The 55,808-nt window shown below is 64.4% G+C and carries 58 protein-coding genes and 3 pseudogenes (2 of these 61 cut by a window edge); 19 read left to right on the top strand and 42 right to left on the bottom strand.

The features are described from left to right. The 4 genes in view from MSTE_RS01780 to MSTE_RS01765 are tightly spaced (each overlapping or abutting the next) and all read left to right on the top strand, a layout consistent with a single transcriptional unit that may run on beyond the window. Window positions 1-615, top strand: the 3' portion of a protein-coding gene (locus tag MSTE_RS01780) for a DUF4129 domain-containing protein (RefSeq protein WP_096498517.1). It extends 33 nt beyond the left edge of the window; the window shows 615 of its 648 coding nt (coding positions 34-648); its start codon lies beyond the left edge, outside the window; it ends in the stop codon at window positions 613-615. Continuing rightward, window positions 612-1,751 (top strand): DUF4350 domain-containing protein, encoded by a 1,140-nt coding sequence (locus MSTE_RS01775; RefSeq protein WP_096498516.1) that lies wholly within the window; start codon window positions 612-614, stop codon window positions 1,749-1,751. Before MSTE_RS01780 ends, MSTE_RS01775 begins: the two co-directional genes overlap by 4 nt. Further along, window positions 1,748-2,722: an AAA family ATPase gene (locus MSTE_RS01770; RefSeq protein ID WP_096498515.1), complete on the top strand. Its 975-nt coding sequence runs from the start codon at window positions 1,748-1,750 to the stop codon at window positions 2,720-2,722. Before MSTE_RS01775 ends, MSTE_RS01770 begins: the two co-directional genes overlap by 4 nt. Then, the gene (locus MSTE_RS01765; protein WP_096498514.1) at window positions 2,722-4,071 is read left to right on the top strand and encodes a DUF58 domain-containing protein; all 1,350 of its coding nucleotides are present in this window, start codon (window positions 2,722-2,724) and stop codon (window positions 4,069-4,071) included. The genes MSTE_RS01770 and MSTE_RS01765 overlap by 1 nt, the downstream gene beginning before the upstream one ends. A gap of 3 nt (window positions 4,072-4,074) precedes the next feature. Here MSTE_RS01765 and MSTE_RS01760 read toward each other — a convergent pair whose 3' ends face one another. Beyond that, entirely contained in the window at window positions 4,075-5,067 is a 993-nt protein-coding gene (locus MSTE_RS01760) for a stage II sporulation protein M (RefSeq protein WP_096498513.1), read from the bottom strand. 86 nt (window positions 5,068-5,153) lie between these two features. Here MSTE_RS01760 and MSTE_RS25390 point away from each other — a divergent pair. Then, window positions 5,154-5,465, top strand: a pseudogene (locus MSTE_RS25390) (RDD family protein); the annotation flags it as partial. A gap of 368 nt (window positions 5,466-5,833) precedes the next feature. On the opposite strand, the gene MSTE_RS01750 reads toward MSTE_RS25390, so the two are convergent. Next, window positions 5,834-7,093, bottom strand: coding sequence for a cation:proton antiporter (locus MSTE_RS01750; RefSeq protein ID WP_096498512.1), 1,260 nt, complete (start codon window positions 7,091-7,093; stop codon window positions 5,834-5,836). A 4-nt stretch (window positions 7,094-7,097) separates the two neighbouring features. Beyond that, window positions 7,098-7,472 carry a hypothetical protein gene (locus tag MSTE_RS01745; protein ID WP_046255452.1) on the bottom strand — a complete coding sequence of 125 codons (375 nt, stop codon included), beginning with the start codon at window positions 7,470-7,472 and terminating at the stop codon, window positions 7,098-7,100. Between the two features lie 138 nt (window positions 7,473-7,610). Here MSTE_RS01745 and MSTE_RS01740 point away from each other — a divergent pair, with 138 nt between their 5' ends. Next, a complete protein-coding gene (locus MSTE_RS01740; protein WP_096498511.1) occupies window positions 7,611-8,339 on the top strand; it encodes a PadR family transcriptional regulator in 729 nt (242 codons plus the stop codon). Between the two features lie 74 nt (window positions 8,340-8,413). Here the strand turns inward: MSTE_RS01740 and glpK are convergent, their stop codons facing one another. The 8 genes from glpK to MSTE_RS01700 all read right to left on the bottom strand — a co-directional run bounded on the left by glpK (window position 8,414) and on the right by MSTE_RS01700 (window position 16,100). Beyond that, on the bottom strand, window positions 8,414-9,928 hold the full coding sequence (glpK, locus tag MSTE_RS01735; protein ID WP_096498510.1) for a glycerol kinase GlpK: 1,515 nt from the start codon (window positions 9,926-9,928) through the stop codon (window positions 8,414-8,416). Further along, the gene (locus tag MSTE_RS01730; protein ID WP_096498509.1) at window positions 9,921-10,733 is read right to left on the bottom strand and encodes an MIP/aquaporin family protein; all 813 of its coding nucleotides are present in this window, start codon (window positions 10,731-10,733) and stop codon (window positions 9,921-9,923) included. Before MSTE_RS01730 ends, glpK begins: the two co-directional genes overlap by 8 nt. 90 nt (window positions 10,734-10,823) lie before the next feature. Next, complete coding sequence (locus tag MSTE_RS01725) at window positions 10,824-11,702, bottom strand: SDR family oxidoreductase (protein WP_078311612.1); 879 nt, start codon at window positions 11,700-11,702, stop codon at window positions 10,824-10,826. A gap of 27 nt (window positions 11,703-11,729) precedes the next feature. Then, window positions 11,730-12,581 (bottom strand): MaoC/PaaZ C-terminal domain-containing protein, encoded by an 852-nt coding sequence (locus MSTE_RS01720; protein WP_046252289.1) that lies wholly within the window; start codon window positions 12,579-12,581, stop codon window positions 11,730-11,732. Between the two features lie 16 nt (window positions 12,582-12,597). Then, window positions 12,598-13,803 carry a lipid-transfer protein gene (locus MSTE_RS01715; protein ID WP_096498508.1) on the bottom strand — a complete coding sequence of 402 codons (1,206 nt, stop codon included), beginning with the start codon at window positions 13,801-13,803 and terminating at the stop codon, window positions 12,598-12,600. A gap of 178 nt (window positions 13,804-13,981) precedes the next feature. Then, window positions 13,982-14,611 carry a TetR/AcrR family transcriptional regulator gene (locus tag MSTE_RS01710; protein ID WP_096498507.1) on the bottom strand — a complete coding sequence of 210 codons (630 nt, stop codon included), beginning with the start codon at window positions 14,609-14,611 and terminating at the stop codon, window positions 13,982-13,984. 38 nt (window positions 14,612-14,649) lie between these two features. After that, complete coding sequence (locus MSTE_RS25295; RefSeq protein WP_096498506.1) at window positions 14,650-15,804, bottom strand: hypothetical protein; 1,155 nt, start codon at window positions 15,802-15,804, stop codon at window positions 14,650-14,652. Beyond that, window positions 15,801-16,100, bottom strand: a complete 300-nt coding sequence (locus MSTE_RS01700) for a hypothetical protein (RefSeq protein ID WP_096498505.1) — start codon at window positions 16,098-16,100, stop codon at window positions 15,801-15,803. The genes MSTE_RS25295 and MSTE_RS01700 overlap by 4 nt, the downstream gene beginning before the upstream one ends. A gap of 195 nt (window positions 16,101-16,295) precedes the next feature. On the opposite strand from MSTE_RS01700, the pseudogene MSTE_RS01695 reads away from it, so the two are divergent. Next, window positions 16,296-17,532 (top strand): annotated as a pseudogene (locus tag MSTE_RS01695) (glutamate--cysteine ligase). A 15-nt stretch (window positions 17,533-17,547) separates the two neighbouring features. Here MSTE_RS01695 and MSTE_RS01690 read toward each other — a convergent pair. From MSTE_RS01690 to MSTE_RS01655, 8 genes are all read right to left on the bottom strand, one after another. Then, window positions 17,548-18,363: a DUF5995 family protein gene (locus MSTE_RS01690; protein WP_231896969.1), complete on the bottom strand. Its 816-nt coding sequence runs from the start codon at window positions 18,361-18,363 to the stop codon at window positions 17,548-17,550. Window positions 18,364-18,418: 55 nt separating this feature from the next. Next, entirely contained in the window at window positions 18,419-18,712 is a 294-nt protein-coding gene (locus tag MSTE_RS01685) for a hypothetical protein (protein WP_030095951.1), read from the bottom strand. Window positions 18,713-18,886: 174 nt separating this feature from the next. Then, window positions 18,887-19,963, bottom strand: a complete 1,077-nt coding sequence (egtE, locus tag MSTE_RS01680) for an ergothioneine biosynthesis PLP-dependent enzyme EgtE (RefSeq protein WP_096498503.1) — start codon at window positions 19,961-19,963, stop codon at window positions 18,887-18,889. Then, a complete protein-coding gene (gene egtD, locus MSTE_RS01675; protein ID WP_193442069.1) occupies window positions 19,960-20,910 on the bottom strand; it encodes an L-histidine N(alpha)-methyltransferase in 951 nt (316 codons plus the stop codon). Before egtD ends, egtE begins: the two co-directional genes overlap by 4 nt. Before the next feature lie 2 nt (window positions 20,911-20,912). Further along, window positions 20,913-21,593: an ergothioneine biosynthesis protein EgtC gene (gene egtC, locus MSTE_RS01670; RefSeq protein ID WP_096498501.1), complete on the bottom strand. Its 681-nt coding sequence runs from the start codon at window positions 21,591-21,593 to the stop codon at window positions 20,913-20,915. 1 nt (window position 21,594) lies between these two features. After that, entirely contained in the window at window positions 21,595-22,890 is a 1,296-nt protein-coding gene (gene egtB / locus MSTE_RS01665; RefSeq protein WP_096498500.1) for an ergothioneine biosynthesis protein EgtB, read from the bottom strand. After that, on the bottom strand, window positions 22,887-24,125 hold the full coding sequence (egtA, locus tag MSTE_RS01660) for an ergothioneine biosynthesis glutamate--cysteine ligase EgtA (protein ID WP_096498499.1): 1,239 nt from the start codon (window positions 24,123-24,125) through the stop codon (window positions 22,887-22,889). Before egtA ends, egtB begins: the two co-directional genes overlap by 4 nt. A gap of 35 nt (window positions 24,126-24,160) precedes the next feature. Further along, window positions 24,161-24,940, bottom strand: coding sequence for an SDR family NAD(P)-dependent oxidoreductase (locus MSTE_RS01655; RefSeq protein ID WP_030095957.1), 780 nt, complete (start codon window positions 24,938-24,940; stop codon window positions 24,161-24,163). Window positions 24,941-24,999: 59 nt separating this feature from the next. On the opposite strand from MSTE_RS01655, the gene MSTE_RS01650 reads away from it, so the two are divergent. After that, window positions 25,000-25,440, top strand: coding sequence for a nuclear transport factor 2 family protein (locus MSTE_RS01650; protein ID WP_096498498.1), 441 nt, complete (start codon window positions 25,000-25,002; stop codon window positions 25,438-25,440). Here the strand turns inward: MSTE_RS01650 and MSTE_RS01645 are convergent. Further along, window positions 25,409-26,296, bottom strand: coding sequence for an LLM class F420-dependent oxidoreductase (locus MSTE_RS01645; RefSeq protein WP_096498497.1), 888 nt, complete (start codon window positions 26,294-26,296; stop codon window positions 25,409-25,411). The two genes, MSTE_RS01650 and MSTE_RS01645, sit on opposite strands and share 32 nt — an antisense overlap. A 51-nt stretch (window positions 26,297-26,347) precedes the next feature. Here MSTE_RS01645 and MSTE_RS01640 point away from each other — a divergent pair, with 51 nt between their 5' ends. From MSTE_RS01640 to MSTE_RS01625, 4 genes are read left to right on the top strand one after another with little or no spacing between them, the layout of a single operon-like run. Continuing rightward, the gene (locus tag MSTE_RS01640; protein ID WP_096498496.1) at window positions 26,348-27,742 is read left to right on the top strand and encodes a sugar porter family MFS transporter; all 1,395 of its coding nucleotides are present in this window, start codon (window positions 26,348-26,350) and stop codon (window positions 27,740-27,742) included. Further along, on the top strand, window positions 27,727-28,629 hold the full coding sequence (locus tag MSTE_RS01635; protein ID WP_096498495.1) for an N-acetylglucosamine kinase: 903 nt from the start codon (window positions 27,727-27,729) through the stop codon (window positions 28,627-28,629). The genes MSTE_RS01640 and MSTE_RS01635 overlap by 16 nt, the downstream gene beginning before the upstream one ends. A gap of 14 nt (window positions 28,630-28,643) precedes the next feature. Beyond that, on the top strand, window positions 28,644-29,657 hold the full coding sequence (locus tag MSTE_RS01630) for an SIS domain-containing protein (RefSeq protein ID WP_162291530.1): 1,014 nt from the start codon (window positions 28,644-28,646) through the stop codon (window positions 29,655-29,657). Window position 29,658: 1 nt separating this feature from the next. Then, window positions 29,659-30,543, top strand: a complete 885-nt coding sequence (locus MSTE_RS01625) for an N-acetylglucosamine-6-phosphate deacetylase (RefSeq protein WP_096498493.1) — start codon at window positions 29,659-29,661, stop codon at window positions 30,541-30,543. Here MSTE_RS01625 and MSTE_RS01620 read toward each other — a convergent pair. The 4 genes from MSTE_RS01620 to MSTE_RS01605 are packed head-to-tail and all read right to left on the bottom strand — an operon-like array spanning window position 30,528 to window position 33,513. Next, window positions 30,528-31,172, bottom strand: coding sequence for a sensor domain-containing protein (locus tag MSTE_RS01620; RefSeq protein ID WP_096498492.1), 645 nt, complete (start codon window positions 31,170-31,172; stop codon window positions 30,528-30,530). The genes MSTE_RS01625 and MSTE_RS01620 overlap by 16 nt on opposite strands. A 3-nt stretch (window positions 31,173-31,175) precedes the next feature. After that, window positions 31,176-31,838, bottom strand: coding sequence for a sensor domain-containing protein (locus MSTE_RS01615; protein WP_096498491.1), 663 nt, complete (start codon window positions 31,836-31,838; stop codon window positions 31,176-31,178). Window positions 31,839-31,883: 45 nt separating this feature from the next. Then, window positions 31,884-32,810 carry a carbohydrate kinase family protein gene (locus MSTE_RS01610; RefSeq protein ID WP_096498490.1) on the bottom strand — a complete coding sequence of 309 codons (927 nt, stop codon included), beginning with the start codon at window positions 32,808-32,810 and terminating at the stop codon, window positions 31,884-31,886. A gap of 49 nt (window positions 32,811-32,859) precedes the next feature. Continuing rightward, window positions 32,860-33,513: a sensor domain-containing protein gene (locus MSTE_RS01605; RefSeq protein WP_162291529.1), complete on the bottom strand. Its 654-nt coding sequence runs from the start codon at window positions 33,511-33,513 to the stop codon at window positions 32,860-32,862. Window positions 33,514-33,635: 122 nt separating this feature from the next. On the opposite strand from MSTE_RS01605, the gene MSTE_RS01600 reads away from it, so the two are divergent. Beyond that, entirely contained in the window at window positions 33,636-34,250 is a 615-nt protein-coding gene (locus MSTE_RS01600) for a methyltransferase family protein (RefSeq protein WP_096498489.1), read from the top strand. Here the strand turns inward: MSTE_RS01600 and MSTE_RS01595 are convergent. Beyond that, entirely contained in the window at window positions 34,234-35,559 is a 1,326-nt protein-coding gene (locus MSTE_RS01595; RefSeq protein ID WP_096498488.1) for an ammonium transporter, read from the bottom strand. The genes MSTE_RS01600 and MSTE_RS01595 overlap by 17 nt on opposite strands. 182 nt (window positions 35,560-35,741) lie before the next feature. Here MSTE_RS01595 and MSTE_RS01590 point away from each other — a divergent pair, with 182 nt between their 5' ends. Continuing rightward, window positions 35,742-36,875, top strand: coding sequence for a nitronate monooxygenase (locus tag MSTE_RS01590; protein WP_096498487.1), 1,134 nt, complete (start codon window positions 35,742-35,744; stop codon window positions 36,873-36,875). A 102-nt stretch (window positions 36,876-36,977) separates the two neighbouring features. On the opposite strand, the gene MSTE_RS01585 is transcribed toward MSTE_RS01590, so the two are convergent. From MSTE_RS01585 to MSTE_RS01560, 6 genes and pseudogenes are all read right to left on the bottom strand, one after another. Then, on the bottom strand, window positions 36,978-37,625 hold the full coding sequence (locus tag MSTE_RS01585) for a sensor domain-containing protein (protein ID WP_231896968.1): 648 nt from the start codon (window positions 37,623-37,625) through the stop codon (window positions 36,978-36,980). Continuing rightward, window positions 37,622-38,236 carry a sensor domain-containing protein gene (locus tag MSTE_RS01580; RefSeq protein ID WP_096498486.1) on the bottom strand — a complete coding sequence of 205 codons (615 nt, stop codon included), beginning with the start codon at window positions 38,234-38,236 and terminating at the stop codon, window positions 37,622-37,624. Before MSTE_RS01580 ends, MSTE_RS01585 begins: the two co-directional genes overlap by 4 nt. Continuing rightward, window positions 38,236-38,683, bottom strand: a pseudogene (locus MSTE_RS01575) (organic hydroperoxide resistance protein). The gene MSTE_RS01580 and the pseudogene MSTE_RS01575 overlap by 1 nt, the downstream one beginning before the upstream one ends. Window positions 38,684-38,745: 62 nt before the next feature. Then, window positions 38,746-40,209, bottom strand: a complete 1,464-nt coding sequence (locus tag MSTE_RS01570) for a catalase (protein ID WP_096498485.1) — start codon at window positions 40,207-40,209, stop codon at window positions 38,746-38,748. 21 nt (window positions 40,210-40,230) lie between these two features. After that, window positions 40,231-40,659, bottom strand: a complete 429-nt coding sequence (locus MSTE_RS01565; protein WP_096498484.1) for a Fur family transcriptional regulator — start codon at window positions 40,657-40,659, stop codon at window positions 40,231-40,233. Window positions 40,660-40,704: 45 nt separating this feature from the next. After that, window positions 40,705-41,055: a DMT family protein gene (locus tag MSTE_RS01560; protein WP_096498483.1), complete on the bottom strand. Its 351-nt coding sequence runs from the start codon at window positions 41,053-41,055 to the stop codon at window positions 40,705-40,707. A 56-nt stretch (window positions 41,056-41,111) separates the two neighbouring features. Here MSTE_RS01560 and MSTE_RS01555 point away from each other — a divergent pair, with 56 nt between their 5' ends. Continuing rightward, window positions 41,112-41,945, top strand: coding sequence for an alpha/beta fold hydrolase (locus tag MSTE_RS01555; protein ID WP_096498482.1), 834 nt, complete (start codon window positions 41,112-41,114; stop codon window positions 41,943-41,945). Here the strand turns inward: MSTE_RS01555 and MSTE_RS01550 are convergent. From MSTE_RS01550 to MSTE_RS01525, 5 genes are all read right to left on the bottom strand, one after another. After that, on the bottom strand, window positions 41,942-42,427 hold the full coding sequence (locus MSTE_RS01550) for a tetratricopeptide repeat protein (protein WP_096498481.1): 486 nt from the start codon (window positions 42,425-42,427) through the stop codon (window positions 41,942-41,944). The two genes, MSTE_RS01555 and MSTE_RS01550, sit on opposite strands and share 4 nt — an antisense overlap. A gap of 63 nt (window positions 42,428-42,490) precedes the next feature. Next, a complete protein-coding gene (locus MSTE_RS01545) occupies window positions 42,491-43,504 on the bottom strand; it encodes a DUF4185 domain-containing protein (protein ID WP_096505311.1) in 1,014 nt (337 codons plus the stop codon). 227 nt (window positions 43,505-43,731) lie between these two features. Beyond that, a complete protein-coding gene (locus MSTE_RS01540) occupies window positions 43,732-44,133 on the bottom strand; it encodes a hypothetical protein (RefSeq protein WP_157997605.1) in 402 nt (133 codons plus the stop codon). A 62-nt stretch (window positions 44,134-44,195) separates the two neighbouring features. Continuing rightward, window positions 44,196-45,233, bottom strand: coding sequence for an aspartate-semialdehyde dehydrogenase (locus MSTE_RS01530; RefSeq protein WP_096498478.1), 1,038 nt, complete (start codon window positions 45,231-45,233; stop codon window positions 44,196-44,198). Then, window positions 45,230-46,495: an aspartate kinase gene (locus tag MSTE_RS01525; protein ID WP_030095982.1), complete on the bottom strand. Its 1,266-nt coding sequence runs from the start codon at window positions 46,493-46,495 to the stop codon at window positions 45,230-45,232. Before MSTE_RS01525 ends, MSTE_RS01530 begins: the two co-directional genes overlap by 4 nt. An 86-nt stretch (window positions 46,496-46,581) precedes the next feature. Between MSTE_RS01525 and MSTE_RS01520 the strand changes: the two genes are divergently transcribed. Continuing rightward, window positions 46,582-47,184, top strand: coding sequence for a nitroreductase family protein (locus MSTE_RS01520; RefSeq protein WP_096498477.1), 603 nt, complete (start codon window positions 46,582-46,584; stop codon window positions 47,182-47,184). A 6-nt stretch (window positions 47,185-47,190) separates the two neighbouring features. Here the strand turns inward: MSTE_RS01520 and MSTE_RS01515 are convergent, their stop codons facing one another. From MSTE_RS01515 to MSTE_RS01500, 4 genes are all read right to left on the bottom strand, one after another. Beyond that, window positions 47,191-48,558: a flavin monoamine oxidase family protein gene (locus tag MSTE_RS01515; protein ID WP_096498476.1), complete on the bottom strand. Its 1,368-nt coding sequence runs from the start codon at window positions 48,556-48,558 to the stop codon at window positions 47,191-47,193. Between the two features lie 72 nt (window positions 48,559-48,630). Then, window positions 48,631-49,236: a TetR/AcrR family transcriptional regulator gene (locus MSTE_RS01510; protein WP_096498475.1), complete on the bottom strand. Its 606-nt coding sequence runs from the start codon at window positions 49,234-49,236 to the stop codon at window positions 48,631-48,633. 88 nt (window positions 49,237-49,324) lie between these two features. Further along, the gene (locus tag MSTE_RS01505) at window positions 49,325-50,200 is read right to left on the bottom strand and encodes a hypothetical protein (RefSeq protein ID WP_096505309.1); all 876 of its coding nucleotides are present in this window, start codon (window positions 50,198-50,200) and stop codon (window positions 49,325-49,327) included. A 146-nt stretch (window positions 50,201-50,346) separates the two neighbouring features. Continuing rightward, window positions 50,347-51,384 (bottom strand): hypothetical protein, encoded by a 1,038-nt coding sequence (locus MSTE_RS01500; protein WP_096498474.1) that lies wholly within the window; start codon window positions 51,382-51,384, stop codon window positions 50,347-50,349. A 186-nt stretch (window positions 51,385-51,570) separates the two neighbouring features. On the opposite strand from MSTE_RS01500, the gene leuA reads away from it, so the two are divergent. Continuing rightward, window positions 51,571-53,394, top strand: a complete 1,824-nt coding sequence (gene leuA / locus MSTE_RS01495) for a 2-isopropylmalate synthase (protein WP_096498473.1) — start codon at window positions 51,571-51,573, stop codon at window positions 53,392-53,394. Window positions 53,395-53,479: 85 nt separating this feature from the next. Next, complete coding sequence (locus tag MSTE_RS01490) at window positions 53,480-54,193, top strand: alpha/beta hydrolase family protein (protein WP_157997604.1); 714 nt, start codon at window positions 53,480-53,482, stop codon at window positions 54,191-54,193. A gap of 3 nt (window positions 54,194-54,196) precedes the next feature. Here the strand turns inward: MSTE_RS01490 and MSTE_RS01485 are convergent, their stop codons facing one another. Next, entirely contained in the window at window positions 54,197-54,442 is a 246-nt protein-coding gene (locus MSTE_RS01485) for a type B 50S ribosomal protein L31 (RefSeq protein ID WP_096498471.1), read from the bottom strand. Continuing rightward, window positions 54,442-55,629 (bottom strand): ribosome hibernation factor-recruiting GTPase MRF, encoded by a 1,188-nt coding sequence (gene mrf, locus MSTE_RS01480; protein WP_096498470.1) that lies wholly within the window; start codon window positions 55,627-55,629, stop codon window positions 54,442-54,444. The genes MSTE_RS01485 and mrf overlap by 1 nt, the downstream gene beginning before the upstream one ends. A 133-nt stretch (window positions 55,630-55,762) precedes the next feature. Between mrf and rpmB the strand changes: the two genes are divergently transcribed. After that, window positions 55,763-55,808 carry the 5' portion of a 50S ribosomal protein L28 gene (gene rpmB / locus MSTE_RS01475; RefSeq protein WP_005063156.1) on the top strand. 191 nt of this gene lie beyond the right edge of the window, so the window shows 46 of its 237 coding nt (coding positions 1-46); its start codon is at window positions 55,763-55,765; its stop codon lies beyond the right edge, outside the window.

The following is a 55,808-nucleotide window of genomic DNA, read 5'->3' as shown; positions in this document are numbered from 1 at the left end:
GCCGAGGCGGCCCAACACGAACTCGCCAAACCGATCTACGAGCACCCCTCGCCACTGGACCGTCTGGTCAACTGGATCATCGAACACCTGAACTACCTGGAGTTCCGGGCCAGCGAGGTTCCCGGCGGTTGGTTCACCATCGTCGTCACCGCGCTCATCATCATCGCCGTCGTGGTGCTGTTGGTGCGCATTGCACGCCGCGCCATCCGGACCAAGGGCGGCGCGGATTTCGGGCTCTTCGAATCAGCTGAGCTCACCGCGGCGGAGCATCGAGCGGCGGCCGAACTCGCCGCATCCCAAGGTGACTGGGCCTCGGCAATCCGGCACCGGCTGCGCGCCGTGGCGCGCCAACTCGAAGAACGCACGATCCTCACCCCGGTGCCCGGACGTACCGCCAACGAGCTGGCCGCCGACGCATCACGCGAATTACCCTCACTGGCACCAGAATTCCGATCGAGTGCGGAAATCTTCAATGACGTGAGCTACGGCGAACGCCCAGGCACCGAACAGTCCTATCGCAAGATCGCCGACTTGGACGACCATATCCGCGATGCCCCGGTTCTGTTGACATCCACAGAACCGGGCGCGATGACGGGCTGGGAGGCGGTGCGGTGACCACCAGCACCGCCACCTCTCCCCGCCTCCGGGACCGCTGGCGCACCTGGGCATGGATCCTGACCGCGCTGGTCGCCATCGTCGTCACGGGTCTACTGGTCACCAAATCACCTCGGCCCGAGGGCTATCTCGACCCCGAAGCCGTGACCCAGCGGGGCGGGCACGCTCTCGCGCAACTGCTGCGCGAGCGCGGTGTCACCGTCACACGCGCCACCACCATCGGCGAGGTCCGTGCCGCGATGCGACCCGACAGCCAGCTCATGGTGCTGGACAATGGGAATCTCACCGACGAGATACTGGACTCTCTGATTGAGATTCCCGGGGATCGCCTGCTGCTGGCGCCGTACTCCGCGACCCGTGAGCGGCTGGCCTCGCAGGCACGCATCACCTCATACCAAAGCGATGAGATCGTCGAACCCAACTGCGATCTCCGGGAAGCTCAGCGGGCCGGCACCATTCAGACATACATCGGCCCCACCTACACATTCACCAATCCAGGTCCCGGCCAAATCAGCTGCTACGGCGGCACACTGCTGCGTTATCCCGAGGGCACCCGCACCATCACCGTGCTGGGCGATGACACCCTGCTATCCAACCTGCAACTGGCCAAGCAGGGCAATGCGGCATTGGCCATGAATCTGGCCGGCCGCTCCTCGCACCTGGTCTGGTACGTCCCCGAACGGCCGAAGGTCGGCACCAGCGCCCAACCGAAATCGATGGGTGATCTGATCCCCGACCAAGTGAGCATGGCCATGTGGCAGCTCTGCATCGTCGTACTGCTGCTCGCTCTCTGGCGGGGCCGCCGCCTGGGGCCCGTGGTCGCCGAAAAGCTTCCGGTGATCGTGCGCGCTTCGGAAACCACCGAGGGGCGCGGGCGCCTCTACCGGTCGCGCCGTGCCCGCGATCTCGCCGCCGCATCGTTGCGCGAGGCCGCCACCTACCGGATCGTACGCCGGCTCGGCCTCCCGGTCGACGAGACGCCGCAGGTCGTCACCACCACCGTCGCTCAGCGAATAGGCCGTAACCCCATCGAGATTCACCATGTGCTGTTCGGCCCCGTCCCGTCCGATGACCAACAGCTCACCAATCTGACTCGACAACTGGATCTTCTGGAAAGGCAGGTACGCGAATCGTGACACAGGCATCCACCACCGGGAACTCTGAGGACGCCGCGCGCAATGCCCTGGCCGCGTTGCGCGAACAAATCGCCACCGTGGTCGTGGGGCAGGATTCCGTGGTCAGCGGACTGGTCGTCGCGCTCCTGTGCCGCGGGCACGTCCTGTTGGAAGGCGTCCCCGGAGTCGCGAAAACCCTTCTGGTGCGTACGCTCTCGGCGGCGCTGTCCCTGGAGTTCAAGCGGGTACAGTTCACCCCCGACCTGATGCCGGGTGACGTCACCGGGTCCCTGGTCTATGACGCACGCACCGCGGCATTCGAGTTCCGGGCCGGTCCGGTGTTCACCAATCTGCTGCTGGCCGACGAGATCAACCGCACCCCGCCCAAGACGCAGGCGGCACTGCTGGAGGCCATGGAGGAGCGTCAGGTGACGGTCGATGGCACTCCACGGCCGCTCCCCGATCCCTTCATCGTCGCCGCGACCCAGAATCCCATCGAATACGAGGGCACCTATCAGCTGCCCGAGGCTCAGTTGGACCGCTTCCTCATGAAGCTCAACGTGTCTCTGCCGGAACGTGATCAGGAGATTGCCATCCTGGAGCGGCACGCGCACGGATTCGACCCCCGCAACCTGTCCCATGTCACTCCGGTCGCCTCTGCCGCCGACCTGGAGGCCGGACGCGCCGCGGTGGGCCGCGTGCTGGTGGCCCCCGAGGTGCTCGCCTACGTGGTCGACGTCATCCGCGCCACCCGCCAATCGCCCTCGCTACAGCTGGGCGCCTCCCCGCGCGCTGCGACAGCCCTGCTGGCGACATCCCGTGCGTGGGCGTGGCTTTCCGGGCGCAACTACGTCACCCCGGACGATGTCAAGGCGATGGCGCGCCCGACCCTGCGCCACCGCATCGGCCTGCGCCCCGAGGCCGAGTTGGAGGGCGCCACCTCGGACCGAGTGCTCGACGGCATCCTCGTCACGGTTCCGGTGCCGCGCTAGTGATTCTCACCGGACGCGCGGGATTGGCGGCGCTGCTCGGCGCGCTGCTGATCCTGGTGTCGCAGTGGCCGGTTCGGCTGTTCTGGCTGCTACTCCTGGCGCTCGCGGTACTGATCGTCGTCGATATCGCCGCCGCCGCCAGCCCGCGCCGTCTCACCTTTGTCCGGTCGGGGCCGGATTCCATCCGGCTTGGTGAATCCGCAGACATCACCCTGCAGATCCAGAATCCGGGCCGCCGGGTACGCGGATGGGTCCGGGACAGTTGGGCACCGAGCATGCGTGCCACACCACGGGCACACCGGTTGAATCTGCGCACCGGCGAACGCACACAGATCGTTACCTCCTTGCACCCCTTGCGCCGTGGCGATCACCGGCCGGCGACGGTGACCGTCCGCACGGTGGGACCGCTGGGGTTGGCCGGGCGGCAGGGACGTCACGACGTGCCGTGGCAGCTGCGCGTACTGCCGCCGTTCCTGAGTCGCAAGCATCTGCCATCCCGCCTGGCCAAACTGCGCGAACTCGAAGGCGCCATCCCTGTGCTGATCCGCGGCCAAGGCACCGAATTCGACTCGCTGCGTGAATATGTCGTGGGCGACGATGTCCGGTCCATCGACTGGCGCGCCTCCGCCCGGCGCAATGACGTGGTGGTACGCACCTGGCGTCCGGAACGAGACCGCCGCATCCTCGTGGTGCTGGACACCGGTCGCACCTCGGCGGGACGCATCGGCGTCGACCCGACATCGGGTGATCCCTCCGGGTGGCCGCGGTTGGACTGGGCGATGGACGCCGCATTGCTGTTGGTGGCATTGGCATCTCGCGCCGGAGATCGCGTGGACTTCCTGGCGCACGACCGCACGGTGCGCTCGCAGGTGTCCGGAGCATCGCGCAACGAACTGCTTTCGCTCGTGGTCAACGCGATGGCGCCGCTGGAACCCTCGCTTGTCGAATCCGACGCCCGCGATCTCGTGGCCACCATCCGTCGCAAATCTCGTCATCGCTCGCTCATCGTGCTCCTGACCGACCTGAACCCCGAGGCCCTCGAGGAGGGCCTGCTACCGCTACTTCCCCAGCTGACCAGCCATCACCACCTGCTGGTAGCCGCGGTCAGCGATCCACGTGTCGACGACATGGTGATGCCCGAGAACTCCACGGCGCCAGGAAATATCCGGTCGCTCGACGTCGAGCAGGTCTACGACGCGGCCGCCGCCGAACGTACCCGCGGCGGACGCCGACGCATCGTCACCCTGTTGCGTCGTCAAGGTGTCGAAGTCGTCGACGCCCCACCGGACGAGATCGCCCCGGCCCTTGCCGACCGGTATCTGTCGTTGAAGGCATCCGGACGCCTGTAGCGCTCAGGAAGCCGGAGCGTAGTCGGGAGCATCTTCCATATCGCCGGATTCGTTAGCGGCCACCCCACGCCGCCCGAGAATCACCACATAGGCCAGGAACAGCGCCTCCGCGATCACCCCGATTGCCACACGCGCGAATGTGGGCAACGGCGACGGGGTGACCAGCGCCTCGATGAGACCGCTCACCAGCAGTACCCCGACCAATCCGCCCGCCACCGACATGACGGCACGGCCCTGCTCGGCAAGCACTTGTCCACGGGGCCGATCGCCGGGGTCAATGACCTTCCATCCCAGGCGCATTCCCGCGCCCGCGGCCAAGAACACCGCCGTCAACTCCAAGAGACCGTGCGGAAGGATCAGGCCGAAGAACACATCTCCGCGGCCCGCCGCGATCATCAAACCACCGGCCACGCCCACATTCGCCGCATTCATGAACAGCACAAACGGGATGGGAATGCCCAGCAGCACGGCGAAGATGATGCACTGGGCCGCCACCCACGAGTTGTTGATCCACACGTGCAGCGCGAAGGCCGCCGCGGGATGCTCGCTGTAATAGTTTTCGAAGTCCTCGTTCACCAGGTGCGCAATCTCATCGGGTGTTCCGATCACCGATTGCAGCTCGGCCGAGTGCATCACCCAGATACCGACGGCGACTGCCAACACCATCGAGGCGACCGTCGCGCCCAGCCACCAACGCCAGCTCCGGTAGGCGACCACGGGAAACGACACCGTCCAGAATCGGATGAAGTGACGCCACAGCGGGGCATGCTCGCCGGTTACGGCCGAACGTGCCCGGGCAACCAGGTTGGACAGCCGCCCGACCAATGCCGGATCCCCCGAGGACGACCGCACGGTCGACAGGTGTGTCGACACTCGCTGGTACAGCTCGACCAGCTCATCGATCTCTGGACCGCTCAGGCTCCTCCTGCGCTTGAGCAGCAGCTCCAGTCGGTCCCATGTCCCCCGGTGAGTGGCGACGAATGCGTCCACGTCCATCTGGCAAATACTAGTAGTCTCGAGTGATGTCCGAGTTGGTGACGGGTGACGCGGTTGTCTTGGACGTCAAGGTGGCCCAGCTTCCGGTGCGGGTGGTGTCCGCGTTCATCGACATCTTCGTGCAGGTGATCGTGCTGTATGCCGGAATCTTCGTCGTCGCGTTCTCGCTCTCGCAGTTCGACGAGGCTCTGGCCGGCGCGCTCAGCATCGCCTACTCCGTGCTGGCGCTCGTCGGCTATCCCGTCATCTGGGAGATGTCGACCCGGGGACGCTCGCTGGGCAAGATGGCCATGGGATTGCGGGTGGTGTCCGACGACGGCGGCCCGGAACGCCTGCGGCAAGCCGTCATCCGCGCCCTTGCGGCCGTGGTCGAGATCTTCATGTTCATGGGCGCACCCGCCGTGATCAGCAGCTTGGTGTCGGCCAAGGGCAAACGTCTGGGCGACATCTTCGCGGGCACCATGGTGATCAGCGAGCGTGGCCCCAAACTCCCTCCGCCACCGGTGATGCCACCACCACTGGCCGAATGGGCGCAGACGCTACAACTCTCGGGGCTCACCACCGAACAGGCGAATCTTGCGCGCCAATTCCTCAACCGTGCAGGGCAATTGGCGCCGCAAACCCGTGACCAGATGCTCTATCAGATCTCCACCGATGTGCTTGCCAGCATCGCACCGCCACCGCCGCCCGGCACACCCCCACAGTTCATGCTGGCTGCGGTGCTCGCCGAACGTCACCTCCGCGCCCTGGAACACATGCAGCCCGCCTACCCTGCGGCGCCGTCGCCTGTCCCGCCGGCCGACTGGGCCGGACCACCCTCGGCATCGGCAGCTTCAGAACCCTCCGAGTCTCCTCGGGGGCCTTCAGGTTTCGCTACCCCTGGCTGATTCCGGGCAGACGTCTTCGCGTAGACCGAGCCGCCTAGCGTTGCCGCGACGATCGTGACCAGTGCCCCCAAGATGAGTGCCGCAGCCTCACCGTGCAGTAATGATTGCTGCTGTTCGCCGATCGCGGCCGCCGCGATGGGCACGCCGAGCTGAGCCGCCGCCAACGCACCCAGCGATACAGGCTGTCCGAAGAGCCGTCCGACCACATGGGCCAACACGGCCGAGCCACCCAGGCCCAGCCCCAGCAGCATGAGCTTGGGGTTCTCACCGAGCTCACGCACGTGCAGGGACGCCCCCAGCCAGACGAAGAACAGCGGCGAGAAGAAGCCCTCGGTGAATCCGAACAACTGCTTGGCAAGGCGGCGCGGCTCTCCGATGCCCGCGACGACCAGGCCCAGGGCGAACCCGGCCAACATGATCGACACGTGGGTCTCCACGGCCAGCGCCGCCAGCCCGAAGACGATGGCCAGGCTGATCCGTAGCTCCATGGCCACTCGGCGCTGCTTTGAATAGTCGTGGAACCGGTCGAGCTTTCCGGCCTGATCGAGCGCGCGCAGGATCACGAAGACAATGCCCGCGCACGCCGCAACGGCCACCGCACCGACGGCAGCACGGGGAGCATGTTTGAGATCGATAACCAAGGGCAGCAGCACAATCGACGCGGTATCGGCGATGGCGACCTGCGCGGTGGCGCTCAACACCTTGGGCCCTTGCAGGCCCAGGGAGTCGATGATCGGCAGTACCAGCGCCGCCGAGGAGGAGGCGATGAGCACCGCGTACAGCGGTGCGTGTCCGGTGTGGAACGCGTTGGCCAGCAGCACTCCGAGTACCGCACCGACCGCGCCCACCACGATGGCGCGCAGTGCCGCCTTGGGTAGTGCGGCCACCATCGTCTTGTCGCGTATGGGCACATGCGTGCCTGCCACGAACATGACCAGTGCGAACCCGACGTCGGCGAACATCTTGAACGTGGGATCGAAGGCGTCGATCCAGCTAAATCCGGTGCGGCCGATGATGATTCCGGCGAGTAGTTCACCGATGACGACAGGAATCCGCAGCCGCGTATTGAGTGCGAGCAGCGGCCCGACCATTCCGACGACGACGACGATCGCCAGGGTCGGAAATCCAAATCCGCTCATGGAGCTACTGCCAGGAAACCAAATGGCAGGGGATGTCGGTATTTTCGTCGGATATGTAGCTAGCGCAGACCCGGTGGTAGCCGTCTGCGATCTCGAGCCGCGCCCCGGAACGTGCATCCCCCCGTACCAGCAGGATAGGGGACAACGCCTTGTCCTTGGCGATCTTCGCAAGGTCGCGGGCCACGTGAGCGTTGGTCTTGGGAAGCATCTCCAGGTGAGCCGCCCGCAGGATGTCCTTGGCCTTGCGGTACTCCAGCGTCGCGTTGCGCAGCGCCTTCACGGTCCGCTTCACCACATCGGCCTCACCGACGAGCGTCAGGTAGTCCACGGCCGCCGCGTAGTCGTGGTCCTCGGGTTGTTCCAGCCACTTCACCGTCATGGCGGTCACCCTACGGCGCGTAGCTGGCAGGAGCTCTCGAAATCACCTCCGAAAGTTTTCGTTGCATCACGATCGATTCCGATATATCGTTATGTATCGAGAGGTGATCACGCCTCCCCCAAGCACAAGGAGATACACATGACTTCCCATGAGGAAAGGGCCGAGCAGTTTCGGCCCGACACACCATTTGGTTTCGGATTCGGTTTCGACCCCACACGTCGCGGACCAGGTCGGCGCCACGGTGGTCGTCGTCACGAATGCGACCCGCGCGGCGAGTTCCAGGAGCAAGCCTGGGCTGGGCGTCGCGGCCCCGGCGCGTTCATGGACCGCGGGTTCGGGCCAGGGTTTGGACGCGGATTCGGTCCGGGCTTCGGCCCTGGTTTCGGATTCGGTTTCGGTGACCAGCCGCGTGGACGCGGACGAGGACGTGGCCAGCGCGGCGACGTCCGGGCCGCCATCCTGGCGCTGCTCGCCGAACGCCCGATGCACGGCTACGAGATGATCCGCGAGATCGCCGAACGCAGCAATAACATCTGGCGGCCAAGCCCCGGTTCGGTCTATCCGACACTGCAACTGCTCGTCGACGAGGGCCTCATCGTCGAGGCCGAAGGCAGCGGCAGCCGCAAGCAGTTCGAGCTCACCGAAGAAGGCAAGGCTGGCGCGGCCAAACTCGACACCCCGCCCTGGGACAAGATCAACGAGGACGCCGATCCATCGGTGCTCGATCTTCGTTCCGCACTCGGTCAGCTGATGGGCGCGGTCGCGCAATCGGCCCACGCCGCCTCAGCCGAACAGCAGCAGCGGATCATCGAGATCGTAAATTCTGCCCGCAAGCAGATCTACGGCATCTTGGGCGAAACCGACTAGCTCACCTGTCGAGTGTCGACTTCTCGGGCCGTTCTCTCGAGCTTTCACCCGAGAAGTCGACACTCGGCCATTACTTACACCTCGACCCAGTCCAGCGTGCGCTGTACGGCCTTCTTCCAGCCGGCGAATCCGTGCTCGCGCTGTTCTTCGTTGATCGAGGAGCTCCATCGCTCGTCTTCCTGCCAGTTCCGCCGCAGGTCCTCGACGTCCTTCCAGAAACCAACGGCCAAGCCCGCCGCATACGCAGCACCGAGCGCGGTCGTCTCGGCGACAACAGGTTTGACGACATCCACGCCCAGGGTGTCGGCCTGGATCTGCATGCAAAGCTTATTCGCGGTGATCCCACCGTCCACCTTGAGCACCTCCAGGTGCACACCCGAGTCGGCCTCCATGGCCTCGACCACTTCGCGGCTCTGGTAGCAGATCGCCTCCAGCGTCGCGCGCGCCAAATGCGCGTTGGTGTTGAACCGGGAAAGGCCCACGATCGCGCCGCGGGCATCCGAACGCCAGTACGGCGCGAACAGACCCGAGAAGGCCGGTACGAAATAGACTCCGCCGTTGTCCTCGACCTGACGCGCCAAATCCTCGCTCTGTGCGGCACCGCTGATGATGCCGAGCTGATCCCGCAACCACTGCACCGCCGAGCCGGTAACCGCGATGGAACCCTCCAGCGCGTACGCCGGTTTGTTGTCCCCGAATTGGTAACAGACCGTGGTCAACAACCCGTTGCGGGAGCGGACCAATTCTTCACCGGTGTTGAGTAGCAAGAAGTTTCCGGTGCCATAGGTGTTCTTGGCCTCGCCGGGGCTCAGGCACACCTGCCCCACCATCGCCGCCTGCTGATCGCCCAGGTCACCGGCAATGGGCACCTCACCCCCGAGCGGCCCCATATGGGTCGTCACACCAAAGGGCTCTACCGGCGAGGATGCCTTGATCGGCGGAAGCATCTGGCGCGGAATGGAAAAGAACGACAACAGCTCGTCATCCCAATCCAGGGTCTCCAGGTTCATCAGCATCGTACGGCTGGCGTTGGTCACGTCGGTGACGTGCACCCCGCCACGAATGCCGCCGGTAAGGTTCCAGATCACCCAGCTATCGGGGGTGCCGAAGAGCGCATCCCCGTTCTCCGCGTCGCGGCGCACACCGTCGATGTTCTCCAGAATCCACTGCAGCTTGCCGCCGGAAAAGTATGTGGCAGGTGGCAATCCGGCCTTCTCACGGATGACGTCACCGCGGCCGTCTCGGTCCAGCGCCGCCGCGATCTTGTCGGTGCGGGTGTCCTGCCACACGATGGCATTGCAGTACGGCCGGCCGGTGTGACGGTTCCACACCAACGTGGTCTCGCGCTGGTTGGTCACCCCCACCGCGGCCAGATCCCCCGACGACAACCCGGTCACGTTCAGGGAAGTGGCCAGCACCGACCAGGTGCGTTCCCAGATCTCCACCGGATTGTGCTCCACCCAGCCAGCACGCGGCAGCAGCTGCTGATGCTCCAACTGGTGGCGGCCGACCTCCTCGCCCCGGTGGTTGAAGATCATGGCACGCGTGCTGGTCGTGCCCTGGTCGATCGATGCCACGAAATCAGCCATTGGCGAACTCCTCGGTGTGCGACGGTGATTGGGTTTCGGAATCGTCTGCGTACAGGAATGCTTCCACGAGGTAGCGGTACAGGGCGGCCCCCAGCAGGCCTCCGATGAGTGGTCCCACTATCGGCACCCACCAGTACTGGGCACCGTGCTGGTCCAGGAAGGCCGTATCGAATCCGGTGAGATAGGACGCCAGCCGGGGTCCGAAGTCGCGCGCCGGATTGATCGCGTATCCCGCGATTGACCCCCACGACATGCCCAGACCGACGACCACCGTGCCGATCGCGAAGGGCAAAAGACTCTCGGGCATGCGGATGTTGCGCCGGTCCGAAATGGCGAAGATCAGGAACAGCAAGATCGCGGTGCCGATGATCTGGTCGCGCAGGCCGCCCCACAGGCTGACGTCAAGGGCGCCATTGCCCGGCAGCGTCGAGAAAACCCCCTGCGTCGCAATGGTGTGCCCGGGATCCACGGCCGACAACACACTCCCGTAGTTCCACCGAACCAGCAGCGCCGCCACGAACGCACCGGCGGTCTGGGCCACGATGAACGGAACCACCTGTTTCCAGGGGAATCCACGAAACGCCGCCAACGCCAGGGTGACCGCCGGGTTGAGGTGCGCGCCGGATATCCGACCGGCGGCGAAAATACCGAAGGCGACTCCCATGCCCCAGGCCCAGGCGATGGAGTTGTGATTGCCGTAGTCCTCGTTCCCGGCCGTCACCACCTGTGCGACGACACCCAACCCGAACAGAATCAAGATCAGCGTGCCGACGAACTCCGCGGCGAGTTGACCGGCGTGCCTCATACTCCGAATCTAGGGGTGGGCCGCCGCGGACACACCTGAAAACGCCGAACGGTCCCCCGATTTCGGGGGACCGTTCGCGTTAAGAAATTCCTACTTCCAGGGCTCGACGCTCTCGCGCACCAGGTCAATGCTCCACGGTCCGTCGGTCTCGGCGGTGTCGGTCACCGACCAACCCTTGAGCCGCTGGATGGATCCGCCGGTCACCTTGAACACCTGGCCGGTCCACGGGTTCTTCTCCGTGCTCAGGTAGGCCACCAACGGTGAGATGTTGGCCGGGCTGAACATGTCGAACTGTCCCTCGTCCACCGGCGCGGCAAAGATCGCACCCATACCCGGTGTGGCCAGCGTCAGGCGCGTGCGCGCCACCGGCGCGATCGCGTTCACCTTGACCCCGTACCGCTCCAGCTCTGCGGCCGCGACGCAGGACAGCGCCGCGATGCCGGCCTTGGCCGCACCGTAGTTGCCCTGACCCGGATTTGGCAGTGTCACACCGGAATCCGATGCGGTGTTCACCACGGTGGCCTTGACATCAGCACCCGCCTTGGACTGCGCCTTCCAATACTCGGCTGCGTGACGCAGCACCGCGAAATGCCCCTTGAGGTGCACCTGGATGACCGAGTCCCACTGGTCCTCCTCAAGGCCTGCGACGAAACCGTCCCGCAGGATGCCCGCGTTGTTCACGACGGCGTCCAGCTGTCCGAAGGTCTCGACGGCCTGGTTCACCAGATTCGAGGCACCGGCCCAGGTCGAGATGTTGTCGGTGTTCGCAACGGCTTTGCCTCCCGCGGCAACGATCTCGTCGACCACCTCCTGCGCGGGCCCGGCATCCGATCCGGAGCCGTCGTTGGCGCCGCCGAGGTCGTTGACGACCACCGATGCGCCTTCCCTGGCGAAGAGCAGCGCGTGCTCACGACCGATCCCACGTCCGGCACCGGTGATGACCGCCACCCGTCCGTCAAGCTGTCCCATAGTGATTTCCTCTCCTTCTGCGATGACTTAGGCGATAACGGCGTGGCCGTTTTTGATGACGAGGTCGTCGCCGACGCTGGTTTCGTACGAATAGGTACCGGCGGCACCGTTCTTCCAGAAGCTGGTGGTGATGTCCTGTCCGGGTAGCACCGGCTTGGCGAACCGCACCGCCAGTTCCTTGAGACGCTCGGTGCGTGAGTCGGCCAGCTCGGTCAGGGCCGCCCATGACGTAAATGCCATGGTGCACAACCCATGCGCGATGATGCCCGGCAGTCCGGCCGCCACTGCGGCATCGTTGTCCAGGTGGATCGGCATCGGATCACCCGACGCCGGGCTGTACCGGAACGTCTGGTCGTCATCGACATGCTGCACCAGGGAGGCGGCCGGTCCGTTGGCCTTGATCGCCTCATCCAGCACAACGTTCGGGCCGAGAACACCTCGCGTCTCACCCACGTCGTACTTGCGGAAGAAGAAGGTCACGTACTGCTCGTTGACCAGATCACCCGAGGCATCTCGCGTTTCGGCATACACCGTGCCACGGGTTCCGTTCTCCATACCCTCGTAGCCGGTCATCTTCGACTTGGCCACCAGTGTATCGCCGGGCTTGATGGGCCGGTGGAACCGGAAGAACTGCTCACCGTGCACCACGCGCGGAATCAGCTGGTAGGGAACGACACTCATCGTGGTGCCGACGAGCGACTGGAAGATGGGCACCACCGCGAAAACCGGTGGTGCCACCTCCCCCTTGCGATGCTCTTCGATCGGGTCGTTGGTGGCCTCGGCATAGGCGATCAGGCGGTCCTTGTCGACCTCGATGGTCTCCTCGGCGCCCCACTGGTCCAGGCCGTCATTGTTGAACGGGTACTTGGTGTCAGCCATTGCTTCCCAACCCCTTTCAGCGGTTGGCCGGCTTGTAGGCGGTGACCACACACGCGCCACCGAGGCCGAGGTTGTGCTGCAACGCCACCTTTGCGTCGGCCACCTGGCGCTTATCGGCATCACCGCGCAGCTGCCAGGTGAGCTCGGCGCACTGGGCCAGACCGGTCGCACCGAGCGGGTGCCCCTTGGAGATCAGGCCCCCCGACGGGTTCACCACCCAGCGGCCACCATAGGTGGTGTCACCGTTGTCGATCAGCTTGCCACCCTCACCCTCGGCGCACAGTCCCAGCGCCTCGTAGGTGATCAGTTCGTTGGCCGAGAAGCAGTCGTGCAACTCGATGACGTCCACATCGTCGGCCGAAATCTGTGCCTGCTCATACACTTTCTGTGCAGCGAGCTTGGCCATGTCGAATCCGATGAGCGTGATCGCCGACTTGGATTCCAGCGTTCCCGGGGTGTCGGTGGTCATCGCCTGGCCGACGATCTCCACGGCGCGGTCACCGAGCCCGTTCGCCTCGACGAACCGCTCCGAGGCCAGGATGGCCGCACCCGATCCGTCGGAGGTCGGCGAGCACTGCAATTTGGTCAGTGGTGCGTAGATCTCCTTGGCGTCCAAGATGTCCTGAAGGGTGTATTCCTCCTGGAACTGCGCATAAGGGTTGTTCACCGAATGCTTGTGGTTCTTGTAACCGATCTTGGCGAAGTGCTCGGCGGTGGTGCCGTACTTCTGCATGTGCTCACGACCAGCGGCGCCGAACATCCAGGGCGCAGGCGGGAAGGCGAAATCGAACAACCCGGCCAGCGCTTCGATATGCCGCTGCATGGGCTGCTCGCGGTCGGTGAAGGTCGCGCCCAACGATCCGGGCTGCATCTTCTCGAATCCCAGCGCCAGCGTCACATCGGCGAGTCCACCGCGAATGGCCTGCGCCGCGTTGAACAGCGCGGTCGAGCCGGTCGAGCAGTTGTTGTTGACGTTGGTGACCGGGATGCCGGTCATGCCGAGCTCATAGACGGCACGCTGGCCGGAGGTGGACTCGCCCGCGCAGTAACCGACATAGGCGGCTTCCACCTTGTCGTAGTCAATGCCGGCATCGGTCAGGGCATTGGTGCCCGACTCCTTGGCCATGGCCGGGTAGTCCCAGCCCTCACGTCGTCCGGGTTTCTCGAACTTCGTCATCCCGACGCCGATGACGAATACCTTTTCGGGGGCCTTTGGGGGCATCGTTCCAAGCTCCTTTTGCGCGCACTTCGATGGGGGCTTCGTCAACGTAACATACGTTCTATCCTGAATGTAAGGGCCCGGTACAGATGTATTGCCCAGTCCAAGAAGGCCTGGTCCATCGAACGATGTACTTGGTGAACGTGCACCAAACTTGCCCGGAAACACCCCGGACATTTACCTACAGGACAGTTTGTTTTTGCGTGTCGGGCTGCGGCGCACGAAGCCGCAGTTCCAGCATCTGCTTGGCCCGGGACCAGCGACGGTCGCGGGTTTCCTGCGAGGCGGTCAAGCTGCTGACCAGGATGCCGCGGATGATGTCCATGGCGAGCAGGCCAAAGTCACGCCGATCCTTGGGAGACGTCGGATCCTCGTCGTCGAGCACGTGCAGCGCTGACAGATTGTGCAGCACCATTTTTTCGAACTGATCCAGGTGCACACGCAGATCGGGCTCGGTTCGCGCCGCGATGAGCAGCTCCACCACCGCCGTGAACAACGGCCCCTGATGAATCCGCCAGAGCACGTCGAGATACCGCTCAACCGGGTCGGCGGATTGATCCATGGCCATCAGCTCTTCGAGCACCGCCTGGGTGCGCTTGAACGCGAGATGGCGCACCGACTCGGCCATAAGTTCCGACTTGGACTGAAAGTGATGGATCAACGCACCGCGCGTGACACCGGCGCGACTGGCGATACGCGAGGTGGTGGTGCCGGAGTACCCGAACTCGACAAGACAGTCGATGGTCGCCTCAAGCAAGCGGGAACGCATCGCGGCCGAACGTTCCTCCTGGGTACGTCGCGGCGTGGGCATGCCCACATTGCACCACAGTCAGTCGAAGGGCAGCGCGACTATCGGCCGGTGACCTGGTGGAAGATCTGCGCAGCCTGTGCCTCGTACTTCGCATACGCGTCGGGGAAGGCCGAGCGCTGAACCGACTGCGCGGCTTGGGCAACGCTCATGTCCTGCCAGCCCGACACCTTCACCAACTGGTCGTAAAACTTGCCCGCCGACCTCGCCGGGTCCATCAAATCGGCTGTGGCACCCCAGCTTTGACGCTGCTGGAACGGACCCACCGAGTCGTGGTCATGTCCCACACCGTCATTGGCGAGCATCATCGAGTCGGGAACCGAGGAGTTCGCGAGGCTGCGTAGACCGGACTCGGTGAGTGCGGTCGCCAACGCGATCTGAATCGCCTCGGGCGAAAGTCCTCGACGCAAACCTTCTTCGATGATCTTGCGAGCGACGTCCATCTGACCGGAGTCCAGATTCATGAAGACTGACGGACCCGAGGGACGCAACGACGGAGCACCGGTGTTGGAGTAGCTCCCGTCGGGAACACTGTGGCCCCCGCCGCCGTGGCCTCCCCCACTGCCACCGCCATGGCCACCACCGAAACCGCCGCCACTGCCGCTGCCGCCACCGAATCCGCTGCTGCCGGCCCGCATCGAGCCACTTGCCGCACCACCACTGCTGGCCGGCACGAACGCCGCGGGCTGCGTACTGGCCGCCTTGTGCTCCGCGTCGACCGTCTCCGACGCCTTGCGCAGGTCATTGGACGACGCGCGATCGGCCTCTTCGAGCGACTTCAGGGCCTGACGAATGGCGTCGGTCAGCCGCCGGGCCTCCGTCTGCAGATCCCTGTTGCCCTGCGGAGCCGTGACCGTGCCGTCGTCGGCGACCCGCAGGCCCTTCGCGTGGGCCTCGTCCACCAGCGCCATCACCTTGTCGCGCGCCGCGGTCAATGCCGAGTGCCCGCCTCGGACCGCCTCGGCGACATTGCCGATCGCGAACGAGAGCCTGTTGGTCGAGGACTGCTCGCTCGACGCCTGGTCATACGCAGCCGCGAAGGACTTGCCCTTCCAGAACGACTCTGCCGAGTCAAGATCGCGGACCACTCCGTCGATGGACAGGTCCAGGTTCTTGCTGGCATCTTCGATGGCCTTTGCGGCAGCGTCCAGGTTGGCGACGTCCCACCCACGTAGCTGCGAAATCGTAGGTCTCACAGCCTGACCTCTCCGGCCCTGGTGACCTGCCTGCCGTTAGCGGCGTCCTGGCCCGTCAACGAACCCGAGCTGGTCTGAACAAAGTGTGAAATGCCCTCGATGCGTTCGGACGCACCGCCCCCGGCACGTTTGAGCGCCGCACCGACGGCCCGCAACACCTCTGCGAACTCGGTGCCGGCAACCGCGTTGGCCGCCGCCTCGAAATCAACATCGGGAAACGCATCCTTCGCACGTCCTGCGACGCGACTTGCCAGCCGTGCCATCTCGGCACCGTTGGCCTTCATGATGTCGCTCATAGATACCTCCCCAAGGAACCGGTCCCACGCGCACACGATGGCGCGGTTCGTCGCCAGATTGTGCCTCTGATCAGATACGACGGCACTGGTGCTGATTTGGTTCCATGTTTTTCAACCTTTTTTCGCCGAATCGTCCGGGGCCGCGTACGGGCGAATCACCAGGTCCTAGCCCCCTAGTGGGGAAGAATACGACCCATGGGCGACGAAGTCGCACGGACCCAGTTCACCGGTGAGCACCGCCGGGCCTATCGCACCAAGGTGCAGAACTGTCTGGACGTGTTCGAGACCATGCTGTCGGAGTCCAGATTTGACTTCGAACGACCGCTGACCGGCATGGAGATCGAGTTCAACCTCGTCGACAGCAATTACCAGCCGGCGATGACCAACACCGAAGTCCTCGCGTCGATCGCCGATCCGGCCTTTCAGACGGAACTGGGCGCCTACAACATCGAACTGAACGTGCCGCCCCGCGCACTCCCCGGTTCAGCGGCGCTGGAACTTGAAGACGACGTGCGCACCAGCCTGAACGCCGCATCTGCAGGTGGCACCCGACGACTTCGCCGCCAACTGGAACGCCGCCCAGTTGCTGGCGGGTCCGCAGTTGGCGCTGGCCGCCAACTCACCGTTCTTCTTCGGCAAGTCCCTGTGGGCGGAGACGCGCATCGAGCTCTTCACGCAGTCCACCGACACCCGGCCGCAGGAGCTCAAAGTACAGGGGGTGCGTCCACGGGTGTGGTTCGGCGAGCGCTGGATCACCTCGATCTTCGACCTATTCGAGGAGAACGTCCTCTACTTCCCATCACTGCTGCCGGAGATATCCGATGAGGACCCGGTGGCCGAGCTCGCGGCGGGGCGCGCACCTCCACTTCAGGAACTGCGGTTGCATAACGGAACCGTCTATCGCTGGAACCGCCCGATCTACGACGTCGTCGACGGCACACCACATCTACGTGTGGAAAATCGAGTACTGCCCGCCGGGCCGTCGGTGATCGATGTGATGGCCAATGCCGCGTTCTACTACGGAGTGCTTCGAGCCCTGTCCGAGGACGACCGTCCGGTCTGGACGAAAATGACTTTCGCTGCGGCACATGACAATTTCCTGGAAGGTGCCCGGCGTGGCGCAGAGGCCCGGATGTACTGGCCCGGCGTCGGCGAAATCACGGCCGATGAACTGACGCTGCGACACCTGCTGCCCATGGCACATGAAGGACTGCAACGCTGGGGGGTGGCCACCGAGGTGCGCGAGCGCTACCTCGGGGTCATCGAGGCGCGAGCGAAATCGGGCATCAACGGCGCAGCCTGGCAGACACACACCGTCGGCGCGCTCGAAGAGCGTGGGTTGACACGCAAGGCTGCGCTCAGCGAGATGCTCCGGATGTATTGCGAGCACATGCATTCCAACGAACCGGTGCACACCTGGGAGCTGATCTAAACGTGGCGTACCGCATCACATCACGGCGCATATCGGCGCCGGCGTCGCCGCAATTCGGTCCAGTACCCGCAGATTCGCCACCACATCGCGGCTCTCCTGTGCGGCGATCGCATTGACAAACAAGGACATTGGCGCGGGCGGACTGTAGACCAGCGCACCCTGCTGTGCGATTTGCAGATCGCGCGCCAGGATCACGCCCGGATCGAGAACGTCCGGCAAGGCGGCCAGCACTGCGGCGAACCGCCAAGCGCTATCGCGAAATGCTCTGACCGATTCGTTGATCACTGCGATCTGTCGTTCTTGGAGCACCGCGTACAAGTCGGCCAACACCGGAGACAACTCGTTGATGTCTCCCACCACGCCGTTCACCTGACTGGCCAGCACCGCGTTGAGCCGGTTGAAATCCTCGCGCAACGACTCAAGCCGGGCACCACCGGCGACATTCTGGGCAACAATTCCAAGGTCAAGCCCAATGTGTGCATTGATCCCGGCGAGCATGTGCTGCACCAGGATTGGTGGCTCCAGGTGAGCCGAGTCGAATGTCACCTGCCACGAGTGCGCAGGTTTGCCGTACCGACCCGGGTGGAAGTAGCCATTCAACGCAGCGAAATAGCGCTCGGCGAATTCCACATCGAACCGTTCCATCCGTGCTCCATCCTGGAACACATGCTGCTCAATCGCGACGCCGACAGCGAGGGTAATCCTCTTGTACAGCGCCGCGAAGTATCCGAGTCTGCTTGATACCCCGATCGACCACATGATGATCGAGTCGATCGCCGCAACGACTTCATCGATCGTCCTGCAGGTTGGCAGGGGGCCCAAGGGAGGCATATTCTCTGGCACGCCTTTGCCTTTCAGGAAGAGTTATCCGGTTCCGCCGCGTGAGCTATCTGAGGAGATAGAGCCCGACTGTCCCGGCATCATTGGCCGCATAGACCGCCTCACCGGCACCGCACCCTGCCTGATTGGCCGCTTCCACCGCCGAGGGAGCATCCGCGTGATTACCCATCCAGCGCCACTTCTTCACGCTGCCTACAGCATTGAGGTAGATGTACAGTCCCACGGTGCCGTTGTCATTCACTTCGAAGACCACCTCACCGGCGCCGCACCCTGCCTGATTAGCCGCTTCCACCGCCGAGGGAGCATCCGCGTGATTACCCATCCACTGCCAGTTACTCATGAGAAGTCCTTGCCTGTTCGATAGCTTCACCCGCGCTGCGCGGACAACGCCACGGTGCCATCGAACTGCCGGCCCCGGCACGAGTAGCCGACTACCTACATTTCGCCGCGCCAAAACCCGAACTCGCATCAGATAGGTCATCTGCGCCGAAAAGCTACTGGGAAAGCCCCAGATCTACGCCTTGGCGGCCAGCGCTTCGGCCAACTGTTCCAACTCCTCATCGGTGCCATCGACATGCGGGCTGATGCGCAGCACCGGCCTGGTCATCTCGAACGGTGCTCGCACGGTCTCGGCAGCGGTTGTCACGATCGCATGCTCCTCGATGAGGTGCGCACGTACCGCGACCACGTCGACGTCCCCAATGGGTTCCAGTGTGGTGATGGCACTGGGCTCGTCCACGGACTCCACCACCCGCCAATCGTTGATTTCCCCCAGGATCTTTCGAGCCGCCCGCCCACGCTCGACCAACGCGCCCTGAACCTCCGTGGGACCTGCCGCCAGGTGCTGACCCACCGCGACCGCCAGCCCCACCCAGCCCGCGACATGTGCCTCCACATGACCTGCCCATTGCGGAATCAGATGTGCAAGAGCCGGATTGATGGCAAGCACACCCACGCCACGCGGCCCGGCCAACCACTTGCGTGACGGTGCGTACATGGCGTCGGCGCCGTGGGTGCAGTCGATATGTCCCAGCGCCTGCGCGGCATCGACAACGACAGGCACCCCGGCCGCACGCGCCAACGCAACCACGTCGGCGGCCGGCTGCACGGTGCCGCGGTGGCTACCGACAACGGTGAAATGCACCAGGTCTACCTTCTCGCGACGCAGAAACGCCTCAATCCCATCGACATCGGCCCTGCCGTCCCCGTCGACGGGCAGCCACACCGGAGTGAACCCGAAGTGGTTCATGATCATCAGGTTCGGGCCGAATTCACCGGGCAGACAGGCGACAACCCGCCCCGCATCGACCGGCCACGACTGCAGCAGCGTACGCAGCGCATCGGCGGCGCCGGTGGTGAACTGAACCTGCGCCTCGGGCATGCCCGTCAGGTGACGTACTGCGGCGCGCCCGGCCTCGAGAACCGGCGCCGCAGCATCCTGCGCCACATAGCCGCCGATCTGCGCCTCATGTTCGGCGTGCTGAGCCACCGCGCGAATGGTGTCAACGCTCTGCCGCGAGCAGGCCGCCGAATCCAGATGCACACCGAGAACCGGAGGCCGGACCTGCCGCCACTCCTCACCCAAACTCACTGCTTCACCGCCAGAGAGAGTCCGAAGTCATGAGAATCGTCCGTCCACCAATGAGTCTGACGCAGGCCCGCAGCGGCCAACTCCCGCGCAACACCATCCTGCCGGAACTTGCACGACACCTCGGTCAACATCATCTCCCCCGCCCCGAAATCTACGACGAGATCCAGAGCTTCGATGGTTACCCGCTGATCGCACATGGAGCGCAGCCACATCTCCATCCGCTCCTCGTCGCCGTTCCACAACGCGACATGCTCGAAAGCCTCCAGATCGAAGTCAGCATCGAGTTCACGGTTGATCACCGCCAGCACATTGCGGTTGAAAGCGGCCGTCACACCGGCGCTGTCATCGTAGGCACGCACCAACCGCTCGGCGTCCTTGACCAAATCAGTTCCCAGTAACAGCATTTCACCGGGTTGCAGGGTGTCCGCGACATCGTCCAGGAATCGCGCCCGCGGCTGGGTGGTCAGATTTCCGATCGTGGATCCCAGAAAGGCGACTAGACGCCGACCCTCCCGGGGAATCCGCCCGAGGTCCTTCTCGAAGTCGCCACACACCGCGCGCACCCGCATCCCCGGATACTCGGCGACCAGAGCATCCCCCGCCGCGCGCAGCACCCCGGAATCCACGTCAAAGGGAATGAACGTCTTGGGAGCCAACGCATCAAGCAGCATCCTGGTCTTCTCTGAGGTGCCGCTACCCAGCTCTACCAGAGTGTCGGCACCCGAAGCGGACGCGATGTCGGCCGCATGGGTACGCAGTAGGCCGGCCTCGGTCCGTGTCGGGTAATACTCCGGCAACCGAGTGATCTCGTCGAACAGATCGCTACCCACCTCGTCGTAAAACCATTTAGGAGGAAGTGATTTCGCATCTGTGCTCAGGCCCTGCCGGACATCACGGCGTAGCGCCTCGGCCGCCGCACCAGAGGCTAAATGATTCTCCAGGGTCATGGTCATAGTGGCGCCACCTCTACCTTCCCATCGCGTACCCGCACCAATCGCCGGTCCGGGATGTCGACCCAGGACGGGTCGTCGTCGTACGGTTCGCTCGCCACCACCACACCGTCGGCGGCCTCCAGAATCGACAGGGTGTCGCCCCAGGTCGTGGCGATCAACTCATTTCCGTTGGCCACCAGAATATTCAGTCGCGCTGACGGATCCGCGGCGCCGACCCGCCGAACCGTCTCCCCCACGTTCTCCGGGCCCGATGCAAAGATCCGCGCCGCCAACACCGCGCTATCGACTACCGACTCCGCACCCGAGACCTGGCCCACCGCGCCGCGATCGACAATCCCGTTGTGCGACAAAAGCCAGGTTCCATCCGTGAACGGGGCGGCCGCGGACTCGTCGATGGGCATTCCGACGCTGGCAGACCGAACCGCAGCCACCACGCATCCGCTGCGCAACACCGGCGCCACCGAGGCGAAGGAAGCGTCACCCCAGAGCGGCCGCGCACTGCGCCATCTACGAGGTGCGCCGTCGACGAAGAATCCGGCACCCCACCCGTCGGCATTCACCAGACCGTGTTTTTGGCGTCGTGGTGAATAGGACTGCGCCACAAGACCATGTGACGGTTCCAGCATCAACGAAGCCAGGCTCCGTGGCTCTCCCAACCAGCCCAGATGACGGCACATGCTAAATGTCCCAAGCCAGACGAAGGCCGCTGAAGATCTGTCGGCGGATCGGGTGATCCCAGTTACGAAAGCTGGGTCGCATGATCGACGGGGACACCGCCCACGAGCCCCCGCGCAGCACGCGATAGTCGCCGGCCCCGGAACCTTCGAAGAACGGCTCGCTGTACTGCTGGTAGATCATCGGGGTGAAACCGGGCCAGGGCCGCAGTGGTGATGTGGTCCACTCCCACACATCTCCGAGCATCTGTTCGGCACCGTATGCCGACGCCGACTCCGGATAGGCCCCGACCGGGGCCGGCCCCAGGGCGCCTCCGCCGAGGTTGGCCCGATCACGGCTCGGAGCGTCCTCGCCCCACGGGAAGCGCCGTCGCACAGAACCTTCCGGATCCCAGACACAGGCCTTCTCCCATTCGGCTTCGGTGGGCAATCGCGCGCCCGCCCAGGCGGCGTAGGCCTGTGCCTCGTGAAAGGTGACGTGTTGCACCGGCTCATCGGGCACTATCGGCAACTCACGTCCGAACCGCGTCAGCGTTCCGCCAGGGTTCCAAAACTTCGGCGCCGTCAGATCTTCCATACACCGGTGTGCCCACCCGGCCTCGGTCCAGAACTCCTCGCGCCGATATCCGCCGTCGGCGATGAATGCCGACCACTCGGCGTTGGTCACCGGAACCTTGCCGATCCGGAAACTCGGGACATCCACCACATGCGCGGGACGCTCATTGTCCAGCGAGAACGGCTCGTCGATCGCGTCGACGCCGAGTACGAACGGCCCCGCGGGCACCAACACCGAGGTTCCCGCCACTCCCGGGCGCCCCGGCGGCAACGGGTCCACGCGTTCCAGCAGGGCAGCCCCACGACGAATCGATAAGGCCTGCAACATGGTTTCGTCGTGCTGATGTTCATGGCTGAGCACCATGGCGTAGGTGAATTCGTCCGAACGTGCCGAACCGTCGGAGGGCAGTGCCTCCAGCCGATCGAGAACCCGGCCTCGCACCTCGCGGCAGAACGAACGTGCCTGTGCCGGGGAGAGCAGCGGCAGCTGCACCCGGCTGGCCCGGGTGTGACGGAAGGCGTCATAGAGGGACTCGATGTCGCCGGGCAGCATCCCCGGTTTACGCGGGTCCCCGTCGCGCAGCAGCCACAGCTCTTCTTGCTGCCCGATATGCGCCAGGTCCCACACCAATGGACTCATCAGGGGGTCATACTGACGATGCAGCTCGGCATCATCATGATCGGTGATGGTCAGCGTCCGCAGCCGCGCGGCCTCAAGATCGCGCGCCAACTTTTCCCGGATCATTGAGTGGCTCCCGAGAATGCCTGCTCCACACCGTATTCCGCAACATTGTCCATGAAATCATCTGCCGGACATCGGCCTTCCTCGACACGCTCCAGCAGGAAGGCCATGTCCGCGGCCAGCTCAGACGGTGCCACCGCGTACGCCGCCGCCACCAGCCGACGCCCGGCCGCATGGAGGCCGGGATCAGCCAGGCCGGCTCGCGACGCCGCCTCCCAGGCGTCACCAACGGGTTCCACCGTCTCCGCGGCAATGTCGGCGACCTGCGGATGGTCGAGCGCGGCGACCACGGTGAACGCCAGCGCGGGCCACCACCAATCCGGTGCGGCATCCAGATACCGCAGCTCCAGCCAGCGGCGCGGCCGCACCGGAGGGAACAGCGTGGTCAGGTGATAGTCGAGGTCTTCGGTGGTGGGAGCGCGCCCGGCAAGCCGCACGGTCCCGTCAGCCCAGGATTGGAACGGCACATGGGTGACAACCGCATCGGCGCCGTCCTTGTTTCGCACCAGCATGACGGGTGCTCGCAGCGCATATCTGACCCAGGATTCGGTCGGGTCGGTGCCGATCTCGACCGGGGCGCAGCGTCGTGGGTCCAGGTTGTCCCAGATCCACTGTCGGGTGTTTCGCCGTCCCGTGCGGCGACCGGCCAGCATCGGCGAGGACGCCGAGAGTGCCGCCATCGTCGGACCCATCCGTTGCGCCAGCACAAATCTGTCCCGCCACTGCCGCGGCGTACCGGACTGCAGATTGACCTGCAATGACGCGGTACAGGTCATCATCTGCAGCGCGGCCTCGCCGAAACCAGCAGCACCGAAATGGCCCGCCATCGCGGCGTACCGCGCTGCGGGATTGACGCGTTCGGGTGTGCGCAGCGGGTCGGTGCCCAAGCTGGCCAGCGCGACTCCGGCGCCGCGGTATGTCGAGGCCAGGATCGAGTGATCGGCGCGCATCGACGAGATCGCCGACCAGATATCGGCGTGCGGGGGTCCGGAAAGTTCGACGGCGCCGCCTGGTTCGAAGGTGATCGCGCTGCGACCGGGCAGATCGCGAACGGTCTCCGCGATGTCATGCAGACGATTCCAGCTGACCCTGCGGTGCGGAGCCGTCAGCTCGACGGTATGAGATTCCAGCTCCAGCCCGACCGTGCCGATATGTGCGTCGGCGAAAGACTGCCGAGCGATGTGCTCGGCAGCCTCGTCCGCGTTCGACAGTGTCTCCACTGTCGAAGTGGTGGCCATCTCTCCAATGTTCCATAGGCCACCGACAAGTACCGCTACTTCGGCTGGAGGCGGGCTCCACCGTCGATGCGAATCGTCTCGGCGTTCATGTAGCTGTTGGTGACGAGCTCCAGGGCCAGCGAGGCGAATTCCTCGGGGTTACCCAGGCGCTGCGGGTAGAGCACGTTCGGTGCCAGGCGGTCCTTGAACTGTTGCGCGGAGTCGCCCTCACCGTAGATCGGGGTGTCGATGAGGCCCGGCGCGATGGTGTTGACACGGATGCCGACGACCGACAGATCGCGCGCGATCGGCAGCGTCATGCCGACGATTCCGCCCTTGGACGCCGAGTAGGCCGCCTGGCCGATCTGGCCGTCGAACGCCGCGACGGAGGCGGTGTTGACGATGGCGCCGCGCTCACCGAACTCGTCGACCGGCTCTTCCTGGCTGATCGCGGTGGCCGCGAGACGGATCAGGTTGAACGAGCCGATCAGGTTGATGCCGATGACCTTGGAGAAGATGTCCAGCGAGTGTGCCGAGGCGTACTGACCGTCCTTGCCAATGGTGCGGCCGGGCCAGCCAACGCCCGCGCAGTTGATGAGGACGCGTACCGGGCCCAGCTCCTTGGCGGCGTCGACGGCGGCGATACCGTCGGCCTCGCTGGTGACGTCGGTGTGCACGAAGGCGCCACCGAGTTCCTTGGCCAGAGCCTCACCCTTTTCGTCCTGGACGTCGGCGATGACGACCTTGGCGCCCTGCTCAGCGAGCAGGCGAGCAGTTGCGGCACCCAGACCCGAGGCGCCACCCGTGACGATTGCAGACACACCATTGATATCCATGAGCCGCACCCTAACCGATCAGTTGGTTGGGAGATCGAGGCCCCATAGTCTTTGTATCCGTGACCGATGACCGACTCGCCATCCAGGATCTCGTCGCCCGGTATGCCAGCGCCGCAGACCGTCGCGACGTCGACGCGCTCGTCGCGCTGTTCTCGGTTGACGCCGAACTGATCCGGCCCCCCGCCCTGCTGCGCACGGGCGATTCGGCGGCGCTGCAGGGCCGCGAGGCGATCGCGGATTCGATTGTCGCGGCACTCACGCCACTGCATGCGACGTATCACCTCATCGGTCAGCAGACGGCGACTGTCCACGGCGACACCGCGACGGGCGAGGTCTATTGCATGGCCCACCACATCTACCTGCGCGGCGACCAGCATCACGACAACGTGATGGCCGTCTGCTACCTCGACACCTACGAGCGCGGAGCTGCCGGTTGGCTCTTCACCCGCCGCGAGCCGGTCGTGGTGTTCAGCGAGGACCGACCAGTTCGAGTCGGGTAGCGCACGCGGCCATCTCGTCGAGCACCGCGTCCAGCGTCGTGGCGCGCCGCGAGGCTGACAGCAGCATTCGTCCCGCACCGCTCTGGTGCGCCTGATCCAGCGCCTCCCGGTCCACGCGATGCAAACCATGGCCCAGCACAAGGTCGATGTTCGCGGGATCTCGACCCGCATCGCTCGCCGCCGCCCGCATGACATTGAGCGCGGCCGACAGATCCTCACCGACCAGCCCCAACGGTTGAAAGCCATCGCCCAGCCGCCCCGCGCGTCGCGCCGCCGCCTTGCTGTGCCCACCGATGTACAGCGGAACACCTTGTGGCCGTGACGGCTTGGGGTAGGAGTAGGCGTTGTGGAATCGGTAAAAATCACCGTCGTAGGCAGCGGGCCCATCGGTTGACCACAGTGTGCGCATCACCGCCACGGCTTCATCGGTAGCCGCGCCGCGATGGTCGAAATCGCCCCCGCACGCCTCGATCTCCTCACGCATCCATCCGACTCCCAGACAGACCCGCAGCCGCCCTCCGCTCAATCGGTCCAGGGTGGCCAGACGTTTGGCCAGCACGACGGGGTGGTGGTCGGGTAACACCAGCACCCCGGTGGACAGCCCGAGTGTCGTGGTGGCGCCGGCGACAAACGACAGCAGTTCCAGCGGGTCGGGAATGTCGACATCATCGGGCAGGTGCGACTGACCGGTCGGCGAGTAGGGGTAGGTGCTCTGCGTGTCTCCGATGACGACCGCGTGCTCCACCACGGAGATCTCGTTGAATCCCAGCCGCTCTGCGGCACGCGCGAATTCGAGGATCTTGTCGGGTTCCGCGGTCATCCCGAGCTCTACCGGAGCAACAACACCGATCTTCACGCCACCTCCAATAACCCGTGCCCGCCGCATCCTCAGTGTCTAATACGTGGGATGAGCCTGATCACCGACCTCCGCTCGACGTCGCGTCTGGGTCTGATGGTGGCCGTGACGGCCGCAGCGGTGGGTGTCATCTACGGATACGACTCCTCCAACATTGCAGGTGCGTTGCTGTTCCTCACCGACGACCTACATCTGTCCACCAACGACCAGCAGGTGGCCGCCACCGCGGTGGTGATCGGCGAGATCGTGGGCGCACTCATCGGTGGCCCACTGTCCAACAAGATCGGCCGGAAACGATCAATGGTCCTGGTGGCGGCGACGTTTGGAATCTTCTCGCTACTCTCCGCGCTGGCCGTCGACCTGAATACCCTGGTCGCCGCGCGATTCTTGCTCGGGCTCACTGTGGGTGTGTCGGTGGTGGTGGTTCCCGTGTTCGTCGCCGAGTCCTCCCCCACCAAGATCCGGGGCTCGATGCTGGTGCTCTACCAACTGGCCTGCGTAACAGGGATCATCGCCGGGTACCTCATCGCCTGGGCGTTGTCCTCAACGGGCAGCTGGCGGCTGATGCTGGGCCTGGCGGCCATCCCCGCCGTGCTGGTACTGATCGCCCTACGCAAGCTCCCCGATACGGCTCGCTGGTACATGATGCGCGGCGACCGTGCACGCGCGCGCGAGATCCTCACCACGGTGGATCCCGATATCGACGTCGAGCACGAGCTCGATGAGATCGCCGACGCCCTGCGGTCCGAGGGCGGCGGTTCGGTGCTGGCGCGACTCAAAGAGATGGTGACTCCGCCCTACAACAGAGCAACCTTTTTCGTTGTCGGTCTTGGATTCTTTATTCAGATCACCGGCATCAACGCTGTCGTCTACTACGGGCCTCGCATCTTCGAGGCGATGGGCATGTCGGGATACTTCGCCAAGCTCGGTCTTCCCGCGCTTGTTCAGGTGGCAGCACTCCTGGCGGTATTCGTGTCCATGTCGACCATCGACCGGATGGGCCGCCGTCCCATTCTCATGATCGGCATCACCATCATGATCATCGCCGACGCCCTGCTGGTGACCGTATTCGCAATCGGTGGATCGTCATTCGGCGGCGTGTTGACGGTTCTCGGCTTCCTGGGAATCGTGCTCATCGCGGTGGGTTTCACCTTCGGATTCGGCTCGCTGGTGTGGGTGTACGCGGGCGAGAGTTTCCCGGCACGGCTGCGCTCTTACGGGGCCAGCGCCATGCTGACGTCAGACCTGGTGGCCAATGCCGTTGTGTCCATGTACTTCCTGACGTTGTTGACCGCACTCGGCGGCACCGTTGCGTTCGGTGTCTTCGGAGCGCTGGCGTTGGCCGCCCTCGTGTTCGTCTATCTGTTGGCACCGGAAACCAAGGGCCGCAACCTTGAGGAGATCCGGCATTTCTGGGAAAGCGGAGGCAAGTGGCCCGAGGTGTAGTAGTTGGGATAGACATCGGCGGATCCAAGACCCGCGCGCTGGCCGTAGCGGATGGCAAGGTGATCGGCGAGGCGCTGGCCGGTAGCGCGAACTTGCAGTCGGTGACGGAGGAGCAGGCGAAAACCGTTTTCTCCGACATCTTCTCCGAGCTGAACCTGGACGATGTCTCCCGCGTCAGTGCCGGGTCAGCCGGGGTGGATACCCCCGAAGGTGCGCGGGCCCTGGTTCGGCTGCTGCAACCGTATGCACCTCACGCCGACATCACCGCAGTGCACGACACGCAGCTCATCCTGGCGGCGGGCGGGCTGACAGCCGGCATCGCGGTGATATCCGGTACCGGATCGGTAGCGTGGGGAAAGCGGGCCGATGGCATCACCGCGCGAGTCGGCGGTTGGGGGTACCTGCTGGGTGACGACGGCAGCGGCTACGGCGTGTCGAGATCGGCTGTGCGGCACGCGCTCTCTTTATCCGATCGGGGCGATCCGCCCGATGCGCTCTCGCAGCGGTTTACCGCCGAGTGCGGTGTCACCGAGCCTGCACAGCTGCTGGATCATTTCTATGCACACCCCGAACGCCGGTACTGGGCCAAGATGGCAGGACTTGTCTTCGACCTCGCCTCGGCAGGTGATGAGCCCGCGCAGGTGATCACTAGGCAAACAGCCATCGACTTGGCTGCCCTGATCGAGGGTGTCTGCCTACGATTGGGCCCCGGACTGCCCGTGGTACTCGGTGGGGGCCTACTGGTCAACCAACCGGGCCTCGTCGCCGATATCATCGAACGTACGCGTAACACCGGAGTTTCGGATATCGCTGTGCTGCAACGTGAACCGGTGTTTGGAGCATTGGCCCTGGCCGGGGTCGATGTCGACGGATTGGAGAAGGCATGACCGCGGGGACGCATATGGCTGACGAGATACGCCAACAGCCCGCTGTCTGGGGGCGGCTGCTTTCGGAAGGTCGATCGGGCATCGCGGAGGTGGCAGCCAAGATCGTCGAGTACCAGCCGCGCTTCGTGCTCTTCGTCGCGCGCGGCACCAGCGACCACGCCGCGTTGTACGGCAAGTACCTCACCGAGATCATCCTGCAGGTCCCCGCGGGGCTGGCCTCACCCTCGACCATGACAACCTACGGTGCGCGGCCAGATCTTTCGGGCGTGCTGGTAATCGGAGTCAGCCAATCGGGGGGCTCTCCCGACCTGGTGCAGACGCTATCGGTGGCGCGCCAGCAGGGAGCACTGACCATCGCCGTGACCAATGCTCCGAAGTCTGCGCTGGCTACGGCCGCCGAACATCACGTGGACGTGTTGGCAGGGCCTGAACTCGCGGTTGCGGCCACCAAGTCGTACACGGCGCAATTGCTGGCGCTGTACCTGCTGCTCACCGATGTGGCGGGCCGCGATAACACGGCGGCCGCCCTGCTCCCGGAGCGCGGCGAGGAGATCCTGCACAGCGCCGTGGTGCAGCAGCTGGCTACCCGCTACCGCTTCGCGTCACGCCTGGTCACCACCGGCCGCGGCTACTCGTACCCCACCGCACGCGAAGCCGCTCTCAAGCTGATGGAGACGAGTTATCTTTCTGCCCAGGCATTCTCGGGAGCAGACCTGCTGCACGGCCCGCTGGCCATGATCGATCCGCAGGTACCCGTGATCGCGATCGTGCCCGACGGGGTCGGCGGCCGGGCCATGAACGACGTGCTGCACCGGCTGGCCGGACGCGGAGCCGATGTGTGCTGCGTGGGATCGGCGGACGCGGTGGCCGCCACCGGGCTGGGCGTCACCCTGGAGCCGACGCTCGAGGAGCTTTCGCCCATGTTGGCCATCATTCCGCTGCAGCTGCTTGCCCTGCAGTTGGCGATCGGCCGCGGAGAAGACCCCGATGTACCGCGAGGTCTATCCAAGGTGACCGAAACGCTCTGACATGACAGTGCCCGGATTTTTCGATATGCACGTGCACGGCGGTGGCGGCGCATCATTTGGAGACGATCCGGAGGCCAATCGTATTGCCACAGAGTGGCACCGATCCCACGGCACCGACGGTATGCTGGCCAGCCTGGTGACCCTGGCGCCCGATGACCTGCTCAACGCGGTGCGTGTGCTCGCCGGCACGGCGAGCACCGGGGGTATCGCCGGGATACACCTGGAAGGCCCCTGGCTGTCGCCGCGATATGCCGGAGCGCACGATCCGCGGCTGCTGCGCGAACCGGATCTCGCCGAGCTGGAGCGGCTACTGGACGCGGGCGCCGGGCATATTCGGATGGTCACCATTGCGCCCGAGCTTCCCGGCGCAATCCTGGCCATCGAGTTGCTTGTCGCGCGCGGCGTAGTGGCGGCAGTGGGACATACCGATGCCACGTATGAGCAGACCTTGCAGGCTATTTCGTCCGGTGCTACCGTCGCCACTCATCTGTTCAACGCCATGCGGCCGATCCACCATCGCGAGCCCGGTCCTATTCCGGCCCTCCTGGAGAGCCCGTCGGTGACCATCGAGTTGATCGCCGATGGCGTACACATCCACCCCGCGATCTACCGAATGGTGCTGGCCGCGGTGGGACCAGACCGAATCGCTCTTGTCACCGACGCGATGTGCGCCGCCGGAATGCCCGATGGTGCTTATCGATTGGGCCAGCTGCCGGTCACCGTCGCAGCTGGTGAAGCGCGGCTTCCCGACGGCACCATCGCGGGCAGCACCGCGAGCATGGCGGACCTGTATCGGTTCGCGGTGGCTCAGGCGGGTCCCGAGGTGGCCGCCCTGCAGACGTCCGTCAATCCTCTTCGCGCGGTCCGTGTTCAGGCCGCTTCGTAGCGGGGTCCGATAATCCTGGTGATGCGCAACAAACGTTCGTAACGCTCGGGACCGTCGGAGCATGTCCGCATATCACTCACGGTGTTACGGACTCTGACCAGCAGATGCGTGCAGGCTTTACGCACTCCGTTATCGGCGATCATCACGTACGGTCCCACGATCGCGTCATCATCACGACGAAGTGCACTGATCATGTACTTCCACTGGAAGCCGTCGCGCACTGTTTGGTTCGCGCACAGCTGCCACAAATCCATTTCGCTGGAAGCGAAGTCGCGGGCCTCATCGTCGGAGGGGAATACCGCCACGCTTTGCGAGACCTGGACGGTCCACGGAGCCGCATCTTCGAGCTGCTGGTCATGGGCGGCCATGTACGGTGCGCGGTCATAGGTGGCGATGGACGCGCGAACCACGCTGCCACAATCGGGTCTGTCGGTCGACAGATCTGGCAGCGCATTGAGCCGATTGACCGTCGGGAAGCCAACTCCCAGCACCGACGACGCCTCTTGCGGCGTCACCATCAGGTCATCGATCGCGGCGGGCGGCACGATCGAACCCGGATCCGCGTGCGCGGGCGACGCCAGAAGCATCCCCGCCATCGTCGTCACGACCGCCCATGCCGGAACTCTCATGACTTATGCCTCCCATACTCGCGGACCGACGATCTTCATCAATTCGAAGGCCCGCTCACCATCACTCTTGGAAACCGTTGAGCACGTTCGGATATCGATGGTGACGTTGCGCTCGCTGAGAAACACATGCTGACATGACGCATACGCGGAATCATTTCGTGAATAGCCGACCGCGAGCAGGTTGTCGACCTGCGTGACATCCCGAATATCCACCGTCGCCACCAGAGTGGTGCCGTCGATGGCCAGCTCGGAGACGTTGATGGTCTGATGCTCACATGCCCGCCAGCGATCGGCCTCGCTGTGCGCGAAATCGCGGGCCTCCGCATCGGTGCCGAAGACCGCCACACTTTGATCGACCAGGGTGAACCAGCCGGTGTGATCCCAGAGTGCCTGGGAGTGCGCAGCCACATAAGGGGACCGGTCATAGCTCGACACCGAAGCCAACACCACACTTCCGCAGTCCGGGCGATCGGTATCCAATGCGAAGGTGGCACTTTGCCGCTGGACATTGGGCAGAGCCACGCCCATCACCCGTTCGGCCTCTGGCTGAGTGATCATCAGGCGGTCGATCGCCGACGGCGGGACATTGGGCGATGGTTCGGCTGTTGCGACGGCCGGGTGCAGGGCGCCCAGTGCGACCACCAATGCCCCCACCGCTGATCGCATGCGTACACCCCCTGGCCTCGGCCCCCGATTCTTGTGTATTGAACTCTAGGACCCGATGCGGCGCAGCTCCTTGGCGAGCTCAGTCGAATCGGGCGGCTGTGCTCCGGGACGGGTACAGGTGATCGCCGCCGCCACCGCCGCACGGTGCAGGGCCTCGGGCAGCTCGAGCCGCCGCCGATAGAACCCGTCAAGGAAGGCGCCGGTGTACGTGTCACCGGCACCGACGGTGTCCACAACGCTGACCTGGTGGGCGGGGGTGGGCAGTGGCGACGATTCGCCCCGCCGGAAGGCCAGCGAGCCCGCCGCACCGCAGGTGATCAACGCGATCTCGATCTGGGGGTAGTCCTCGAACCAGCGGCCCACCACACCCGCAATCGATACGCCCGGGTACAGGAACTGGAGGTCTTCGGTGCTGGCCCGCGTCACCTGCGCGAGAGCCAGCCACGGGGTGATGCGCTCGATATACGTCTGGCGGTCACCCAGGAGCGTTGGGCGCACATTCACATCGAAAACGACCGGGGTGTCCGAATAGTGCTCGACAATCCAGGCCCGTAGCGCCTCGCGCCCCGGCCAGAGGACGCTGGCGATCGAGCCTGCCCACACCGCCGTCGGGGCGAGCGCCGGAACGGGAAGCGATGGCTGAGCAACATCATTGGTGGTTCCCTGCCAATAGAACCGGTACTGAGCGACACCCAGCTCGTCGACTTCCGCGATGGCCAATGTCGTAGGGACGTCCTGGCGCATCACCAACGACTCGTCGACACCCGCCGTGGTCAGGTTTTCGATGCACCGGCGCCCGAGGGCGTCATGCGACACGTGCGTGAGAAGAGCGGTTCGGGTGCCGAGTCTGGCGGCGGTGATCGCGGTGTTGTACGGCCCGCCGCCCGGTACCGCGCGCCACAACCCGTCGGCCGCGGGTACCACGTCAACCAGCGTCTCGCCGCAGACGATGAGACCATCTCTGTCGGGCACGCATCGAGGCTACCCGAGAGAGGTTTTGTCACAGCATCTTTGAGCGCCCTTACGCCTGCGCCACCCGAGGCAGCAGGGCCTGAATGAGGTCGAGGGCACGATTCCCGTCTCGCTGACCACAGGCCCGCACATCGATGGCCACGTTCCGTAACGGCGCGAGCGCATGCTGGCAGTACATCGCTCCACCGAAATCCGTCGGCCACGTGTACCCGACTACCAGAACCTCCTGAACCTGGACGATCTTGCGAAGCTGCACCCATTCACGACGCGTGCTTCCGTCAGGTTGCGGCAGAAGCGAAGTGACCCGCTGGTTCTCGCAGGCCCGCCAGCGATCAGCCTCACCAAGCGCGAAGTTCGTCGCATCCGACCATTCGGGAAAGATCACCATGCTCTGGTCCACCAACCGCGTCCAGTTCGGCCCGTCCGTCAACGACCGGTACCGCCCAGACAAGTAATTGGAGGATTCATAGCTGGCTGCCGACGCCAAAACCACACTGCCGCATTCGGGTCTGTCGGTCCGATCCGACACCAGCCCGGCCCAATCTCCGGACACAGACATGCCGGCCCCCATGACGGGACTCACGTCCCCGGGCTCAAGCATCAGAGCGGGCAGCGCGTCCACCAGCACCGGTAGCTCGTCGGGATTCGCCGAGGCGATGCCCGATGAAGCCGTCATCGCCAGCACACAAAGGAACGACGCCACCCCCAGAACAGACCTCATAACCGCAGGAGCCTAGACGAGCAGCGGGAATGACCCCGTGGGTTATTGACACTCATCTCAAAATATTGTTCTATGCGAATGTATGCATTAATGGAGGGAAGTTCATGGCCGTGGCGGCGCTCGTCGTGTATCTGGTCTTCATCGCTGCCGGGCTGGGCTGGAAGAGCTACCGACAGTGGCGAGCCACCGGCTCCACCGGCGTCCGCGGATTCCACGGCCGCCCCGGTTCACGCGAATGGTTCGCGGGTGTGGGATTCATCGCCGCGATAATCGCCGCCCTACTCGCCCCCATCCTGCAACTGGCGGGACTCATCGCTCCCCTTCCCGCACTGGATCATCGACCTCTTCAGATCGTGGGAATCGCACTGGCGGCAACGGGAATCGTCGCCACGGTCGGTGCACAGCAGACCATGGGCGAATCCTGGCGAGTTGGCGTCGACACCCGTGAGACCACCACGTTGGTGAGCAGCGGCGTTTTCGGCTGGGTTCGTAACCCGATCTTCACGGCAATGCTGACCTTCGCGGCCGGGTCGGCCCTCATGACTCCGAACCTGTTGGCCCTCAGCGGTTTCGTGCTACTCGCCGCCTCGATCGAACTGCAGGTGCGAGTGGTCGAAGAGCCGTATCTACTCGCGATACACGGCAAGACCTACCGCGACTACGGATCCCGGGTCGGACGATTCCTACCCGGGATCGGCAGGTTCAAAGCCCCGGGTTGATGAGCCCACCACCGCGGGTGGTGGCAAGCTCGTAGGCCGACTCCGCATGCTCGGCATCGTCGAGACCATCGGACTCGTGCTGCGGATGCGACCGAATGCCCATGGAATGGCGCAGACCCAGCCCGATGACGCCGGTGACCGCAACCGAGTAGGCGAGCACCGCCGCCACCCCCACCAGCTGCAACCAGAACTGATGCAACCCGCCGCCGTACAGCAGTCCGTTGATACCGGCCGGGGCCGCGGCACTGCCGACAACACCGATCATCAACGTACCGACCACGCCACCCACCAGGTGCACACCCACCACGTCGAGCGAATCGTCATATCCCAGGCGGTATTTCAGTTCGATAGCAAGAGAGCTCACCGCGCCGGCCACCGCTCCGATCGCCAGCGCGCCGATAGGCGTGACCGCCGCACACGAAGGCGTGATGGCCACCAAACCCGCGACGACGCCCGAGGCCGCACCGAATGAGGTTGGCTTGCCGTGCCGGACCTTTTCGACCAGCAGCCAGGCTGCCATCGACATGGCGCCCGCACCCAGGGTGTTGGCGATGACGATCGCCGCGGTGCCATCGGCAGCCAACGCCGATCCGGCGTTGAATCCGAACCAGCCGAACCACAGCAGGCCGGCACCGAGCATGACGGCGGGCAGGTTGTGGGGCCGCATCGCTTCGCGCGGCCACCCGCGCCGCTTGCCAAGAACAACAGCCAGCGCCAGGCCGGCGGCACCCGAGTTGATCTCCACGGCGGTACCCCCCGCGAAGTCGAGGACGCCCAGGTTCGCGAGCCATCCGCTCTTGTCGGCAGTGGTGCCCTCAACCGCGAATACCCAGTGCGCCACCGGGAAGTACACCAGGGTTGCCCACAGTGCCGTAAACGCAATCCACGGCAGGAAGCGCATCCGGTCGGCGACCGCGCCCGCGATGAGCGCCACCGTCACCATGGCGAACCCCGCCTGGAACATGACGAACACCAGAGCCGGAATGTTGGTCGGGCCCCACAGCGGTACCGAGGGCGCCTTGTAGTCGCCCTCGAACAGGTGCTGCAATCCGGCGAACTGGAACGGATCGCCCAGTAGTCCGCCACCAACGTCGGTACCGAATGCCATCGAGTACCCGAAGGCCACCCAGAGCACCCACACCACGGCAACGGCCGAGAAGCACATCATCATCATGTTGAGGACGCTCTTGGCGCGCACCATGCCGCCATAGAAGAAGGCCAGTGCCGGGGTCATCAAAAGCACCAGCGCGGCGCTCGTCAGAACCCAGGCGGTATTGGCCGCGTCCGGCACTCCCATATGCGGAAACATGCGCTGGCTACTCCCGGCTCGTGCGATTAGGTCAGCGTGAGTGTAGGGAAGCCGCCGGACGGGCGTGCAGGACCTGTTCTAAACTAGAACACGTTCCAGTTTTTAGACCCTCCTACCAGTCCTCTGCCGGGACCCCTTCCCGCCATCCGCCTGCCCCTCTTCCCATCACCCAAGGAGAAGTCATGCACACCCCGATCTGCGACGAACTCGGCATCGAGTTCCCGATTTTCGCCTTCACCCACTGCCGGGACGTCGTCGTCGCGGTGAGCAAAGCCGGTGGCTTCGGCGTGCTGGGCGCCGTCGGATTCACCCCCGAACAGCTCGAAATCGAGCTGAACTGGATCGACGAGCACATCGGTGACCATCCCTATGGCGTCGACATCGTCATCCCCAACAAGTACGAGGGCATGGACGCGAACATGTCGGCCGAAGAGCTCACCAAGATGCTCCAGTCGATGGTTCCGCAGGAGCACCTGGATTTCGGCCGCAAGCTGCTGGCCGACCACGGAGTACCCGTCGAAGAGGGCAACGACAACGCCCTGCAACTGCTGGGCTGGACCGAAGCCACCGCGACCCCCCAGGTGGAGATCGCGCTGCGCCATCCCAAGATGACGCTCATCGCCAACGCGCTCGGCACGCCTCCGCCCGACATGATCAAGCACATCCACGACGCCGGCCGTAAGGTCGCGGCGCTGTGCGGTTCTCCCAAGCAGGCCCGCAAGCACGCCGACGCCGGGGTGGACATCGTCATCGCCCAGGGCGGCGAGGGCGGCGGCCACTGCGGTGAGGTCGGCTCGATCGTGCTGTGGCCGCAGGTGGTCAAGGAGATCGCACCGGTGCCCGTACTGGCCGCCGGAGGTATCGGCAGCGGCTACCAGATCGCCGCAGCGCTGGCCATGGGTGCGCAGGGCGCGTGGAGCGGCTCGCAGTGGCTCATGGTCGAGGAGGCCGAGAACACTGCGGTGCAACAGGACACCTACGTCAAGGCCACCAGCCGCGACACCGTGCGCAGCCGGTCCTTCACGGGCAAGCCGTGCCGGATGCTCAAGAACGATTGGACCGAGGCCTGGCAGACCGAGAGCAATCCCGAACCGCTGGGAATGCCCTTGCAGTACATGGTTTCCGGGATGGCGGTGGCCGCCACGCACAAGTTCCCGGATCAGACCATCGACGTCGCCTTCAACCCGATCGGCCAGGTCGTCGGCCAGTTCACCAAGGTGGAGAAGTCGGCCGCGGTCATCGAGCGTTGGGTCCAGGAGTACCTGGAGGCCACCAACACGCTCAACGAACTCAACGAGGCCGCCGCGTCGGTGTAAAGGCTCGGGTCGAGTGTGCGGATCCGGTCGATTTTCATCGAGATTTCGACCGGATCTGCACACTCGGCGAATCAACGGGCCTGCGCGGCGACAGCGAATCCTTTACTGGCCCAGGCCGTTTTGCATCGTGTTGGCCAGCACGTTCACCGCAAGGCTGCCGTTCCCCGGCTGGCAGACCTTGGCCTGAAGCAGCACATTCTCGCGCCTACGGGTCTGGTTGAAGCAGCGGCGGTCGACACCGGCCTCCTCCTTCATCCACGCGGCATCGGCGGCACCGGCCGCTGGTCCGGAGAATGTCCACACCTCGCGTCGGCCGTCGTTCAGGAGCAAGGTGGCCGTCTGGCCGGAACATCCTTGGGTGCGGTCCACCACCCGATGGAATGCGCGGTCAGCGGCATCGTTGTTGGCGAACACCCCGATCGACTGCTTGACCAAATGCGTTGCATCCGTGGCCGAGTCCTGCGTCGTCGCACCCCGGAACGAGGCTAGATCCGGATCGGCGTACACCTCGTCGAGCCCAATGTCCGACCAGTTGTTGCATTCGGGGACATCCACCGAGAACGCCTGGAAGGGCTGGGTGAACTCGCTATGCGACCCCAGCTGCGCCCCCAGGACATTGCTCACCGATCCACGCGCGAGTACCGCGTAGTTGACGACGCCAGGATCGGAAGGACGGGCACCCGCCACGGGGGCCAGCGCGAGCGCGACCACCGTCGCAGTAGTCACGGCCGAGGCGATCTTGATGGTCATGCTCGTCCCTCCATGGCATCGGCGAGGGCCGTGGCGATCCTCTCGCCATTCTTCGGCACACACGCCTTCACCTGCAATAACACCTCGCGCTTCGCACGCATCTGCACGTAGCAGGTAGCCCCGGTGGCGCTGGCCATCGACCAGCTGGCCGAGGTGTCTCCCGACTTGCCCTTGGTGATGGTCCACGTTTCCCGCGCACCCTGGCCATCGGTCACGTCCAGAGGTACGCCATAGCAGTTGTCCATGAACAGCAGCGCGACAACCGGATCCACCGCGGCAATCGGGCGCTGAAAGACCCCCACCGCCTGCTTCACGGAATACGCTGCGTCCGAATCTGATTTCTGAGACGTCTGCCCGCGATACTCGGCCAATTCGCCATTACCGTTGAACACCTCGTCTAGCCCCACATCGACGAAGCTCAGACAACTCGGTTCGCTCACCTGATAGCCGGCCGTCGGAGATTCGACAGTCCGGGTGACGGGAAGCTCGGTGCCGACGATCGAGTTCACCACCTTCGGCTTGAGCACAATTGCGTCGGGGCCTGCCGCCTGGGCCGCCGGCGCGAACACCAGGGCCAACGCCGATACCCCCGCGACGACGAACCCACGCATCAGACTCGCGCCTTGACCGTCACCTCGATGTTGCCACGGGTCGCGTTGGAGTACGGGCACACCTCGTGCGCCTGCTCCAACAGATCATCGGCGACCTCCTGGGACAACCCGGGCAGGTACCCGTCCAGCTCGGCCGACAGATCGAATCCGCCCTCCGGCGTCTTGGAGATTCCCACTTTCGCGGTGATCGATGTCGCCGGGTCGAGCTGCACCTTCGCGATACGCGCCACCAGATTGAGTGCGCTCAAGAAACACGCCGAGTACCCGGCCGCGAACAACTGCTCAGGATTGGTGCCTTCGCCGTTGCCGCCCATTGCTTTTGGAATTCGGGCGTCTAGATCTATCCGGCCATCCGACGAGCGCACATGCCCGTCACGGCCCCCCCCCCCCCCCCCCCCCCCCCCCGGTCGACGTGGCTTCTGCGGTGTAGACGGCCTCATTGGACATACGACGAGCATACGGATGGCGCCGGCCCCCTTGACGAGAACCGGCGCCATCCAAGAACTCCCCTACTGCGCGTCGAGGCCGGCGCGAACGCCCTCTTCGACGGCCTTGCCCAGCTCGGAATCTACGTTCTTCCAGTATTCGAACACCCGGGACAGCACGGGTTCACTGACGCCGCCCAGCACATGGCCCACGATATTGCTCGCCAGCCGCGCGCGCTGTTCATCGTCCAGCACCTCACGCACCAAGGTTCCGGCCTGAACGAAGTCGTCGTCCTCTACATGCTGGACATACCCGGCACGCACGGCGGTGCCGTCGAAATCCCACACGCCCAGGTCGCCCGCTGCCTGCGGATCGGCATGAGGACCCCCAAAGGAGTTGGGGGCGTATACCGGAACCTCGGGATCATTGAAGTGATACCGCATCGCGCCCTCCTTGGAGTAGGAATTCACGGTCGCAGCCCGCGCCTCGTTGGGCGGCAGCTGCGCGTAGTTGGTGCCGATCCGGTACCGATGTGCGTCGGCGTAGGCAAACACCCGGCCGAGCAGCATCTTGTCGGGTGAGAAGCCAATTCCCGGAACGATATTCGACGGTTCGAAGGCGGCCTGCTCGATGTCGACGAAGTAGTTCCCCGGGTTGCGATTGAGCGTCCATGTGCCGACCTCGATCAAGGGGTAGTCCTTCTTGGACCAGACCTTGGTCAGATCGAACGGATTGAACCGGTATCCCTGTGCCTCGGCCACCGGCATGATCTGCACGTGCAGGGTCCAGCTCGGAAAATTGCCTTGCTCGATCGCATCCCACAGATCGCGACGATGTGCGTCGGCGTCGGATCCGGCGAGCGCATCCGCTTCCTGCTGGGTCAGGAAATCCTGCCCCTGATCGGTACGGAAGTGGTACTTCACCCAGAAACGTTCCCCCTCTGCGTTGACCCACTGATAGGTGTGCGAGCCGTATCCGTTCATGTGGCGGTAGTTCTTCGGGATCCCACGATCACCCATCAACCAGGTCACCTGGTGCGCCGTCTCGGGACGCAGCGTCCAGAAGTCCCACTGCATGTTGTGGTCCCGTAATCCTGATCCCGGCAACCGCTTCTGCGAGCGGATGAAATCTGGGAATTTAATGGCATCGCGAATGAAGAAGACGGGGGTGTTGTTGCCGACCAGGTCGTAATTGCCATCCTCGGTATAGAACTTGATGGCGAAACCACGCGGGTCACGCCAGGTATCAGGACTTCCCTGTTCGCCTGCCACTGTCGAAAAGCGCACCAGCGACTCTGTTTTCACGCCCGGCTGAAACAGCTTGGCCTTGGTGTACTTCGAGACGTCGGCGGTGACGACGAGCTCTCCGTATGCGCCGGCACCCTTGGCGTGCACGATGCGCTCGGGAACGCGCTCCCGGTTGAACTGCGCAAGCTTTTCAATCAGATAGTGGTCGTGCAGCAGAACCGGGCCCTGGATGCCCGCGGTCAACGACTCGTCGTCGCTCTCCACTGCGATTCCGGTGTTCGTGGTTGTACGGATGGACATGAAAACCTCCTCGAAACCTGACTAATTGGGCTGACATTCGGGGCAGATGCCCCAGAACACGATTTCGGCCTCGTCGACCACGAACCCCGCGGTGTGTGACGGCTCCAGGCACGGCGCATGCCCGACGGTGCAGTCCACATCGGTGACGGCACCGCACCGGCGACAGACCAGATGGTGATGGTTGTCGCCGATACGCGTCTCAAAAAGCGCCGCGGAACCGGCAGGTTCGATACGTCGCACCAGCCCGGCGCTCACACAGGCCTTGAGCACGTCATAGACGGCCTGTGTGGACACCTTCCCAAGATCGGCACGCACCACCATCGCGATGACATCTGCGGTCGAATGTGGATGCGCCGCAATCGCGTTCAGAACCGCGACGCGTGGAGCCGTGACACGCAGTCCCGCCCTGCGCAATGCAGCGGCTGGGGCGGGGGGCTGTACTGCGGTCACCTCACCAGTATGCGCCTTTTCTGGAATGAGTCAAGAAATGCTCTGCTAGCCGAAGGGGCCGTTGAACACGAAGTAGGCCCCGGCGGCGATCAATACGAACCCCACCAGGTGGTTCAGGGTGAGCTTCTCCCCCAGGTACCACACCGCGAAACCGAGAAACACCGTCAGCGTGATGACCTCTTGCATCGCCTTGAGCTCTGCGCCCGAATACACCTCACTACCAAGACGATTCGCGGGAACCGCCAGGCAATACTCGAAGAACGCGATAAACCAACTGACGAGGACCACCACCCACAACGGGTGATCCTTGAATTTGAGATGCCCGTACCAGGCAAAGGTCATGAAGATGTTTGAGCAGACGAGCAGCACTGGCGGCAGGAACCGGGCAGCAATCATGTCCACATTCTGCAGATCTTCCCTGTCAACCGCCCGCAACCGCTAGCCTGCTGCGCATGAGCGGCGCCGCATTGCAGGACCGGTACGTCCAGAGCTGCCTCGGCGGCCTGCATGTGCGGGTCGGCGGTAACGGGCCCGCCATCCTCTTCTGGCCCAGCCTGCTGATGACCGGGTCCATGTGGGATGAACAGGCACGATACTTCGCGGAACGGTACACCGTGATCCTCGTCGACCCGCCCGGCCATGGTGACAGCCAGGCCCTGCACCGAATGTTCCGATTCGAGGACTGCGCACACAGCATCGAACAAATCCTCGACTCCCTCGGCATCGAGCGCGCACACATCGTCGGCAATTCCTGGGGCGGAATGATCGGGGGAACCTTCGCGGCACTGCATCCCGACCGTGCCGGAGCGTCCGTCTTGATGAACGCCACCGCCTCGCGCGCCAACATGCGTCAGACCGTCGAGTTTCGGCTGCTCACGGAGATAGTCCGACTGCTGGGCAGATTCCGCGAACCACTCACCACCCGGGCGGTGAAGGCCTTTGTCGGCCCCACCATCATGCGCGAGCGCCCCCAGGTAGAACAGGCGATCCGCGCCGAACTGCGCGATCTCAACGTCGACTCGGTCTATTGGGCGGTCAACAGCGTGGTTCCGGCACGGCCGGACCAACGCGAGCTGTTCGGGCGCATCGGCACACCGATCCTGGTGGTCGCGGGGCGTGAGGATCCAACCTTTCCCGTCGCAGAGACCGAGCTCATGGCCGAGGCGATCCCCGGGGCCGAGTTCATGATCATGGAGAACACCGGACATCTGGCCGCGCTGGAACGCCCCGACGAGGTCAACGCGCTCATCGACGAGTTCCTCAAGCGGCACCCGCTGGAGGACTAGAGGGCCCGCGCCCTGCGCATGTCCTCGATGGCCCCGTCCCGGTCGCCCAGCTCGTTGCGGATCACCGCACGCAGCGCGAGCGCATCGGCGAATCCAGACTCGATATCGAGGGCCTCATCGACCGCCGAGAGAGCTTCGTTCGGTTTGCTGGCACCCTTGAGCGCCCACGCGTGGGTGTAGTGGTTGATGGCGTCATGGCCGCCGTATCTCACGGCAGAGAGTGCGCAATCAATCGCGTCGAAGTGCCGTCCCATGCTGCCGAGGCAGTACGCCAGAATGCGCCAGGCCCGGGAATTCTTGTGCTCCAGCTCCAGCGCATCATTTGCGAGACGCAAGGCCTCGCTGTCGTCTCCAGACGCCAGGGCCTCGCTTGCGCGGGTTGCCAGCACCTCAGCGTCCACAGATTCGAAGGTACGCGAACCCTGCCCGTCGGTTATCCACTCATCGGCGGCGATGTCGATCAAGGTTCCGCTAGCAATCATTGACGACCATCCTAACCAGCCGCCATTGCTGCATCGATAACTCTGGTTACATGCAGATGTTAGTTAGCCCACACCGGCCCGTAACGGGTTCACCGCGAATTCGATCACCCGATAGGGAGCATGGTCGCGCGAATCGGTGTTCCACTGGCTGACGTAGATGCTGAGCCGATCAAGCGTGGAGTCCGGCCCGATGTATCCGCCGTACGGCTGAGCCAAGGTGTTGTCCCACGACTCGGGCAACTCGTCGGCGACCTCGGGCCAAGCCCCGGCGTTCACCACTGTGGTCACCGGTACCGCGCCGAGCCGCGTGGGGTTGTCGGCAACCCGCACCTCGACGTTGCCCGTGGTCTGGTTGAAGTAGGACAGCACCGCCTGTCCGTCGACCATCTTCATACTCAGCTCGCCCAGGTGGTCACCCCACAACGGCGTCACGGCGGTACCCCAGGCCCACCTGCCGTGAGCATCGGCGCCCCACCCCTGCCACGTCGCACGGTCGGTGAACGCGTCCGGCTTGGCCCGGTACAGAACCGCGGGCCGCGACCGATCGAATCCGTCGCTGACGATGTACACCCACCCCTTCGGCGATTCAGGGGTCCATAGCGGGTCGTAATAGCCACTGATCTGAGTCTGCTGGCCATTCGCGTAATCACCGGGTCGTACCGATCCCGGAACGGTCGGCCATCCGGCACGGAAGGGGTCTGGTTTCACCAGCCGTGTCGACTGCGGAATCAGGTTCTTGGTGACGGCGATGAACAGCCAGTTGGTCCCGTTGATGTCGATGACGCCCGAGGGAAGTTGCGAGAATCCCGGCGGAGTCGGGTCTTCCAAGAGCGGGCGATCGGTGCCCAGCACGCCGGAGTGACGCACACCGGATGCGTTCGGCACTGTTTCCGTGTCGACGCGTAGCGCCACCGGCGAGTACCAGCCGCCGTATCCCACGCCCTGCCCTGCGAAGCTGTCACCACAGATCTGCAGCATACCGCCGGTGAAGACCATGAACTCGCACAGATCAGTGGCACCCAGGTTGTAGTCGGAGGTCGCGGTGCCCGTCCCCGCGACCGGTCCAACACGCACCACCTCACCGGGGTCCAGCGCAGGCAGCGACGCGGGTTGCAGCGGGTCCGCGAATGCAGCTGGGAAGCAGGACGATTGGAGACTCGTGAACGCCAGGAGCGCGGTCAGCAGGATCGTGCTGCCCCTGATGTGCCGCACGCCTCATCTCCCATCCGACGCCAAGGCGCCACTAACCGTCCCAGGACAGGGTAGCCAGTGGCGCCGGGCGGTCGGATCGCGATGGACCCGGGTCAGGGGCGCGGCGCGGCGGGCGTGGAGGGCGCTGGCGGCGGCTGGTCGCGCCGGTCCTGACGCTCGGGCGGCTGTGGCGGGATGAACGCAGGACCGCGCTCGATGATGACCGGCCCACCCGGAGGAAGCATCGGGGGCTGACCGTCCCGCTGGAACATCATGTGCCGGCCGTGCTCGCCGGGGCCACCAGGACCACCGTGCCCGCCGTGGCCGCACTGCGAGCCGGCCAGCACGCCGAGACCGAAGGTGACGCCGAGAATCACGAAGGCGCCGGCCACGATGCCGACAACGGCGGCGATCTTCACCAGCAAGGTGTTACTCGCCGAACGCGGCGCGGGCGGCGGTGCCTGCGGAACAGACACCGGATTCGTTGGTGTATCGGGATTGTCTGGAGTTGTCATGCCCCGAGCATGGCCGAACCGACTGACCATTGCCCAGGGAAAACCCGTGAAGTTCCTGTGAGTCAGCTCGCGACGAGCAGTTCGGCGATCTGAATCGTATTGAGCGCCGCACCCTTCCGGAGGTTGTCTCCAGAAATGAACAGTGCCAGACCGCGATTACCCGGAACGCCCGGATCCTGACGGATCCGGCCCACCAGGGATTCGTCGGCGCCCGCTGCGGCCAGCGGCGTGGGCACGTCGGCCAGGCTGACGCCCGCCGCCGCGCCAAGCAGCTCGGCGGCACGCACAGGCGTCAGCTCGCGCTCGAACTCAGCATTGATCGAGAGCGAGTGTCCGGTGAAGACCGGAACCCGCACACACGTCCCGCTCACCGAAAGCTCTGGGATGCCCAGAATCTTGCGGCTCTCATGACGCAGCTTCTGATCTTCGTCGGTCTCACCGGAGCCGTCGTCGACCAGCGAGCCGGCCAGCGGGATTACGTTGAAGGCAATGGGTGCAACGTATTTCACCGGTGCCGGGAAACTGACGGCAGAGCCGTCGTGCACCAGCTGCTCACCATCGGCGATACCGGCGCGCACCTGAGTGGCCAACTCTTCCACGCCGGCCAGGCCACTGCCCGACACCGCCTGGTAAGTCGACACGATCAGCCGGGTGAGACCCGCCTCGTCATGCAATACCTTGAGTACCGGCATCGCAGCCATGGTGGTGCAGTTCGGGTTGGCGATAATGCCTTTCGGCAGTTTCACGCCACGCACGTCGCGATCGAAGTTCACCTCCGACACCACCAGCGGAACGTCCGGGTCCTTGCGCCAGGCCGACGAGTTGTCGATGACGGTGACGCCCGCCTCGGCGAACCGAGGCGCCTGCACCCGGGACATGGTGGCCCCGGCGGAGAACAGCGCGATGTCCAATCCGGAAGGATCCGCGGTCTCGGTGTTCTCGACCTCGATCTCCTGTCCACGGAAGGGCAGCTTCTTACCCTCGGAGCGGGCAGACGCGAAGAACCGCACCGATGACGCCGGAAAGTCACGCTCTTCCAACAGCTTTCGCATGACGGCCCCGACCTGCCCGGTTGCGCCGACAACACCAATGGACGTCATCGCCCGGTACCTCCATACACGGTGGCTTCCTCTTCGCCGCCGAGTTCGAAGGCGTCGTGGATGGCCTTGACCGCGGTGTCGAGCTCGTCATCCTTGACCAACACCGAGATCCGGATCTCCGACGTCGAGATGAGCTCGATGTTGACCCCGGCCTTGGCCAGCGCCTCACAGAATCCGGCGGTGACACCCGGGTGGCTGCGCATACCCGCACCCACCAGAGACACCTTGCCGATGTGATCGTCGTAGAGCACCTGCGAGAACCCGATCTCGTTCTTCAGCGAGTCCAGCTTCTCGACCGCGGTGGGCCCATTCTCCTTGGGGCAGGTGAAGGTGATGTCGGTCTTGCCGTCCTCGACCTTGGAGATGTTCTGCAGCACCATGTCGATGTTGATCTCGGCATCGGCCACGGCACGAAAGACCTTGGCGGCGTAACCGGGTACGTCGGGAATCCCGACGACGGTGACCTTGGCCTCGCCACGATCGTGTGCGACACCGGTGAGAATCGCTTCTTCCACAGGAATGTCCTCCATTGATCCGCTGACGATCGTGCCTGGCTTGTCGGTATACGACGAGCGCACGTGAACCGGAACGTTGTATCGCCGGGCGTATTCCACGCAGCGCAGCATGAGCACCTTTGCTCCGGCTGCCGCCATCTCCAGCATTTCCTCAAAACTGACCTTGTCGAGCCGGGCCGCATTCGGCACGATCCGCGGATCGGCGGTGAAGACCCCGTCGACGTCGGTGTAGATCTCGCAGACGTCGGCCTTCAGTGCGGCGGCCAGCGCGACGGCGGTGGTATCAGAGCCACCGCGTCCCAATGTGGTGACGTCCTTGCTGTCTTGACTCACACCCTGGAATCCGGCGACCAGCACCACCTGGCCCTCGTCCAGGGCGGAGCGCAACCGGCCGGGGGTGACGTCGATGATCTTGGCGCTGCCGTGCCTGCCGGTAGTGATGACACCGGCCTGCGATCCCGTGAACGAGCGCGCCGAGGCTCCGAGCGAGTGAATGGCCATCGCGACCAGGGCGTTGGACATCCGCTCACCGGCCGTCAGGAGCATGTCCAGCTCACGGGGCGGCGGTGCCGGGCAGACCTGTTGAGCCAGGTCAAGCAGCTCGTCGGTGGTGTCACCCATGGCCGAGACCACAACGACGACGTCGTTGCCGTTCTTCTTCGTCTCGACGATGCGTTCGGCCACCCTGCGGATGCGTTCGGCCGTTGCGACCGACGATCCGCCGTACTTTTGGACGACGAGCGCCACGGCATACCTTCCTGCTGTTCGGCCAGGGTCGGGAGAGATCCAGTCATCAGGATAAGGGGTTACGACAACTCGATAACCTGGCCCGTATGGGCAACCCGACCGAACGTACCGCCATCACCTCGGTTCCGATCCAGCCGCTGATCGCCTCGCGCTGGAGTCCGCGGCATTTCGATCCCGGTGCACACCTGACTCCCGAGACCCTGACAGCCCTGCTCGAAGCGGGTCGCTGGGCCGCCAGTTGGGGTAAGCGCTTCCCCGTCCGATACATCGTGGGTCTGCGCGGTGACGCCACCTACGAGGCACTGGTCGAGCTGCTCAATCGGGGAAACTCTTACGCAAAAGTTGCGGCAGCGCTCGTGCTGGTGAGCACCGACCTGGGTGATGATGACAACACCGCCGTCTACGCGGCGGTCGATGCCGGACTGGCGATCGCACAGCTGGGCGTGGAGGCGCGCTCGCACGGCCTGCACACCCATCCGATGGCCGGATTCCGGGTGGACGATGCGCCCGGCGTCTTCGGTATCCCCGAGAACGTGCGGCCCATCGCCGTCGTCGCGATCGGTCCGGTTCTCGAGGATTACGCCGGTGCCGACGAATCGACCGTCGAGCGCGATCACGCCCCCCGGCAACGCCCCGCGCTGAGCGATATCGCCTTCACCGAGCGCTGGGGCAAGAGTTTCGGCGGTTAGCGCGCCTCACCCGGAGGCCAGCACCCCTTCGGCTGCCTGCCTGCCGGACCGGACGGCACCGTCCATGTAGCCGCTCCACACCTGCGCCAGCTCCGCACCCGCCCAGTGGATACGCCCGACGGGTGCGGTCAGCGCCTTGCCGTACTGCGTCCACACGCCCGCACCAAGACGTCCTCCGTAGCATCCGCGGGTGAATTCCTCTGCAGTCCAGTCCTGCTCGACGATGTCGAATGGTTCCGCGGCCTTCGGCCCGAAATACTTGACCAGGGCGTCGACAACGATCCGATGTCGTTGCGCGACAGACAGCTCGGCGGCGGCACGCGCATGGGCGCCTTCGAGAAATCCGACCAGCACTCCACACGACCCGTCCGGCGGCGAGTTGTCCATGACGGGACTGAACGCGTCGTCGAGGCTGGCCACAAATCCACTGAGTCCGTCCTCGCGCCAGAACGGCGTCTGGTACCCGACCTGAAACTTGATGACCGCTCCGGCGGGGATCTGCTGAGTCAGGCCGTCGCGGGAGGCGGGCAGTGTCGGCAGGCACCGGATCCGGCCCGCGAGGGTAGGCGGGACGGCGACGATCACATGCCGACCGGTGACGACACCCGTTGCCGTCCCGTTGACGTCCTCGTGGGAGACGCAGACCCCGTCGGCGTCCTGAGCGATGGTCCTGACGACGGCGCCCAGCTGGACCTGCTTGCCGAGGTCTGCGGCCATCCGTTCGGAGATCTGATGTGTACCGCCGACAACCCGGCGTTCCTGGGCTCCCCCGCCGATGGAAAGCAGTGTCGCGAGGTTGTTTCCGGAACTCTTCAGGTAGGTCAGGAAGTGCAACAACGACAATTCACATGCCTGTGCCGAGAAGACCGCGGGCACAATGAACCGGAAAAGCCGTCGAGCGATGGTGTCCGGTGTGCTGTCGGTGACCCACGAGTCGAATGTCTGCCGATCGAGGTTCTCAGCGTCCGGCGCCTGCCAGGGCGCCTCCGGCGGAACAGTCGCCGCCAGCGCCTCGATATCGACCCACAGGCGGGCGACCTCGGCGAGATTCTCCACCGGGATTCCAAAGGTTTCATCGGCATAGCGGATCAATCGACCGTCGATGACGGTGAGTGCATCACCGGCCTCGTAACTGGGAATCGTCTCCAGACCAAGCTCGTCGATCAGGTCCAGCACCACGTCCTGGCCTGGACCGACCCACTGGCCGCCCCTTTCGACCGGCACACCGTTACTCAGGAACCCGCCCATGTTCCGGCCCGCCACCCGATCGCGTGCTTCCAGAACACGCACGGACTTCCCGGCGCCGACCAGCAAGCGTGCGGCAGAGAGCCCCGCGAGGCCGGCCCCGACGACGACCACATCCACATCCGTCATGACATCTCCTATTCAAGTCAGTCGTATGACTGAGTTCAGGATAGGGCGGGTCCCGGATCGGAGCAAGGGGCACTACGCGGCGGTCACCGCCGCCAGGGCTATGAGCATCTCACTGAGCGATTCGAGATCCTCAGCGGAACGGACCGGGTCCGGATTGACGACATGCTGCAGGATCAGCCCGTCGATTCCGGCCACGAGTACCCGTGCCAGCTGCTCGAACGACACCGCGGATCGCTCGCCGGCACGGCTCGCGGCCGCACGACACCATAGAGCGACAACCTGCGTGTATTGCTCGTACTGCCAGGCCGGGAGATCTTCCAGACCGGGTGTCCGAAGCGCATGGGTGACGAGCTCGTACTGGACCTGCTGCAGATCGTGATGCTCGACAACCAGCCGTGACCAGAAATTCCGCACGCCGTGCCGGATCGCGTTCTCCAGTCCGGTTTCGGATTCGGCGGCACCGCGCAGAACTCCTGAGATCTCCTCCACGACATCCTCGATCACTGCCTTGAGCAGGCCCTGCTTACTGGGAAAGACGTATTGCAGCGTCCCCAACGGAATGCCCGCCTCCGAGGCGACAGCGCGCATGGTGGTGCGGCCCACCCCTTCACGCATCAGCACCACACGCGCGGCCGCGACCGCTTCCCTGGTCCGCTGCGCCGACTCGACGTAGGGCATCACAGAACTCCTGTCAGTAGCAGAGCCGATACCTGCCCCTCGATGACCGCGCCGCTGTCCATGACGCCATTGTGTCCCGGTGCATGCCTCAGTCGAACGAACCCCGGAAGATCCCGACCGCCTTGTCGATCATCGCGCGGGTAGATCCACAGTCCGCCGCCTTCAGCGAGAAGCTCAGCACCTCGATGAAAATCCGCTCCGGGGTGCTGTTCTCCTGCATGGCACCACCCGGGACGTCGCGGGCGTACAACGGCTTACCCAGACGCACCATGCTGGTGCACATGCTGCCGTCTTGACCGTGGAAATACTCGACACCGTCCCGGATTTCCTCGTGCAGCCTCGACGGCGGATCGACGCCCGTCCTGATGGTGAATTCGAATTGAGTATCGCTGTCTTTCAACGAAAATCGACATGAGAACGGGTCGCCGAACAGGGACGGTCTCAGATCATCTACCCGGCCCGGATACTCACCGAGAATCTCGCACGGATCTCGCTCGGCGATCTTGATCGGATACGCGCTCAAGGCGTCACGCACGGGCATATCGGCCGGGTTTAGTGTGGCCAGCACACCGATAACTGGCTGTGCCATCTTGCAATTCGGTGCGGGCACGCCCCTGGCGCCGTCGACGACCACAACGCGCAGTGCCGGCACCCGCGCCCCCTTCAACACGGGCGCATTCGGAAGCTTGTTCAACGCGATCGGAAACTCGTACAGACATGTGCCCGCGGTGTGAAACACCGGTGCGCCACCGATCGTGAATTCGGGCCGCTCCCGCGAATAGTCACCCAATACCAGTGACAGACCCACACTCGATGGGGACGCCGTGCCGGTCACCTTGATGGAACCGAAACAACCACCCACATCTCCAGAAATGTAGGTCGGGGCGCCAATGTTCTTGAGCATCAACAAAAGGCCACACGGATCGATCCGTCGCAACGCCCGCAGATAGGCCAACAGTGTCATCTGCGTTTCAGTGAAGGTTTGACCGTATGTGGCTACCTCACCGACGAACAGACTCGTGCCCGTGAGCGCAGGCGATCCTCCCTTGGCCGAACCGGATACGACGTTCGCACACCCCGCGATCGCCAGTGTGGCCACGAGGACCAGCGCTATCGAGCGGAGTTTGCGAATAGTCGCACCGCCTTGTCCAGAATCTCCCGCATCTGCCCGCAATCGGTCCGTCCTTCTTCAGTGAAGGCGCTCGCGACCACAGCCGGAAAATAGGCGTCAGCATCGGTATTCGCCGCACCGCCGCCGACATCCTTGGGGTACAACGGATCTCCCACCAATGCTAGTGCGTGACACCCCGTCAGCTGATTCGGATCCTCGTTATGGAAGTACGTCACGCCGCCGCGGGTCGATTTCGTGTACTCCTCCGGGAAGTCATCGACGCTGCTCGTCAGCTGCACGGTGTACTCGATATCGGTTTCCGATAGCGAGAAATCACACCCGAAGGGATCGCCCAGCAGATCCACGGACACCTTCTGCGCCTTTCCCGGATACTCCCCAAGGATCTCGCACGGATCGCGTTCGGCAAGTTTGATCGGATACGCACTGAGCGCAGAACGCGGCGGCAATCCCGACGGCAGCTCCTTGGCGATCGCCGTCATCACCTGCTTGGCAAGCCGACAGTCCGGGTCCGAATATTCGTCGGAGCCATACAGGTACGCACTGACCGACAACATGGCCTGCATCGTGGGGGTCGAGGGCGCCCCCGGCAGCCGCTCCAGGCCCAGGGGTACCTCGTACTCGCAATCTGCTCCGGTTTCGTAGACCGGGACAGACCCCACCATGAAGGCCGCGGGGATATCCCCCTTGTCCTGCATGGAGTACGCGTACGAGACCTCGGTGAGACCGGGATCACCCGTGACCTTCACGCTGGCATAACACATCGGAAAGTCGCCAACGACCTGTCCCGGGTCTCCGAAGTCCTTGAGACTGGCGGCGAAGCCGCACGGATCAACCCGTCGTAATGCCCGCGCGTAGGCCAGCGTCACCTTCTCGGTGGCACTGAGCTTCTGTCCGTAGTCGGGCTGATCGCCGTGAAAGAAGGAGTCGGCGCCGGGCGCGGGTTCGCCTCCCCGCGGCTGTCCGCCGACAGTGCGCGCGCAACCGGTGACCACCAGCAGAACCAGCAGCGTCACCATCCCCCGCCGTACCCACATGCTCTGCGAGCTTGCCAGATGATCGGGCTTCTTGCGGCTGGTAGAGTCCCGTCTATGCAGCGGGCGCTCCTCCTCCGACGCCGCGACAGGGTCTAATCCAGACCGGCTTCCTGTCGCGGGTTGTTGGCGTGCCGGTCGAGATACCCCTCAAACTCCCGGAGCCTTCCCATGACTAGCTTCTCTTCAGACGAGTTCAACTACACCCCCCGCAGCATCGTCACCCCGAATGGACCCATTCCGGCCGACCAACCGGCGTGGAACACCCAGAAGAACAGCTCGATGCCGGTGCATCGATACCGCTCGTTCGCCGATGAAGTCGAAAAAATCGAGCTGCCGGACCGCACCTGGCCCGACACGGTGATCACCCGTGCACCGCAGTGGGCGGCGGTCGACCTGCGTGACGGCAACCAGGCCCTGATCGACCCGATGAGTCCCGCGCGTAAGCGCCGGATGTTCGATATGCAGATCCGGATGGGTTTCAAGGAAATCGAGGTCGGGTTTCCCTCGGCCAGCCAAACCGATTTCGATTTCATCCGTGAGCTGATCAGCGAGAACGCCATCCCCGATGACGTGACCGTACAGGTGCTGACCCAGTGCCGACCGGAGCTGATCGAGCGCACGTTCCTGGCCTGCGAGGGCGCCGCGAAGGTGATCGTGCACTTCTACAACTCGACGTCGATCCTGCAGCGGCGCGTGGTTTTTCGGGGCGAGAAGGACGCGATCCAGAAGATCGCCACCGATGGCGCCCGCAAGTGTGTTGAGGAAGCGGCCAAATACCCCGATACGCATTGGCGTTTCCAGTACTCCCCGGAGTCGTACACCGGCACCGAGCTGCAGTACGCGCTGGAGGTGTGCAACGCCGTCGGTGACATCATCGAGCCCACGCCGGACAACCCCATCATCTTCAATCTGCCGTCGACGGTTGAGATGACAACCCCCAATGTGTACGCCGATTCCATCGAGTGGATGAGCCGCAACCTGGCTCGTCGCGACTCGGTGATCCTGAGCCTGCACCCACACAACGACCGTGGAACCGCCGTCGCCGCAGCAGAATTGGGCTACCAGGCAGGCGCCGACCGCATCGAGGGATGTCTGTTCGGCAATGGTGAGCGCACCGGAAACGTATGCCTGGTGACGCTGGGGCTGAACCTGTTCAGCCGGGGCGTGGACCCACAGATCGATTTCTCCAACATCGACGAGATCCGGCACACGGTCGAGTACTGCAACCAGCTGAAGGTCCCCGAGCGGCACCCCTACGGTGGCGATCTGGTCTACACCGCCTTCTCCGGCAGCCACCAGGACGCCATCAACAAGGGCCTGGATCAAATGAAACGCGATGCGGACGAGGCAGATTCCGACGTCGACGACATCCTGTGGCAGGTGCCGTACCTGCCCATCGACCCCAAGGACGTCGGCCGCAACTACGAGGCCGTGATCCGGGTGAACTCGCAATCCGGCAAGGGCGGCGTCGCCTACATCATGAAGTCCGACCACGGACTGGTGCTGCCGCGCCGGCTGCAGATCGAATTCGCACAGTCGATCCAACGGATCACCGACGGTGAGGGCGGCGAGGTGAACCCGAAGGAGATTTGGGACGTCTTCGCCGAGGAGTACCTGGCACCGATCATTCCGCTGGAGCGGATTCGCCAGAAGGTGACCGCTTCTGAGGAGGATGGCGGCACGGATTCCATTGCCGCCGTGGTGAAGATCGACGGTAAGGAAACCGAAGTCCACGGTACGGGCAACGGACCGTTGGCCGCCTTCGTCGATGCGCTGTCGAGCGTGGGCTACACCGTCAATGTCCTGGACTACTCCGAGCACGCCATGAGCGCAGGTGACGATGCGCAGGCCGCCGCCTACGTGGAAGCCATGGTTGTCGGCCCCCACGGCGGCGAGGCACAGACGGTGTGGGGTGTCGGTATCGCACCGTCGATCACCACCGCCTCACTGCGGGCCGTGGTATCGGCCGTCAACCGCGCTGCGCGCGCCTAGCGCAGCACTTCCCCCAGAATCCGGAATTAGTCTGGCTCCCAGGGAGATTCACATTGACTAGTACCAGAGGTACACACCGGTGACGGTGAGCGGCTCCACGAGGTACCGGTACGGAAATGACGCAGGGCAGCAGTACGTGGACATGTGGGCATCGCAGTCTGCACGTGGCCTGGCGATTCTTGTGCATGGCGGCTATTGGAGATCCACATATAGCGCGGACGTCATGGAGCCCTTGATCGCAGACCTGGTGGCGCGGGGCTGGGACGTGGCCAACGTCGAGTACCGACGGGTAGGTTCCGGCGGTGGCTACCCGATAACGCTGCAGGATGCGGCTGCCGGAATTGAATGCGCCGTACGAACGCGCGCGAACAGCGTCGAACGCACCGCACTGGTAGGCCACTCGGTGGGCGGCGAGCTGTCGCTACTCAATGCGAAACAGGTAGACCTGGTGTTGGCGTTAGCGCCAGTGACCGACGTCCGACGCACGTTCGACGAAGACCTGGGTGACTCAGCCGCAGGACCGTTCATGGGTGCCACACCAGGTGAGGACCCAGCGGGCTACCAGCTCGCATCACCGCGGTGGCAACTGCCCATCACCACTCCGGTACTCATCACGCATGGCGTGGACGACGATCGTGTTCCCATCGAGCACTCTCGCAGCTATCGCGATGCCGCCGTCGAATCTGGGTGTGATGTCGAGCTACGCGAGTTCGAGAACCTGCCGCACGGCGACGAAATCGATCCGAACGGCCCCCACTGGCTGGACGCCGTTGTCTGGCTAACGACAAAGCCGCTGTGACATCTACTTTCTAGTCCCGTAGCGCCTGCGGAACTTCTCGACCTGGCCGGCGGTATCCATGATCCGGCGGTCGCCCGTCCAGAACGGGTGCGAGTCCGCCGTCACTTCGACGGTGATGAGCGGGTACTCCTGGCCCTCGAACTCAACGGTGCGGGTGCTCGTCGCGGTCGAGCGGGTCAAGAACATTTTTCCGGTGGTGGTGTCCTGGAAGACGACCGGATGGTAGTCGGGGTGGATACCGGGCTTCATCAGTGGTTCCCTTCTGTGTTGTTCTCGCCGTAGGACAGGAAGGCCTCAAGCTCGGACACGTGTTCGCACGGATCCTCATGCCAATCGCCGAACGGATCATCGAGTTCATGCCACCTTGCGGGGCTTGCCATTTCAGCGTCGGTGAGCAGCGCTCCGCGCAACGCGTCCAGCACCTCGGCGCTGTCGGCTCCGCAGACCAGCACCGTCATCGCGGTGTGGCGGTCGCCGAAACGGTAGTCCCACATGAGATCGGCGAATGCCCGACGTTCCGGATCGGATCGCAGCACCTCGTCTGAATCCATTGCCGCCAGCCATTTCCCGGCCGCCGAAACTCTGAGGCCACCGCCCGCCGACTCCAGCCACATCGCCTGTTCATCCTGCGTGGCCAACCACAACCGGCCCCGGGTACGGATCACTCCGTCGAGCAACAGATCAATCGCGGCATGCAATCGTTCCGGATGGAAGGGCCTGCGCGCGTTGAACTCCACCAGTGCGATGCGACCGTCAACGGCCAGCGAGGGCTGCCCGCCGAGTAGAGCGCCATGCGGATTGTCGGACCGGCCGCACCGTGCATCCTCTTCCAGATGATCGAGGGCCTGCTCGACGCGACCGATGCGGGCGGTGATGCGGGCCCGTGGTGACAAGCGCCGCAGTACCGACAGCACTTCGGGCTCTGGATTGCGAACCACCAGGACGTCGGCGAACTCGGCCTGTCCGATCACCACCTGTGCGACAGTTCGGCCATCTTCGAGTTCGTCGTCACCGAGCGCCTGCTGCAACCAGTTCACGCTGTCCACACAACTGACCACCCCGGCGATCTCTACATCGCGGGCAGCCGGTCCGTCGACAAACCCCGGTCCGACGCGAACGGGCACGGTGTTGATCGCCCAGCAGATCGGATCGGCTTCCAGCCACGGCTCCAGGTGCAGGACGATCCGCCCGACGTCGTCCCGGCGATGGAGCTTGCGCAGCAGTACGAGCAGGTCATCACGGACCGTGCAGGACACGCAGCCGTGAGCCAGTTCCAGAACGGACTCCGCAGTTCCCCGGATCCCCGCGACGGTCCGCTTGACGATGTGCCCGTCGAATCGGTGCGTGACGATGACAGTCCCCGGGTCGCGCGCCAACACGTCCACCACCGCGTCGGTATCGGCCTGTCCGGACACGAGTAGCACCGGCGTGCGCATGACTCTCCCTTTTTCCAGCCCTTTTGCACCTAAATGCAAACGATTTTCATTACTAACAGCTTCACGGTACAGTCCCGAGCAACACTTGTCGAAAACGATTCCCATTACCAAATGGGTATGAATGGAGGTCCCGTTGTCCGCGCATTGCGAGGTGACCGGACGGTCGCCGGGCTTCGGTA

The organism is [Mycobacterium] stephanolepidis (genome assembly GCF_002356335.1).
GTDB classification, from domain to species: domain Bacteria; phylum Actinomycetota; class Actinomycetes; order Mycobacteriales; family Mycobacteriaceae; genus Mycobacterium; species Mycobacterium stephanolepidis.
The sequence above is the reverse complement of the archived record's forward strand: the minus strand, read 5'-3'. Positions and strand labels throughout refer to the sequence as shown.

Coding starts and splice junctions, on each gene's coding strand:
- MSTE_RS01760 (WP_096498513.1), bottom strand. CDS start 5,067: ATGGACGTGGACGCATTCGTCGCCACTCACCGGGGGACATGGGACCGA.
- MSTE_RS01750 (WP_096498512.1), bottom strand. CDS start 7,093: ATGAGCGGATTTGGATTTCCGACCCTGGCGATCGTCGTCGTCGTCGGA.
- MSTE_RS01745 (WP_046255452.1), bottom strand. CDS start 7,472: ATGACGGTGAAGTGGCTGGAACAACCCGAGGACCACGACTACGCGGCG.
- MSTE_RS01740 (WP_096498511.1), top strand. CDS start 7,611: ATGACTTCCCATGAGGAAAGGGCCGAGCAGTTTCGGCCCGACACACCA.
- glpK (WP_096498510.1), bottom strand. CDS start 9,928: ATGGCTGATTTCGTGGCATCGATCGACCAGGGCACGACCAGCACGCGT.
- MSTE_RS01730 (WP_096498509.1), bottom strand. CDS start 10,733: ATGAGGCACGCCGGTCAACTCGCCGCGGAGTTCGTCGGCACGCTGATC.
- MSTE_RS01725 (WP_078311612.1), bottom strand. CDS start 11,702: ATGGGACAGCTTGACGGACGGGTGGCGGTCATCACCGGTGCCGGACGT.
- MSTE_RS01720 (WP_046252289.1), bottom strand. CDS start 12,581: ATGGCTGACACCAAGTACCCGTTCAACAATGACGGCCTGGACCAGTGG.
- MSTE_RS01715 (WP_096498508.1), bottom strand. CDS start 13,803: ATGCCCCCAAAGGCCCCCGAAAAGGTATTCGTCATCGGCGTCGGGATG.
- MSTE_RS01710 (WP_096498507.1), bottom strand. CDS start 14,611: ATGCCCACGCCGCGACGTACCCAGGAGGAACGTTCGGCCGCGATGCGT.
- MSTE_RS01700 (WP_096498505.1), bottom strand. CDS start 16,100: ATGAGCGACATCATGAAGGCCAACGGTGCCGAGATGGCACGGCTGGCA.
- MSTE_RS01690 (WP_231896969.1), bottom strand. CDS start 18,363: ATGCCTCCCTTGGGCCCCCTGCCAACCTGCAGGACGATCGATGAAGTC.
- MSTE_RS01685 (WP_030095951.1), bottom strand. CDS start 18,712: ATGAGTAACTGGCAGTGGATGGGTAATCACGCGGATGCTCCCTCGGCG.
- egtD (WP_193442069.1), bottom strand. CDS start 20,910: ATGACCCTGGAGAATCATTTAGCCTCTGGTGCGGCGGCCGAGGCGCTA.
- egtC (WP_096498501.1), bottom strand. CDS start 21,593: ATGTGCCGTCATCTGGGCTGGTTGGGAGAGCCACGGAGCCTGGCTTCG.
- egtB (WP_096498500.1), bottom strand. CDS start 22,890: ATGATCCGGGAAAAGTTGGCGCGCGATCTTGAGGCCGCGCGGCTGCGG.
- egtA (WP_096498499.1), bottom strand. CDS start 24,125: ATGGCCACCACTTCGACAGTGGAGACACTGTCGAACGCGGACGAGGCT.
- MSTE_RS01655 (WP_030095957.1), bottom strand. CDS start 24,940: ATGGATATCAATGGTGTGTCTGCAATCGTCACGGGTGGCGCCTCGGGT.
- MSTE_RS01640 (WP_096498496.1), top strand. CDS start 26,348: ATGAGCCTGATCACCGACCTCCGCTCGACGTCGCGTCTGGGTCTGATG.
- MSTE_RS01630 (WP_162291530.1), top strand. CDS start 28,644: ATGGCTGACGAGATACGCCAACAGCCCGCTGTCTGGGGGCGGCTGCTT.
- MSTE_RS01625 (WP_096498493.1), top strand. CDS start 29,659: ATGACAGTGCCCGGATTTTTCGATATGCACGTGCACGGCGGTGGCGGC.
- MSTE_RS01620 (WP_096498492.1), bottom strand. CDS start 31,172: ATGAGAGTTCCGGCATGGGCGGTCGTGACGACGATGGCGGGGATGCTT.
- MSTE_RS01615 (WP_096498491.1), bottom strand. CDS start 31,838: ATGCGATCAGCGGTGGGGGCATTGGTGGTCGCACTGGGCGCCCTGCAC.
- MSTE_RS01600 (WP_096498489.1), top strand. CDS start 33,636: ATGGCCGTGGCGGCGCTCGTCGTGTATCTGGTCTTCATCGCTGCCGGG.
- MSTE_RS01595 (WP_096498488.1), bottom strand. CDS start 35,559: ATGTTTCCGCATATGGGAGTGCCGGACGCGGCCAATACCGCCTGGGTT.
- MSTE_RS01590 (WP_096498487.1), top strand. CDS start 35,742: ATGCACACCCCGATCTGCGACGAACTCGGCATCGAGTTCCCGATTTTC.
- MSTE_RS01585 (WP_231896968.1), bottom strand. CDS start 37,625: ATGACCATCAAGATCGCCTCGGCCGTGACTACTGCGACGGTGGTCGCG.
- MSTE_RS01580 (WP_096498486.1), bottom strand. CDS start 38,236: ATGCGTGGGTTCGTCGTCGCGGGGGTATCGGCGTTGGCCCTGGTGTTC.
- MSTE_RS01570 (WP_096498485.1), bottom strand. CDS start 40,209: ATGTCCATCCGTACAACCACGAACACCGGAATCGCAGTGGAGAGCGAC.
- MSTE_RS01560 (WP_096498483.1), bottom strand. CDS start 41,055: ATGATTGCTGCCCGGTTCCTGCCGCCAGTGCTGCTCGTCTGCTCAAAC.
- MSTE_RS01555 (WP_096498482.1), top strand. CDS start 41,112: ATGAGCGGCGCCGCATTGCAGGACCGGTACGTCCAGAGCTGCCTCGGC.
- MSTE_RS01550 (WP_096498481.1), bottom strand. CDS start 42,427: ATGATTGCTAGCGGAACCTTGATCGACATCGCCGCCGATGAGTGGATA.
- MSTE_RS01540 (WP_157997605.1), bottom strand. CDS start 44,133: ATGACAACTCCAGACAATCCCGATACACCAACGAATCCGGTGTCTGTT.
- MSTE_RS01530 (WP_096498478.1), bottom strand. CDS start 45,233: ATGACGTCCATTGGTGTTGTCGGCGCAACCGGGCAGGTCGGGGCCGTC.
- MSTE_RS01520 (WP_096498477.1), top strand. CDS start 46,582: ATGGGCAACCCGACCGAACGTACCGCCATCACCTCGGTTCCGATCCAG.
- MSTE_RS01515 (WP_096498476.1), bottom strand. CDS start 48,558: ATGACGGATGTGGATGTGGTCGTCGTCGGGGCCGGCCTCGCGGGGCTC.
- MSTE_RS01510 (WP_096498475.1), bottom strand. CDS start 49,236: ATGCCCTACGTCGAGTCGGCGCAGCGGACCAGGGAAGCGGTCGCGGCC.
- MSTE_RS01505 (WP_096505309.1), bottom strand. CDS start 50,200: ATGACACTGTTGGCCTATCTGCGGGCGTTGCGACGGATCGATCCGTGT.
- MSTE_RS01500 (WP_096498474.1), bottom strand. CDS start 51,384: ATGGTGACGCTGCTGGTTCTGCTGGTGGTCACCGGTTGCGCGCGCACT.
- leuA (WP_096498473.1), top strand. CDS start 51,571: ATGACTAGCTTCTCTTCAGACGAGTTCAACTACACCCCCCGCAGCATC.
- MSTE_RS01485 (WP_096498471.1), bottom strand. CDS start 54,442: ATGAAGCCCGGTATCCACCCCGACTACCATCCGGTCGTCTTCCAGGAC.
- mrf (WP_096498470.1), bottom strand. CDS start 55,629: ATGCGCACGCCGGTGCTACTCGTGTCCGGACAGGCCGATACCGACGCG.